General features: G+C 40.1%; 39 protein-coding genes, 1 pseudogene and 1 riboswitch. Of the genes and pseudogenes, 24 read left to right on the top strand and 16 right to left on the bottom strand.

Translation table 11 applies throughout. The annotated features are described in order from the left end of the window. Positions 1-256: 256 nt before the first annotated feature. Positions 257-610, bottom strand: a complete 354-nt coding sequence (locus RMY32_RS28570; protein WP_322711958.1) for a hypothetical protein — start codon at positions 608-610, stop codon at positions 257-259. A 546-nt stretch (positions 611-1,156) separates the two neighbouring features. On the opposite strand from RMY32_RS28570, the gene RMY32_RS28565 reads away from it, so the two are divergent. The 6 genes from RMY32_RS28565 (at position 1,157) to RMY32_RS28540 (ending at position 6,707) form a co-directional block, all read left to right on the top strand. Next, entirely contained in the window at positions 1,157-1,657 is a 501-nt protein-coding gene (locus tag RMY32_RS28565; protein WP_322711957.1) for a hypothetical protein, read from the top strand. Then, positions 1,654-2,424, top strand: coding sequence for a hypothetical protein (locus RMY32_RS28560; protein ID WP_322711956.1), 771 nt, complete (start codon positions 1,654-1,656; stop codon positions 2,422-2,424). Before RMY32_RS28565 ends, RMY32_RS28560 begins: the two co-directional genes overlap by 4 nt. After that, complete coding sequence (locus RMY32_RS28555; protein ID WP_322711955.1) at positions 2,421-4,220, top strand: tetratricopeptide repeat protein; 1,800 nt, start codon at positions 2,421-2,423, stop codon at positions 4,218-4,220. Before RMY32_RS28560 ends, RMY32_RS28555 begins: the two co-directional genes overlap by 4 nt. 216 nt (positions 4,221-4,436) lie before the next feature. Then, positions 4,437-4,832 carry a hypothetical protein gene (locus RMY32_RS28550; RefSeq protein ID WP_322711954.1) on the top strand — a complete coding sequence of 132 codons (396 nt, stop codon included), beginning with the start codon at positions 4,437-4,439 and terminating at the stop codon, positions 4,830-4,832. 807 nt (positions 4,833-5,639) lie between these two features. Continuing rightward, positions 5,640-5,981: an NINE protein gene (locus tag RMY32_RS28545; protein WP_322692624.1), complete on the top strand. Its 342-nt coding sequence runs from the start codon at positions 5,640-5,642 to the stop codon at positions 5,979-5,981. Between the two features lie 21 nt (positions 5,982-6,002). Further along, on the top strand, positions 6,003-6,707 hold the full coding sequence (locus RMY32_RS28540) for a helix-hairpin-helix domain-containing protein (protein ID WP_322711952.1): 705 nt from the start codon (positions 6,003-6,005) through the stop codon (positions 6,705-6,707). Between the two features lie 112 nt (positions 6,708-6,819). Here the strand turns inward: RMY32_RS28540 and RMY32_RS28535 are convergent, their stop codons facing one another. Then, positions 6,820-6,948: a hypothetical protein gene (locus RMY32_RS28535; RefSeq protein ID WP_322711951.1), complete on the bottom strand. Its 129-nt coding sequence runs from the start codon at positions 6,946-6,948 to the stop codon at positions 6,820-6,822. A gap of 328 nt (positions 6,949-7,276) precedes the next feature. Here RMY32_RS28535 and RMY32_RS28530 point away from each other — a divergent pair, with 328 nt between their 5' ends. Continuing rightward, entirely contained in the window at positions 7,277-7,621 is a 345-nt protein-coding gene (locus RMY32_RS28530; RefSeq protein WP_322711950.1) for a hypothetical protein, read from the top strand. Between the two features lie 369 nt (positions 7,622-7,990). Here RMY32_RS28530 and RMY32_RS28525 read toward each other — a convergent pair whose 3' ends face one another. Both RMY32_RS28525 and RMY32_RS28520 read right to left on the bottom strand, forming a co-directional pair. Further along, positions 7,991-10,648 carry a sensor histidine kinase gene (locus tag RMY32_RS28525; protein ID WP_322711949.1) on the bottom strand — a complete coding sequence of 886 codons (2,658 nt, stop codon included), beginning with the start codon at positions 10,646-10,648 and terminating at the stop codon, positions 7,991-7,993. Positions 10,649-10,867: 219 nt separating this feature from the next. After that, positions 10,868-11,062, bottom strand: a complete 195-nt coding sequence (locus RMY32_RS28520; protein ID WP_322711948.1) for a hypothetical protein — start codon at positions 11,060-11,062, stop codon at positions 10,868-10,870. A 220-nt stretch (positions 11,063-11,282) separates the two neighbouring features. Between RMY32_RS28520 and RMY32_RS28515 the strand changes: the two genes are divergently transcribed. Continuing rightward, positions 11,283-13,535 (top strand): glycoside hydrolase family 65 protein, encoded by a 2,253-nt coding sequence (locus RMY32_RS28515; RefSeq protein ID WP_322711947.1) that lies wholly within the window; start codon positions 11,283-11,285, stop codon positions 13,533-13,535. Between the two features lie 406 nt (positions 13,536-13,941). After that, a complete protein-coding gene (locus RMY32_RS28510) occupies positions 13,942-16,752 on the top strand; it encodes an ATP-binding protein (RefSeq protein ID WP_322711946.1) in 2,811 nt (936 codons plus the stop codon). 197 nt (positions 16,753-16,949) lie between these two features. Here the strand turns inward: RMY32_RS28510 and RMY32_RS28505 are convergent, their stop codons facing one another. The 5 genes from RMY32_RS28505 to RMY32_RS28485 all read right to left on the bottom strand — a co-directional run bounded on the left by RMY32_RS28505 (position 16,950) and on the right by RMY32_RS28485 (position 23,517). Beyond that, on the bottom strand, positions 16,950-17,966 hold the full coding sequence (locus RMY32_RS28505; protein WP_322711945.1) for an ABC transporter ATP-binding protein: 1,017 nt from the start codon (positions 17,964-17,966) through the stop codon (positions 16,950-16,952). Between the two features lie 77 nt (positions 17,967-18,043). Continuing rightward, complete coding sequence (locus tag RMY32_RS28500; RefSeq protein WP_322711944.1) at positions 18,044-19,132, bottom strand: iron ABC transporter permease; 1,089 nt, start codon at positions 19,130-19,132, stop codon at positions 18,044-18,046. A 2-nt stretch (positions 19,133-19,134) separates the two neighbouring features. Next, positions 19,135-20,352 carry an ABC transporter substrate-binding protein gene (locus RMY32_RS28495; RefSeq protein ID WP_322711943.1) on the bottom strand — a complete coding sequence of 406 codons (1,218 nt, stop codon included), beginning with the start codon at positions 20,350-20,352 and terminating at the stop codon, positions 19,135-19,137. Between the two features lie 126 nt (positions 20,353-20,478). Then, positions 20,479-21,351 carry a (2Fe-2S) ferredoxin domain-containing protein gene (locus RMY32_RS28490; RefSeq protein ID WP_322711942.1) on the bottom strand — a complete coding sequence of 291 codons (873 nt, stop codon included), beginning with the start codon at positions 21,349-21,351 and terminating at the stop codon, positions 20,479-20,481. Positions 21,352-21,396: 45 nt separating this feature from the next. Continuing rightward, positions 21,397-23,517: a TonB-dependent receptor gene (locus RMY32_RS28485; protein WP_322711941.1), complete on the bottom strand. Its 2,121-nt coding sequence runs from the start codon at positions 23,515-23,517 to the stop codon at positions 21,397-21,399. A gap of 307 nt (positions 23,518-23,824) precedes the next feature. After that, positions 23,825-23,975: riboswitch (cobalamin riboswitch) on the bottom strand. A 221-nt stretch (positions 23,976-24,196) separates the two neighbouring features. On the opposite strand from RMY32_RS28485, the gene RMY32_RS28480 reads away from it, so the two are divergent. The 3 genes from RMY32_RS28480 to RMY32_RS28470 all read left to right on the top strand — a co-directional run bounded on the left by RMY32_RS28480 (position 24,197) and on the right by RMY32_RS28470 (position 29,049). Further along, positions 24,197-26,290: a hydantoinase/oxoprolinase family protein gene (locus RMY32_RS28480; protein ID WP_322711940.1), complete on the top strand. Its 2,094-nt coding sequence runs from the start codon at positions 24,197-24,199 to the stop codon at positions 26,288-26,290. 260 nt (positions 26,291-26,550) lie between these two features. Beyond that, entirely contained in the window at positions 26,551-27,366 is an 816-nt protein-coding gene (locus RMY32_RS28475; protein ID WP_322711939.1) for an RNA methyltransferase, read from the top strand. 117 nt (positions 27,367-27,483) lie between these two features. Then, entirely contained in the window at positions 27,484-29,049 is a 1,566-nt protein-coding gene (locus RMY32_RS28470; RefSeq protein ID WP_322711938.1) for a hydantoinase B/oxoprolinase family protein, read from the top strand. A gap of 3 nt (positions 29,050-29,052) precedes the next feature. On the opposite strand, the gene RMY32_RS28465 is transcribed toward RMY32_RS28470, so the two are convergent. Both RMY32_RS28465 and RMY32_RS28460 read right to left on the bottom strand, forming a co-directional pair. Further along, the gene (locus tag RMY32_RS28465) at positions 29,053-29,868 is read right to left on the bottom strand and encodes an alpha/beta hydrolase (protein ID WP_322711937.1); all 816 of its coding nucleotides are present in this window, start codon (positions 29,866-29,868) and stop codon (positions 29,053-29,055) included. A 55-nt stretch (positions 29,869-29,923) separates the two neighbouring features. Continuing rightward, positions 29,924-30,316, bottom strand: a complete 393-nt coding sequence (locus RMY32_RS28460) for a carboxymuconolactone decarboxylase family protein (RefSeq protein ID WP_322711936.1) — start codon at positions 30,314-30,316, stop codon at positions 29,924-29,926. A 203-nt stretch (positions 30,317-30,519) separates the two neighbouring features. Between RMY32_RS28460 and RMY32_RS28455 the strand changes: the two genes are divergently transcribed. After that, positions 30,520-30,936: a (2Fe-2S) ferredoxin domain-containing protein gene (locus RMY32_RS28455; protein ID WP_322711935.1), complete on the top strand. Its 417-nt coding sequence runs from the start codon at positions 30,520-30,522 to the stop codon at positions 30,934-30,936. Positions 30,937-31,083: 147 nt separating this feature from the next. Here the strand turns inward: RMY32_RS28455 and RMY32_RS28450 are convergent, their stop codons facing one another. From RMY32_RS28450 to RMY32_RS28440, 3 genes are all read right to left on the bottom strand, one after another. Next, positions 31,084-31,653, bottom strand: a complete 570-nt coding sequence (locus RMY32_RS28450) for a nuclear transport factor 2 family protein (RefSeq protein WP_409884200.1) — start codon at positions 31,651-31,653, stop codon at positions 31,084-31,086. Between the two features lie 538 nt (positions 31,654-32,191). Beyond that, positions 32,192-37,609, bottom strand: a complete 5,418-nt coding sequence (locus RMY32_RS28445; protein WP_322711933.1) for an AAA family ATPase — start codon at positions 37,607-37,609, stop codon at positions 32,192-32,194. Between the two features lie 185 nt (positions 37,610-37,794). Continuing rightward, positions 37,795-38,331, bottom strand: coding sequence for a nucleotidyltransferase family protein (locus tag RMY32_RS28440; protein ID WP_322711932.1), 537 nt, complete (start codon positions 38,329-38,331; stop codon positions 37,795-37,797). 194 nt (positions 38,332-38,525) lie between these two features. Between RMY32_RS28440 and RMY32_RS28435 the strand changes: the two genes are divergently transcribed. From RMY32_RS28435 to cobO, 3 genes are all read left to right on the top strand, one after another. Then, a complete protein-coding gene (locus RMY32_RS28435) occupies positions 38,526-39,041 on the top strand; it encodes a hypothetical protein (RefSeq protein ID WP_322711931.1) in 516 nt (171 codons plus the stop codon). A 196-nt stretch (positions 39,042-39,237) separates the two neighbouring features. Further along, positions 39,238-39,693, top strand: coding sequence for a GFA family protein (locus tag RMY32_RS28430; protein ID WP_322711930.1), 456 nt, complete (start codon positions 39,238-39,240; stop codon positions 39,691-39,693). Positions 39,694-40,034: 341 nt separating this feature from the next. Continuing rightward, complete coding sequence (gene cobO, locus RMY32_RS28425; protein WP_322711929.1) at positions 40,035-40,712, top strand: cob(I)yrinic acid a,c-diamide adenosyltransferase; 678 nt, start codon at positions 40,035-40,037, stop codon at positions 40,710-40,712. A 367-nt stretch (positions 40,713-41,079) separates the two neighbouring features. On the opposite strand, the gene RMY32_RS28420 is transcribed toward cobO, so the two are convergent. Beyond that, on the bottom strand, positions 41,080-41,910 hold the full coding sequence (locus RMY32_RS28420) for a peptidoglycan-binding domain-containing protein (RefSeq protein ID WP_322697410.1): 831 nt from the start codon (positions 41,908-41,910) through the stop codon (positions 41,080-41,082). Between the two features lie 593 nt (positions 41,911-42,503). Here RMY32_RS28420 and RMY32_RS28415 point away from each other — a divergent pair. After that, positions 42,504-42,701: a hypothetical protein gene (locus RMY32_RS28415; protein WP_322711928.1), complete on the top strand. Its 198-nt coding sequence runs from the start codon at positions 42,504-42,506 to the stop codon at positions 42,699-42,701. 498 nt (positions 42,702-43,199) lie between these two features. Here the strand turns inward: RMY32_RS28415 and psaB are convergent. After that, positions 43,200-45,432: pseudogene (gene psaB, locus RMY32_RS28410) on the bottom strand (photosystem I core protein PsaB). Positions 45,433-46,079: 647 nt separating this feature from the next. Here psaB and RMY32_RS28405 point away from each other — a divergent pair. The 7 genes from RMY32_RS28405 (at position 46,080) to RMY32_RS28375 (ending at position 51,812) form a co-directional block, all read left to right on the top strand. Beyond that, entirely contained in the window at positions 46,080-47,177 is a 1,098-nt protein-coding gene (locus RMY32_RS28405) for a M24 family metallopeptidase (RefSeq protein ID WP_322711927.1), read from the top strand. Between the two features lie 109 nt (positions 47,178-47,286). Further along, a complete protein-coding gene (galK, locus tag RMY32_RS28400) occupies positions 47,287-48,390 on the top strand; it encodes a galactokinase (protein ID WP_322711926.1) in 1,104 nt (367 codons plus the stop codon). Beyond that, positions 48,380-48,766: a signal peptidase I gene (locus tag RMY32_RS28395; RefSeq protein WP_322711925.1), complete on the top strand. Its 387-nt coding sequence runs from the start codon at positions 48,380-48,382 to the stop codon at positions 48,764-48,766. Before galK ends, RMY32_RS28395 begins: the two co-directional genes overlap by 11 nt. 739 nt (positions 48,767-49,505) lie before the next feature. Further along, entirely contained in the window at positions 49,506-50,240 is a 735-nt protein-coding gene (locus RMY32_RS28390) for a hypothetical protein (protein WP_322711924.1), read from the top strand. Further along, positions 50,215-50,769 (top strand): efflux RND transporter periplasmic adaptor subunit, encoded by a 555-nt coding sequence (locus RMY32_RS28385; RefSeq protein WP_322711923.1) that lies wholly within the window; start codon positions 50,215-50,217, stop codon positions 50,767-50,769. The genes RMY32_RS28390 and RMY32_RS28385 overlap by 26 nt, the downstream gene beginning before the upstream one ends. Positions 50,770-50,914: 145 nt before the next feature. After that, positions 50,915-51,625, top strand: a complete 711-nt coding sequence (locus RMY32_RS28380) for an efflux RND transporter permease subunit (protein ID WP_322711922.1) — start codon at positions 50,915-50,917, stop codon at positions 51,623-51,625. Continuing rightward, positions 51,531-51,812: an efflux RND transporter permease subunit gene (locus RMY32_RS28375; protein ID WP_322711921.1), complete on the top strand. Its 282-nt coding sequence runs from the start codon at positions 51,531-51,533 to the stop codon at positions 51,810-51,812. Before RMY32_RS28380 ends, RMY32_RS28375 begins: the two co-directional genes overlap by 95 nt. Positions 51,813-51,918: the final 106 nt, after the last annotated feature.

Below are 51,918 nucleotides of genomic sequence, written 5' to 3'. Positions count from 1 at the left end.
GAATTGCGCCAACGGATTAAACATGAGTTAGCTCAAATGTCTTCCGAGTTAATCTCCTGTTTGACCTGTTATGATTTTATCCTTGAAGCTCTGTTCCATGAAGCTTTATTCTATGCATCTTCATAGAGAATTGGTATAAGTCAATTGGTCATTTGTCCTTGGTTTTGTCTTACGAATGATTTAGGATTGCTATATTAGCAAGGATTTTGGCCAACGCATAATTAATTAAAACTACACCGTCAGCTTTTATCCCTGCTTATTTTCTCCCGATATCTAACTGTACTTGCAATCCATCATTGTCACTACCTGACTGAGCCGGTGTTAAGAAAACTGAAGTGTCTGGCTGTGATAATGATTCGTTAAAGCGAATTTGGGCTGGAGTTTTATTTTCTCTTCTATTATTGTTGGAAAGGCTTGCTGGATTAGTTTGCTCAAAAAAACTTCTAAAGTCATCTTGGGCTGTTTTTTGATCGATTCCAAGTAGAGAATCACCACTTAATCGATATTGTCCGGGATTTGAGTTTGATGCTGGTGATTGAGCGTAGGCTTGGCTTCCTAAGCTTACAAAGGCTGCCGTAATCCCCAAAAAAGCAATAATTTTGGCGTTCATTTGCTCGCTCCAAATTATTTTTAATATTGCTCGTTTATTATTCTCTGGGAAAAGTATTTTGATTAACTCTATTGTTAGGTTCAACTAGAATAATTTTATTGCGTATATACTTAGGGTGTCAATGATTTTTGCTATTTTAGGGATTAATAAGTTATAGCTTTGATATCTCTTGAGAAGTTCGATTATCTAGTTAAGTTTCTGAGCGATCGCAGTTAAGTTAGTTGAGATATGCCAGGATTAAACCAGGGATGCCAACAGATACAAGCACATTCCCTTTTTTAGTCGTTTACTTTTGTTATCAGTGTTACAGAATAGCGATCGCACTGGTCATACTGATTAAGTTTTTGCACTATTTTTCTTAAACTAGCGCAGTATTAATTGAACAGCGATCGCAGTTAAGTTCGTTGAGATATGCCACGTTGTAGACATTGCTATTCTGACTACCAGCAATACCAATCTAGATATTCTGTATGCCTTTAAGTATCCAGGGTGTATAGTAAATTCAGCGTAATTAAACGGAATCGCAACGAATTAGTTTATTTTGCTATGCCAAATGAGCTTTTACAAATTTTAGTAGCTGCATTTATCGGTGCTGCTTCTGGGTATCTGATTAATCAATTACCCCCACTCAGAACCTTTCGGGGTAGCTGGTTCTTGGTTACTGCTGTAGTGATTGAACTTGCTCTCTTGTCAGCAATTTGGGCATGGTTGTCTGGAGAAGTTGCGAAAACATCAAATGTCAGAGGCTTGGTTCAAATGATTGGTGCTGCCTTATTGGGAGCCTTTTTAGTGAATATTCTTCAACTCATCTTCGGTAACGCTTGGAGTAGACAGTCTCCACAACCAACTTCCCCTCAGCCAGGAACAAATCCGGGAACTGTTGTCAGAGGGACAACCATGAAAGGGAAGGGAAATAAAGCAAGAGTTACTAAAGGAGACGTTTGGGTAGAAGATACTCAGATAAACGGTGAAAACCAAGAGTTTTCTGTGACAGACGATGCTAATCCTCCGGCTTCTCCTCAGCAAAATAATCCTCCGAATCCATGATTATTGCCAATCGCACACAGGAACTTCTACTTTTTAATCGGATGGTGGAGGGAAGCGTTGCCAAACGTATACTTTTAATTAAAGCCGAATCTGGTTTTGGCAAAACTTGGTTACTAACAAGGTTTAAGCACACATTACCTGAAGAAAATGTATTGTGTGTGGACATAGATATCAAATCGGCAGAGCGAGGGATTGCCTACATTTTTGACTGTGTGCCTGACTATTTAGGAAAGAAAAGTTTTCCGAAGTTAAATGCTGCTATGGAGCAATATCTCAGTTCAGGGATAGAAGTCTCTGACACAACAATGATTGGCAAAGATAACCAATTAAGTGTGGTTTTGTCTAGTGAAGATAAGTTGGCACTCGATCTTCGCTTTGCTAAAGTACAGGAGGCATTTTTTCAGGACTTAGAGCAAATTCCTGAAAAGCTAGTATTTTTGTTTGATTCTTACCAAAAAGCTCCCACTGAATTGGCAAACTGGTTAAGTGGCAAATTTTTAAGACAAGTTGTCAAGATAAAAAAGTTGATTGTGGTAATTGCCGGACAGGAGATTCTTGAACCAACAGTTGAGTGGATGGGTTTACATGACTTTTGTCCTTTAGAAGCGATTTTGGAATTGAAAGCTTGGTGTGACTATGCCCAAAATGAAGGACTATCCCTGAATGAATTTGAAGTCAACGCGGCAATGATACTGTGTGAAGGTCAACCTGCGAAAACTATGACAGCCTTAAGGACGCTACACGCGGCGGCGAGGAAAAGGCTGTGAATAATTTATTTTTAGAGAAGCTGGCAAAAGCAGAAACAGATGAGGAACGCTCTTGGATTGTCACGGAGAGTTTTCTCTTAACGCTTTCGCCTGAGTTAACTGCGGCTGTATGGGCGGTAGTAGTGCCACACTGGTTTAATGCAGAGATTTTGGCAGCACTGCGCCCAGAATTGCAAACCCAATCATCTCAGCTTTATACAGAATTGCAAGCTTTACCTTTTGTGGAAGAGTTTCCTGATAGAGGGCATAATGTTCATGATTTGACGCGAAATCTGATGTTAAAACATCTGCGTCTTGAACGTCGGGATGAGTTTATCACGTTGTCGCAACGAGCAGCCGAGTATTTTGGCAGTATCAATCCTGAGCCAGAAACTCAAATTGAATGGCTGTATCACTTGGTTGTAGTTGACCGGGAGTGGGAAGGCGGTGAGCTTTGGGATTTAGCCCAAAAGTGGAACAATAATTTTCGTGTTGCCGAACTAGAATCGCTGATTACAACATTATTAGAACAGATTGCAGCAGAGCAAGTGGATAACACTTTAGTTATTGCAGAAGTTTATTATTGGGGAGGTAAAGCGAAGTTTCAAGTTTATAGAGCAAAAGAAGCCTTAGAGCGCTACGAAGCAGCATTGGCATTCTACTGCGACATTGGCGATCGCTTGGGTGAAGCTAATACATTAATAGCAATCGGCGATGTCTTCCAGTTCCTAGACCGACGCACCGAAGCCTTAGAGCGCTACGAAACAGCATTGGCATTATACCGCGACATTAGTGATCGCTTGGGTGAAGCTAATACATTAAGAGCAATCGGCGATGTCTTCCAGTTCCTAGACCGACGCACCGAAGCTTTAGAGCGCTACGAAGCAGCATTGGCATTATACCGTGACACAGGTTTTTGCTTGGGTGAAGCTAATACATTAATAGTAATCGGCAATGTCTTGCAGTTCCTCAAACGCAGCACCGAAGCCTTAGAGCGCTACGAAGTAGCATTAGCATTATACCGCGACATTGGCGATCGCTTGGGTGAAGCTACTACTTTAAGAGCAATCGGCGATGTCTTCCAGTTCCTAGACCGACGCACCGAAGCCTTAGAGAGCTACGAAGCAGCATTGGCATTCTACCGCGACATTGGCGATCGCTTGGGTGAAGCTACTACTTTAAGAGCAATCGGCGATGTCTTCCAGTTCCTCAAACGCAGCACCAAAGCCTTAGAGAGCTACGAAGCAGCATTAGCATTATACCGGAACATAGGTTCTCGCTTGGGTGAAGCTAATACTTTAAGAGCAATCGGCAATGTCTTCCAGTTCCTAGACCGACGCACCGAAGCCTTAGAGCGCTACGAAGCAGCATTGGCATTATACCGGAACATAGGTTCTCGCTTGGGTGAAGCTAATACTTTAAGAGCAATCGGCAATGTCTTCCAGTTCCTTAAACGCAGCACCGAAGCCTTAGAGCGCTACGAAGCAGCATTGGCATTCTACCGCGACATTGGCGATCGCTTGGGTGAAGCTAATACTTTAGTAGAAATCGGCATCTTGCAAGAAAATTTAACTTTAGGTTTAGAGTATTGTCAAGCAGCGTTAGAACTGTATACCCAAATTGGTGACAAGTATAGCAAAAGCCGTAATTTGATTTACTTCACATCTGAAATTCTCTTAAAACTGGGACGGCAAAAAGAGGCTGTAGATGCGCTCAATCGCGCTATTGAACTTGCTAGAGAGATTCCCTATCAAATCTTTGTAGAAGATGCCACAGCCAAACTCCAAGAAATCCAAGAAAATCACGATTTTCATTGACAAAATCATGAATTTCATTGACAAAATCACGAGTTTCATTAATAAAATCACGAGTTTCATTCACAAAATCACGAGTTTCATTAACAAACTCATGATTTTTGCGTCAAATACTGAACTAACTGTTGTATTAAACACTAGTTTTTGAGGATTTTACTGAACTGAGATCCAGCTTTAGTGAGGCAAACTAGCTATAAAGCAGATAAAAAGGATATATTTATGTCGCGTCAAAAACGTACATACCGCGTTCTAGAAAAAGCTGAATTAAGAACGGCGGGACTTAAAGCCATCGATCCGACTATGGATTTTGGCGATGGACGCAACTTGGAAAATATGACACAACTAATTGAGCAATATCGTACCAAGATAGATGCTTATAATACTGCTTTAGCCACGATCGACTCTTCTAAAACTGAGATGGACGAGTTGGACAAAAATTTAAGCAATCTAACTGAGAAAATGCTCATTGGAGTTGCTTTTAAATACGGTAAAGATAGCCGTGAATATGAGATGGCGGGTGGTGTTCGCAAAAGCGATCGCATCCGTAAAAGCACAGCAACACGCTTGAAAACGACTTCAGAGGAAGCAAATACTAAGAGTGCTACAACTGTATAGAAGCGCCTCAGACTTAAGTCTGCACTATTGAAATAAAACCTGTTTTTAACAGCTTTTTAGGCACGAACAGGAGTTATGCAAAGTAGAATAAGAACTGCTAATCGCTGTCATGCTTGAATGTTGCATTGTTTTGTTGTCTAGAAAAGCAAAGAAAGCAAAACTTCAGTGATTTTTATGCTGTGCATTTTACTTTAGTCATCAGAAACTTTACGTAAGTCTATTGATGTAACTATAAGCAAACTCGGTAAAATTCGTGAGGTTTAACAGATAGACATTAACTAAGATTAGCTTTAAATAGCAGTCAATATCTGTTAAACCAAACAAATTTGTTGTAATAACTGCTTAATTGTTGGTAAACAACTATTGTTCAATATAACTTTATCTACTGATGAGTAACTTAAATAACGAAAGACTAAAACTTAAATTCGATCGGTTGCGTTTAATTCCCTATCTAGCAATTGGTTCTCTGATTTTTTATTTTACTTCCAACCTAGATTTAAACTACATAGTTAAAGGATATTTAGTTTTAATGGAATCTCAGCTATGTATAATCGCTATTTATTTGTTGACGGACAAATTCACTAATAAACCAGATAAATAATCAAAGAAGGTCAAAAAATTTGATTGTATTATATAGGACTCATATTTGATTTTTGAAAAAACTCAGTACACTTTTCTTTTATTCCTTCTTCCCAGTCCCCAGTCCCTAGTCCCCAGTCCCCGGTTTTCACGAGTAATTCTCCGAATCAAATCGGATTACTATATGCCAACAGATATTTATTAGAGTTAATTAAGGAAGTAAATGTTATGAAGACTAAATCTACAGCAATTATACTTTGCTTTTTTGGCGGCTGGCTGGGAATTCACAAATTCTATTTAGGAGAAAATGTAGCAGGTATTTTGTACTTATTGTTTTTTTGGACTTGTATTCCATCTTTAATAGCCTTCGTTGAATTCTTCGTCCTAGTTTTGATGTCAGATACCGAATTCAATACAAAATATAATCAAGTTATCGCAAGCACAGGTGGAGCAGTCTCTGCAAAAGATGCAACCAGTGCCTTAGCTGATTTAAAAAATCTCTTTGATTCTGGGATAATTACCGCAGAAGAGTATGAAGAAAAACGCCAAAAGCTTCTGAAATCTTTGTAAATTAAAATTATTAGTCGATTTATGATGTCACAATCTAAATCTTGGTTTCAACAAACTCCTGCTTGGGTGTGGTTATCATTAATTCCGACATTAGGGGGATTTGCGATTGTCTATGCAGGTTATAAATCCAAGACTAAAACTTGGGTTGTTCTAGGGATTAGCATCTCTATATTAGCTTTAGCTTTATCGGCTAATAGTTTAGCATTTGCGCCCTGGATAGCTCAAATTAGTATTGCCTTCTATCTCAAGAAATTTTATTTAATCAAAACTTATCCAAAGAATTTACCAATTCCCGAAGAAGAAGAGTTAGCAAAATTAGTTGCAAATACTCGTGAGAAAGTAGATATTAATGAATGCTCAAAACATGAACTCGTTAACTATTTAGGATTACCGATAGTTTATGCAAATAACATCGAATCATTGATGAATGAGGGATATGTTTTCACTCATGTAGAAGAGTTAATTGAAATAGCCGGAATTCCGGAAAAGCAAGTAGATCGAATTACACCACTGATTACTTTTAGCTACAACTACAAAAAAGAAGCTGATTGTTCTTGGAAACGATTAAACACATATTCAACCGATGAATTGATTACCTGTGGATTAGATGGTGCGATCGCAGAGCAAATTGTTGTCGAAAGGCAGCAACGAGGTGAGTATAAATCGTTGATTGATGTCAAGCAGCGCACTGGATTACCGTTTAATACTTATCGTCACATAGCTTAGAGAATGTTTGAGAAGTATTAAATATTTCGCTTGATCCCCCCTAGCCCCCCTTTTTAAGGGCTACGGTGTACACACAAGTCTTGAAATCCTACCTAACACTTGGTTTCGTCGCCTAGCTATCTTGTTGTACGATCGCTTCCAAACCTTGTCCGCAGCGAGGAGGAACGACGACGCAATCACAAAAACTACTGGATAATGCGATTACTTCGCTGCGCTCGTAATGACCATTTAAAGGGTTCATAAAGCCTGAAACCCTTGCCGCTACCACTTGTGTGTACACCGTAGCTTTTTAAGGGGGGAACCGGAATCAAAGTCCCCCTTTTTAAGGGGGATTTAGGGGGATCTACAAGTCTCAAATACAACACTAAAAAGTTTTCAGACATCCTCTAAGAGTGCAAAAAGCACAAATGCCAAGAGGTCTAATCTTCCAATTAGGCGTATAACCAGAAGTAACTTGGCTATACATTTGCAAGACCGATGCAGAAATACGTCCTGAGAGTTTTGCGATCGCCCATAGCGCTCTTGTAAAATCATTTTCAATTGTTGAGAATTCGCTCAGGAAAAAGTTTATGGCAGATAAGTCCGGTCAAGACCCCTCGGAAATCACAGTGGCAACGGTTGATGAAGAACGAAAAGGCACAACTTTCAGCGGTACGGTCATCCTTGGTATAGATCCTGAGGGTGGGGCAGTCGTTTTCTTTAGAGACTTTTTAATTGAAGATTATAAAGGCGAACTTACCGCAAATCTTGCAACAGATGGCAATATAACGAAAAGCATTGATTTAGGCGAACTCGATCGTAAAAGCCCCAATTTTAAGCTGCCAATTCCGCTGGGAACGGATACATTACCCTACAATACAGTCGTGTTGAGCGACAAAAAAAGCAAGAAAAAAATCCTGACGATCGATCTATAAAATTTGTAACTTAGCTCGTAGTTCAGCCAAATTCGATTGCCCTGCTGTATAGCTCTCAAATGGGTTCTATAAAGCTACCGTTTACACACAAGTTAGAAATAATTGACAAATCCGGGTTTTACCCCACCCTAACCCTCCCCGATGCATTGGGGAGGGAACCGGATTTTCTTGTTTCCCCCTAATGCATCGGGGGATTAATATCAAGTCCGGCTAATTAGTTTTGCTTCCCGAATCTATGCAGAAAGCCCAAAAGCCCCTCTCCTCTGCACCTGAAGCTCCTCTGCTCCCCTGCCCTCCTAATGATAAGTCTTTAACCGGACATAATATAAGGGGGGTAATAATTTGATTAAAATCACAACATACCACTTTTCAAACATCCTCTGAAACTCTCGATTCTCCCGCGTTTTTCCAAGGGAGTTTGACTGTAAATCGACTACCTTTGCCTAACTGACTTTCGGCGTGGACAGTTCCACCATGCAACTCGACAATTTTTTGCACCATTACTAATCCTAAACCCGTGCCTGAAGAACTACGATCGGGAACAGTTTCAACTTGCACAAAAGGTTGAAATAATTTAAAAAGGTCATCGGAAAGCATCCCAATCCCAGTATCTACCACGCTGATAAAAATATATTCATTGGTGGAACTTGGCTGAACTTCAATCCAGACTTCACCTCCTTCTTTAGTAAACTTAATCGCGTTAGTTAATAAGTTGATAAATACTTGGCGAATGCGGCGTTCATCGACTTGGATAAGTTCGAGTTCTTCAGGTATTTGTGCCGTCAGTCGGATATTTTTCTGGAAGGCTAAATGTTTAACAAAACTCAAGCAGAAGTCACATATTTCCTGAATCGAAGTAGCAGCTAGTTGCAGTTCTATTTTGCTGGATTCTGTATCGGTAAAGTCAAGGATTTGGTTAATTAATTCTAGTAAGTTTTTACCGCTAGATTCAAGCATATTTAAAGACTGACGCTGTTCTTCATTTACAGGGCCGTATACTTGCTCTTTGAGTGCTTCTGTGATTCCCATAATTGAGTTTAAAGGAGTCCTCAGATCGTGGTTAATGTTTCTTAAAAAGGTACTTCTAGCACGATTTGCGACTTCGGCGATTTCTTTAGCCTCACGTAGAGCGGATTCTGCGCGTTTGCGATCGCCTATTTCTAAAGTTAGAGTGACAATTTCCGCGATCGCTCTAACGAAGTTTTCTTCGCTCAGTTCCCATTTTCGGGGAAGATCGATCTGCTCGTAAAATACTGTTCCCACCATTTTGCCCCCAACCCAAAGAATGGTATCAATTAGGGATACAATATTATTTGGTTCGAGCAATTTATCCGATAATTCTTGTACCCGTGGATCGGTACGAGTGTCGGAGACGGTAATAGTACCAGAAGCTAATAGGGCTTTAAAGTAGATGAAATAATCTGCAAGGTTGCGTTCTAAACCTGCCGAATATTTGTGATTGCTACGTTCATAAAGACTTATGCATTGTAGCTTGGTGCGCTCGCTATTGAATAACCACACACTGACTCGTTCTACTTCTAAGGCATTGGCTGCTTTTTGGGCGATCGCTTTGAATGCTGTTTCTAAATTCCCTTCAAAAATCGCTTTGTGATTTGCCAATTCTGTAAGTACTTGATGATGCCGTTCCTGTTTTCGCTCGCTGTTAATGCGTTCTTCAACCTCGTGCTGTAATTCTTGAGTTTGCTGTTTAACTTGCAGTTCTAAATCCTCATTTTTACTAATCAGTGCAGTAAAGGTTTTGCGTAAATCCTGCGCCACCTCATTTAAAGATCCACCCAGTATCTCTAGTTCTTGAATTCCTTGTACTTGCACCACTGAGTTTTCGTTGTTGGTAAAATCAGTTAAATCTTTTGTCGCCTTGCTGAAGTGCAAAATGGGCACACTAACCCATCTAGCAGTGACAATTCCTAATATAATAGCTAGTACCAACGCTCCTAAACAAAGAAAAATTGTAGTTTGAATGTTGCGATTAATTTGTCCCATAAAGTCTGCTTCGGGGACAGCCACTATTATCAACCAATTGACATTTGGTTCGCCCTGGAATGGTCTAACTTCTAAAAAATGCCGTTTGCCGTCCAAGGAAAAATCTAGTTGCTGTAAACCTTGAATTTGGTCAAAGTTACTAAATTTAGTTGCTAAGTATTTAGCGGTTGCTTGAGTCAAAGAATTGCCGCTTTGGGAAGCTGTTAATCTAATAAGTTTACGATTTTGGAAGCGGAATGATTCTTCGTTTGTAGAACTTGCAACTAATAGCCCCGATTGCTCGATAATAAAAATTTGCCCAGACTTGCCAACTTTGATGTTTTGCAGCAAATCCCCAATTTGTGATAAGTGAGTGAGAGTGCTGTTGACTCCGAGTAATTCGCCTTGGGAATTATAAATGGGTTGAGAAGCACTAATTAAGAGTGTTGGTTCAGTGCGGGGTGTAAAAATCTGACTAAAGCCGAATTTTTTGGCGGTAACTGCTGTTTGATAATCAGGACGCGATCGCGGATCATAGTTTTTGATCACCTCTGGTAATTGAGTGCGTTGACCTTGAGAGTCAATTATGTAGGTGTAGAGGTCGTATCCAGTTGACTTATCGGCTTTTCTGAGTAAAAATTGGCGATCGTTGAACTTTTCTACCGCTAAATATTCTTGCTCATTGCTTGCAGTTATTGCCAACGCATCTGGAAAAATCTTTAACTGCTCTATTAAATATGACTCCCAGTTTGCCAGATTTTCTATCTTCAGCAACCCCATGTTAATCGCATTTTGATTACTGCTTAGTACCTGACGCCCAGTTGCTAAGTAAGTTTGTAAATTCTGCTCGACTAGATTGCCAACTTCATGACGTAATTCGTTAACTACCTGATTGACTGCCTTTTGCCCGTTTCCGATTGATAAGTATGCAGTCAATCCCACAGCTAGCAAGATTTGCAGCACAAACAACGCTACCAAGATGCCACTTAGAGGTACGCCTTTAAACAGGGAAAAAACACTACCTTGCCCAGTATTTTTGTTCATCTGCCCACTCCCCCTTCCTGTCCTATAGTACTGAGTACAACACCTCTAGTCTGCTGTCCTGTGGGCTTATGCATAGTTTGTACTCGGTCGGGTCAAGTGCCAATATACCACTTCTAGTAAAAGAACAAAACGTTACTTAACTGCACCTGTAGATTTTATAGCAAGGGACTGGGGACTGGGGACTGGGGACTGGGGACTGGGTGAAAAGCCTTTTTGTGTCTAAGTTTTATCGTCTGTTGATGTCCTAACCATCTTGACTGTTGCTATACCAGCCAAAATATGACTAACGTTCATCACAAAGACAAAGACGCGATAAATCGCCGTCTCTACAATAATTAATCCTTTGTAGAGACGGCGATTCATCGCGTCTGGCCTTAACGATTCATCGCGTCTGGCGTTAATTGTAAATATCAAACAAATTGATGAAAAACTGAATCAATTCGTAACTAGTTGAGATTTATGAGTTATAACTGGCATTTTTAAATAAATCTAACTATAGACAGATGAAAATTGAAACGCTACTGTTATCAGAAGCGTATTTTTTGGCGTTCAGATTATCTTTAATCTCGGCGCTCAAGATTGCTCCTAATTTTACCGCATTCTACCCAGCCCCAAGACATAGGTTTTATTACTCATGCTCAACGTGTCCACTTCCAATTCTCAGCAAAATCAGCAATTAATTGACAATACTGACTGGAACGTTATTGAAACGGAGTTTAATCCGACGCAGTTACATCACAAAGAAACTGTTTTCACTCTTGGTAATGGGTTGTTAGGAGTGCGGGGTACATTTGAAGAAGGATATCCACAGGATTTTCCAGGCGTACTCATCCACGGTGTTTATGATGATGTGACAATTACTCATACCGAATTGGTAAACTGTCCCAACTGGCTGCCATTGGTGGTGAAAGTAGCAGGCGAACGTTTTAGTATGGACAGTGGTGAGATTCTCAACTATGAACGTCGGCTCGATTTACGCTTAGGTTTAGTTAGCCGTGATGTGCGGTGGCGTAGTCCTAATGGTCATACCTTAGATTTTCACTTCGAGCGTTTCATTAGTTTAGCAGACCAGTACGTTTTGGCGATTCGCGCTCAAATTACATCGGTAGACTTTGAGGGTGAAATTACCGTTGAAGCCGGATTTGCCAGCGAACCACATACCCAAGGCGTCAAACATTGGCGAACCTTAAACCAAGGTGGCATAGATCGAATTATCTGGTTAAACAGTACAACTCTCCACTCAAATATTCAACTTGGGATGGCAGCTAAGTTAGTGGTAGATGGTGATGAGACTGCACCCGTGAGCGTCGAAAACGCTTCTAGTTCTCCCACTTTGACAACCACCTTAGAGTTATATCCCGGAAAAACAGTGACAGTAGAAAAAATTGTCACCCTGTTTACTTCACGAGAAACAGAAATCCCCATTGCCACCGCCTTACAAAGACTCGCTGATGAACCGAGATATACTACCCTATTGGCAGCTCACATTACTGCATGGGAGCAAGTGTGGCAAGACAGTGACATTATAATAGAAGGCGATCGCTTGGCTCAATTGAGCGTCCGTTACAATCTCTTTCAATTACTAGCTGTAACACCGCGTCACGACAGTCAAGTAAGCATTCCTGCCAAAGCTCTCTCTGGTTTTGCTTATAGCGGACATATCTTTTGGGATACAGAAATATTCATCCTACCTTTCCTCACCTTAACTCAACCAGCCCTAGCGCGTAACTTGCTCACCTACCGTTACCACACCCTACCAGGAGCCAGACGCAAAGCTCAAGAAGCCGGTTATCAAGGAGCGATGTATGCTTGGGAAAGTGCCACTACTGGCGATGAAGTCACTCCGCGTTGGGTTCCGGCTCCCGATGGTGAATTAATCCGTATCTGGTGCGGTGACATTGAAGTGCATATCACCGCAGATATCGCTTATGCAATTTTACACTACTGGCAGACTACCAACGATGATGACTGGATGCGCGATTATGGCGCGGAAATTATTCTTGATACGGCTGTTTTCTGGGAAAGTCGAGTGCAGTGGAACCAAGAGCGCCACAGCTATGACATCCTAGATGTAATTGGCCCCGATGAATATCACGATCGCATCGATAATAATGCCTTCACCAATCTTATGGTACAGTGGCATTTGCAGTCAGCTTTGGCACTGTGGGATTGGCTCAAACAAGCTTATCCTGAAACCTCGACAGAACTAGTGCAAAAACTCAACTTAACCACAGAGCGTCTGCACCATTGGGCGGAAATCCAAGAGCGTTTATTTGTCAATGAAGATGCTCAAACAGGTTTAATTGAGCAATTTGAAGGCTTTTTCCAGCTAGAAGACCTTAACCTCGCTGATTACGAACCGCGCAGCAAATCTCTGCAAAATTTGTTAGGAGTTGAAGCTACAAATCAAAAGCAGATTCTCAAGCAGCCAGATGTGTTGATGCTCTTATATTTATTGCGCGAACGTTATGACTATCAAACTCTCGCCACCAACTGGGACTATTACACCCAACGCACCGACCACAGTTTTGGTTCTTCACTAGGCCCAGCCATTAACGCTATCTTAGCTTGCGACCTCAATCAACCAACTGAAGCTTATACACACTTTCTGCGATCGGCCTTGGTAGACTTAGAGGATGTGAGACTCAACGCCGCCGAAGGAATTCACGCCGCTAGTGCTGGAGGAGTATGGCAAGCAGTAGTTTTTGGGTTTGGCGGCATTCGCATGACTCAATTTGGCCCCGTTGCCTGTCCCAATCTACCACCCAACTGGACGCGTTTGAAGTTTCGCCTGCAATGGCGTAACGAGTGGTATGACTTTGACTTACAAGCCGAAACAGAAGTCAAAGTTCCCGCCTTGGCAGATACACGCTCGAAAATTATCTAATAGACTTCTTGGCATTTGTAGGGAAAAGGGTAAGGGGGAAAGGGGAAAGGAACAATAAAAAACCTTTTCCCTTTAACCTTTCCCCTTTTCCCAGAAGAGTGCAAAAATTATTTTTGCAAGAGACTCCATGAGTGGAACTCACAAGGAACAATAAAAATATCTCTTCCCCAGTCCCCAGTCCCCAGTCCCCAGTCCCCAGTCCCCAGTCCCCAGTCCCCAGTCCCCAGTCCCTATTTTTAAGGCAGGTCTAATAAATACTGCTGTTGTAAAGTGAATTTTATCTGATGTATAGATGTATTAACATCTAAGTATTATTCCTTACAGAAAGTTTTTATTCAGAAGATTTCCGAGATGGGAACTCTAGCTAATAAGCTTAATTACAGTATCCCATTGAACACTGCTAATCATGTCCCATTCTGCTCATTCCACATTGGGCCAATCTTCTTCCCCTCGCTTAACTAGAAGCTTGAGTGCTGTTGAAAGTTGGGGCTTTGGTTTGACAGCTCATATTTCTTGGACAGCATTGGTTCCAGCGATTCATGCTGCTTTAGGTTCCCAAGCTATTTTTGTCTGGATACCTGCGGTAATTTTTGGAATGCTGCTCAACTATCAGGTAAAACGCTTGGGTATGCATTTCATCAATGTAGCTGGAGGAACACCTAACTATGCTACCAAGCTACTGCAAAACTACCCAGGACTTGCTCGCTATGCAGCAATTGGATACCTCCTCAACTGGGTTTCTTACCTGTCAGTGAATACAATCGTACTCAGAGATTTAATTAAAGTAAATTTAGAGGCGTTGGGTATTGCCTGTCCAGACATATTTCTGGATATTAGCTTTACACTTTTACCCTTTATCGTGGCTTTTAGTGGGACTCGCGCCCTGAGTATTTTACATTTGTTTTTTGTCATTCCAGCCTTTGGACTGCTAATGACCTTCTGCGTTCAAGGTCTTGGCTGGTTGGCGTTTTCTCCCGTTAGTCCGGGGTTTTTTCCTAGCAGTTGGTCATCTTTGAGCTTTGTAGATTGGGCAAAGTGGTTCTTTTTCGTCACTTATGCAACCTACAGTTGTGAAACGGCTTCTTCCTTTGTCGCCGATAGCCGCCACCCCACCCAAACGCTACGGTTTCTAAACGTTGCCGCCTGGATGATGCCACCCATCTTTTTGGGAGGGTCTTGGGTAGTGATGCGGTTGGCAACAAATCCCAACTTAAAAGATAATGCTTTTCTGAATCTGGTGGCGGCTTCCCAGCCCTTTTGGGGAAAATTAGCTGGTGTAAGTATTTCTTTTTTGCTAGTAGCTGCTTGTTTACTCGGTTCGACAACGGTGGTTTCTAATTGCCCGCGAATTTTGTATCAACTGGCTTTAAATAACCACATTTCACCAGTATTTTCTGTTGTCTCCCGCCGCGGTGTGTTTGTCCCAGCATTGACATTGACACTGGTATTGTGCTTAATCTATCTGATTTGGGGAGATGTGGCGCGAATCGTCGCTGTTGGCAACATCGGTTGGTTTGTCTCCTTTATGTTACTGCATTTAGGGCTTTGGCTCCGACGCGATCGCCCGGAAGTTTTATTTCCTCGCATATCTCTGGCCATTCTACTGTTAGAAGTCGTGGTGCTGGTCGTGGGCGGATTTGCTTGGGGTTGGCTCAACTTGTTGATTGGGCTATTATTTCCTATTGGTGTCATGGGCATAGATGCAGTAATTCGCCGTGTGAACTTTCCAGCTTTCCATTTTGATTGGTGGATGCGGCGATATTGCACGCGCCCTGTAGTAATTATCAAAGATTCAGTAATTCTTCAGGTGAGTATCCTGATTTTTTTACTGTGCAGCGCCGTGGCAGTTGGCTGGTTATTTGGTGTCAAACTCAATAAAGTGGCGACTGCGGGCGGTGAGAATATATTTGTGGTGCTACTGATGAGCGTGGCATTTGTGGGAGTAGCGATCGCTTGTTGGACAAGTTTACCGCAAGTGGTAGCGATCGCAGAAGCCAGAGTTGCTGCCGAACACCTCTTTACAGTCGCCCAGGATGGTATTTTAGTCGTTGATAATCGAGGTATTATCCAGCAAGCAAACCCAGCCACCAAATCATTCTTTGGTGTCAACCCATCAGAGTTGCGGGGAAATCACCTGAACAAATGGCTACCCGCATTAGTCTACTATCCAGACCAGTGGACAAAGCGTAGCGAACAAATTCTCATCGGCAATGGGAAAAACAGAACTCTAGAAGTTTCCATCTCAGACCGACCCCATCGCGATTTTCAAGAATATGTTGTTATTCTCCACGACATTACCCAGCGCAAACAAGCAGAACAGATATTGCGATACTCAGAAGCACAATTGCGCCAAGAAGCAAAGCAGCTAGTATCTCAACTGGTGCATAGTGAAAAAATGTCCAGTTTGGGGCAGTTAGTAGCAGGTGTAGCGCACGAAATCAATAACCCAATCAATTTTATTTCTGGCAATGTCGGCTATGCCAATCAATATATCCAAGACTTATTAAGATTGCTGCAATTATACCAGAAAAACTATCCTAATCCACCAAAGGAAATTCAACAAGAAATAGAAGCGATCGACTTAGATTTTTTGATTGCAGACTTGCCCAATTTACTAACTTCGATGACAGTTGGTGCGGAACGAATCACAGAAATTGTCTTATCTCTGCGAAACTTTTCCCGATTAGATGACGCAGAGATGAAAGCTGTGAATATCCATGAAGGTCTAGATAATACGTTAATGATTTTGGAACATCGCCTCAAACCTAAATCTAACAATCTAGCAATTGAAGTGATTAAAGAGTACGGCGATCTGCCGTTAGTAGAATGTTATGCCGGACAACTGAATCAAGTATTTATGAATCTTCTGGCAAATGCGATCGATGCTTTAGAAGAGGCAGTGGAAAATGGTGAGTGGGAAGTAGGGGAAAAAGCGCTTTCTATTCCCCAGATAACCATTCAGACTCAACTCATTAGCGAAAATCAGGTAGTTATTCGCATTGCCGATAATGGTACAGGCATTCCAGAAAAGGTACAAAAACAATTATTTGAACCATTTTTTACGACTAAACCAGTTAATAAAGGTACTGGGTTAGGTTTATCTATTAGTTATCAGATTATCACTCAAAAACATCAGGGAAAATTAGAATGTATTTCTGCTCCTGGAAAGGGAACAGAATTTATAATTGTAATTCCGCTAAATCAGCAAGCTGTCTAATTGTCAACATTATTTTACATGGTTAAATTTTTAAACGAAGTAAAATGACTAACTTTGGTCGAAAGGGGAAAAAGTCGCTGCTCAAAATTAGTAATGGTGATATAACATATACTAATCGACGACTGCGAAGATTGCCACTAGAAGATCAACTAATTTTTGCATTTACTACTCTTGCTATTTACTTGGATGCAATGCTTCTATAAATAATTCAAAAATTTAATCATTTCATACAATGAATGATAAGTATATACAGTCTGGCTGTTTGTGATTTTCCACAAAACTTGTTTATAGTTGGATATCACTTCTACTGAGATTAGTAAGCTATTTTGAGTTTGATTAACTTGGAAGCCTGCACGTTTTAAAGCGCGAATAGTCCACACTACTGCAATTCCCTCACCACCTATCAAATTAATTTCTCCTTTGTGGGATGTATGGAGATGAAATTCACCAGAAGTAGCATCAAACTCTACACCTTCACTTTTGAAAGTATCAGCAAAAGCACCACTCAATACCAAATCTTCTGGTGCGCCAACGTGTAAAACTCCATTGGTTGTTAATAGCCAAACTTTGTCAGCCAACCGCAAAGCTAAATCTAAATCATGGGTAGAAAGGAAAATCGCTTGCTTAGTTTCTCGCGCTAATTGACGTAACAATTGCATAATTTCTACCCGTCGCGGTAAATCGAGAAATGCTGTTGGTTCATCAAGTAACATCACAATAGGCGACTGAGCCAAAGCACGCGCAATCATAATTTTTTGGCGCTCACCATCGCTCAATTCGCTAACTTGGCGTGGTACTAAGTGTACTGCGCCTACAGATTTTATCGCCCAATGTACAATAGCCTCATCTTCAGGTGTCAAATTTCCCCACCAGTCAGTGTAAGGATGTCGCCCCATACTCACCAAGGTATAGGCTGATAGCATTCCCACATCAACTTTTTCAGTGAGTACCAAACTCAGACGTTTGGCTAATTCTTGTGGTGCTAACTTGTAGACATCATTTCCCAAAAGTCGTACTTCACCTGCGATTGGGGGTTGCATTCCGGCAAGCGATCGCAGTAATGTAGATTTACCCACACCATTAGGGCCAAGTAAACAAACCAGTTCCCCCGCTTGCAAAGATACAGAAATATCCGATGCAACACACCGTACATTTTTACGGGATGTTTTATAGCCGATAGCCAAATTGTGAGTTGTCAGAATTGAGTTACTCATTATCAGGATAATAACTCATAGCAAATTAACCTTGTAAATACTTTGCGTACCTCAGCTTTTCAAAAAGCTGAGTTCACTTATGACGGAAAAGATTTTTGGGAATTATGCCGCATAATTACCCAAGTCACAACAGGAGTACCAATTAAAGCAGTAATTGCATTTAAAGGTAAAATCATCTGACTTACCGCAAGTTGAGAAAACAAATCAGCAATTAATGCTAAGATTGCACCCATGATGATTACACTAGGAATTAACATCCGATGGTCGGAAGTATTAAAAAGACTGCGACATAAATGAGGAATAGCCACACCTAGAAAAGCTATAGGGCCACAAAAAGCAGTAATTGCACCTGCTAATATAGACGCAATAGTAATAATAGAAAATCTAGCTTTCTGCACAGTTAACCCCAAACTACGTGCATAAGATTCACCCAGTAAAAGTGCATTCAAAGATTTTGATTGCAACACTGCTGCCAATAAACTTAAAAGTATTACTGGAATTAAAACAACTAACTGTCTCCAAGTCACGCCAGCAAAACTACCAAAAGTCCACATGATGTAACTTTGAATACGTTCCTTTGAGCTAAACTGCAATAAAATACTTACTATTGCACTCGTAGCATAGCCAAACAATAAACCTAAAATTAGCAGTGTCATTGTGTCTTGCACTCGGCGAGAAACAACTAACATCATTCCTAAAACCGATGCTGCGCCGAGGCTTGCAGCGATAACTAAACCAAAATCACTAATGATTCCCAAATCTGCTAATAAAGTTGGTGTTGTAGCACTTGCTGTTAATACAACTAACGCTACACCTAAACTTGCACCAGAACTAATACCCAATACAAAAGGCCCCGCTAAGGGATTTTTAAATAAAGTTTGCATTTGCAAGCCACTCACACCTAAAGCCGCACCTGCTAAAGTTGCAGTTAAAGCTTTAGGTAGGCGAAATTTCAGAATAATATGAGTCCATGTCACTTTTTCTGGTTCTTGTCCGAGTAAAATTTTTATTACTTCATTAATAGGGATATCAACTGAACCTAAAGCTAAGTCTAATAAAAATGAAAAAATTAAACTTATGACTAAAATTACAAAAACTAAGGTTTTTAAAACCGTAGTCTTTGGGTATAGGGAAAAAGTTTTATTTTTAGATTTCTCGCTGAACATTATTAACTAAGTTTGCGGTAAAAAAATAGTTGATGATTAGGTAATATCTCTGGATGCAGTATTTTAATTAAGTCAGATAGAACTACGTCTGGGTTACTAATACCACTTTCCCAGTAATCATTACCTCCAGTTTCATTCACGCGAGCATTGTTATTATAAAGATTACCTGTTTTCACAGCCTTAAAATCAGCATAACGATTATCTTCTGCGAATAAATCTTTTAAATTATGCCATGATTGACTAAAATTTAACCAGTAATCAGCATTAGCTGCACGTTCCAAAACGACTTCAAAAGATAAAGGTAAACTACCAGAGGATTTATCATCACTCCAGATATAATTTGCTCCGGCATCAGCTAGATATTTAGCTACGTAACTTTTGCCACCTGGCATATACCAAGTACCTTTAAAGTTGAAACCGAGAAATACTGTGGGACGGTTTTTTACAGATTTGGCTTTTTGAGCTACTTGTTCATATTTATGAGTAATTTCTTGAAATACATTTTCTGCTTTTTCTTCTTGATTAAAAAATAATGCAGTAAATTTTAGCCATTCACTTTGTCCCAAGGGTGTGTCTTCCATGTATTCAGCATTTATCCCTACTTTCAAACCCGCCTCTGTAAGTTTGGCATAGCTATCAGTTTGGGAATTGCCTGTACCAAAAGTTGTTACTAGGTCAGGATTTAATTCTAATAACTTCTCTATATTCACATTAGAATTATCACCTGTCTGTGCCACCTTTCCGGCTTGGATTCTCTTTAAAACATCAGGAGTATTTACTTGCTTACTATTACTAATGCCAATTAATTTATCAACTACTCCTAACTTGGCCAAGTGTGGTAAATGAGTAGTAGATAGAGAGACTATGGACTTTATCGGTACTGTAATTACTTGTGCTTGATTAAATCCTTGTGGTGTAGGAGTTCCACATTGAACTAAAACATATTGAAAACCTGTGTTGGCATTCTGCCAAGGATTTCTGATAGTGACGACTTTATAGTGTTTGTGATATTCTACTACCAAGCCTGTTGCATGAGTAATCTTAATTTTTTGGGGAAAGTAATCAGTATTGAGATTATAGTTTTGAACGCAGCCGTTATTTGTAGTCTGAGGAGATGTATTAATTTTTGTACTATGGCAGGCAATGATTAAAGTTGCTATTAAGAAGAATTGGCAGAAAAAAGTAATAGGTTTTGAGTAAGAGACTTTTCTCAAATTCATGGATTTCAAGTACAGAAATTTTATCTCACGCCGAGACGATTCAGACACAGATAGTAACATGAAGACAGCTAGTTTAACAAAAATAAAAGTGTTTATATCTTTGCGGGATATTTTAATAAGAATAGATTAAATAAACTCTGGTGGATATATATATTCAGATACTTTGTTTCTTTTTACTAAATGTTCATTGACAATAGTTTCAGCTACATTTGAGTTAACGCGAGTATACCAAGTCCGATCATCAGAATAAAATACCACTGGCCCTAATTGACAAACTTCTAAACAGCCAGATGTTCTTACTTCCACTTCCACACCCGCTTTTTCAACTGCTGATTTTAATGCATCAAATGTGGGTTGCCATTTCCGAGAAGGAAGACAGCGAGTAGAAGTACAAACGGAAATATAAGAATGTTTCAGAGGATTTTGAGTGAACGGTATAGGTTTGTTTCCCAATACATAAATATCTCGCAGTTCCTCATAAAGAGCTAACTTTGATAAATTCGGTTTGCCTTCTGGTAATAAATTTTCACCTTCTACATACGGATTTGGCAAGAAAATAGTCATGAGGTTTTCATCTGCACCATTCCAAAAATCGATACCCCAACTTCTAGGGATACCTTCTGCATTAAATCGTCGATAAAATGCAGCGCGACTAACTTGACGTTGTTGCCTTAATTCTAAAGGAGTCTTACAATGAGGCCCACCTAAATTAGCCTCTATACATAAGTGCAAATGCCAGCCTTCTGTGACTACTGTCAGATATCCATCATAGAGAATACAAATTTTAGGTGGAGCATTAAATTCTAATTCTAATACACCACCTTGAACAACATGCCCTACCCCAACCTGCTGCCAATTTTGCTGAAATAAGGTGTAGAGTAGTGACGATAAAACATCGGTACTATAATCAAAATATTCGTATTCAATAGACCCCCCCGTAGATAAAACCTCACTCACAACCTTATTTACTGGAGTTACCCAACAATTAAACTCAGTCATTTAATACTCTCCTCTGCGTCTGTGCGTGAGAAAAAATTACTTCTATTAAAACGTAGAATTTAACCCAACCTGAAAAACCCTCCCCCCATCAGGATAACCCGGAAATAACTGATAACGCTGGTCAAAGAGATTATCTACACTACCTGTCAGTATTAAGTTATCGCTTAAAGGCACGCGCATTTTGAAGTCAAAAGTAGTGTACCCAGGCAAAGATTCTGTATTGGTGTTGTTTATTGGATACGCACCCAAAGAATGCATTAGTATTCCAGCATATAAACCTCCAGGTGTTTCATAAGAAAGTCCTGCATTTAAACTGTCTGCACCAGCAAACCGTAATTCTTTATCAACTTCAGTAGAGTTTGTACTTTTTAAAATCTGCGGATCGTTTGCTGTATAACCAACAAAGGCGTAGACATTCTTAGCTAGCTGCAAATTCAAAACTGCTTCAATTCCTGTAGTGCGAACCTTACCAATATTTTCATAAGTAGCTACCGGAAGAGCAAAGTTATAAGCGATTAAATCTGATATTGTGTTGTTGAAATATGTCAAGCGCAACAGACCAAAATTGCCTAATTTTTGGTCAATTCCAATATCATAACTATCGCCTTTCTCTTGACGAAGATTAGGATTGCCAACATAAGTACTACCATTTGCATATAAGTTGAAAAGATTCGGCGCACGGAAATTCTTGATATAATTAGCTCTCAGGGTGGTAGAGTCCGTAAGTGCAAATTTTGCTCCTATACTCGGTGATGTAAAAGAGCCATTTGTCAAGCTACTAAAATCTTGACGTAAACCTAAGTTGGCAGTGAAACTAGAGGTAAAGTTAATTTCATATCTAGCAAATAGCGCTCCTTGACTAATGCTATCGTCGTAAGTGACTGTTTTTGTATCAACCGAAAAGTCGAATGTACTGTTAGTAGCCGATACGTTGCGGTAATCAAAGCCATAAACTAGGGTTTGATTATTAGCAAATTTCCAACTGTGTTGTGCTTCTAATCCGTAAGAAGCTTGCCTGTTATCATATCGTGCTTGGGATGAATTGCGACTATCAAAACGAGTGTTGAGGAAATCTGCATAAACTCTTGCTGTTAGCAGCGAATCATTTCCACTTCCTAGTTTTGAGTTCCAAGTTAAATCGGTGAGAACTTGGTCTGTGTATTTGCGATCGCTATCAGTCAACGAGTTAAAATAGCCTTGACCGTACAATGGTTCGGGAATGGGGACTCCTCCTGGTACTCCTTGATCTTTGCCTAAGTACAAAGTTGAGAGAGTTAGGGTATTACGAGAACCTAAATCCGTCTCCAACTTGACATTAAAGTTGTTGTAGAGAACGTCATTGTTTTCTCTAGTTCCCTCAAAGTTAGCTTCTGGGATGGAAAAAGGGTAGTTATTTTCTGCTTGGGTACGGTTATATCCCACAACCCAGCCAATATCGCCGACTTTACCGCTACTATTGATAGTCTGCTGATTTAACCCATACGCGCCAAAATTAACACCTGCTTGTGTCGTCACTTTTTCTGTAGGACGACGAGTAATAATGTTAATTACCCCACCGATAGCATCGGAACCATAAAGGGTAGAACCACCACCTGGTAATACTTCGATTCTTTCAACAATATTGGTAGTAAATTCTGAAAGGTCAAAACCACCAGAACCAAGTTCGTTAATTGGTCTACCATCAAGCAAAATCAAGACTTGTGCAGAGTTAGAACCTCGAATAAATTGACCGCTTAAAGCGTTTACTTCCGTGCCAACTGTACCATCAGGCAAGATACCAGGTAGGAATTTTAGTGCTTCTCTGACAGTTTTTGCACCTTGTGCTTCTATCTCTTCACCTGTAATCACATAAACCGGACGGGTGGAATCTTTCACTGTCCCCTCGCGGCGAAAGGGTGAGTAAACAGGTTCATTGAGTAGCTTGTCGATGACTGTTAGTTCAATATCTGGTTCTTTTTCTTCTGTGGAGGCTGGGGTATTTTCAGGTGTTACTTGTGCAACTGGTTCTAAGTCTCTTGCAGTACCTTCATACTTGGGCAATTCAGATATTTGTGGAACTTGATTAGCGATGGCTATGTATCCCCCACATACCATTCCATAGATTGCGGTAAAAACGAAGATTTTTGAGAAAAATTCACAATAAGTCACGACACGGGAAGTAGACATGAAACTCCTCGTTTTCAGTAAATGCAGATATTGATTTGTGCTATTGAGTTTTGAGATTTAGGCTTGAACTAGCTTGCTACAATGCATTGCCACCTAAATCACTCTGAATACTATTTGGATGACAAAAAAGACCTTGTGGTATTCCTTATAGATACCCAAATTCTTATTAGGACAATCTAAAATTAAGTGTCGTTACTAACAGCGAAGCGAAGTAGTAAAACTTATAGAGGGTACTTTGTTAAATCGATGTCTGTACCCATAAAATAATTTAACTATGTGTATCATCTGTACCTCGCAGATAAATGTTTTGTCTCTAGAGTGAGTCGGCGGGCATTCTGACTTTGAGACACTTTATATTTGTCTCTTTACAGCTGCGGGACAGCGCCGGATTTACACCGAACTTTCCCCCTTGCGTCTGATGGCTGATCCCCACCAGAACCGATTTGATATTGGTTTTATAATAGCATGATTATTAATTTAAGAATACTTAAACTTACTGGTTGCAATAGCTACAATTTCTCAGACACGATGCCTGGCTTGGATGTAGCGATGTCTACGACGGGCTACGCCTACACTAACCCACCTCATTAGCTGAAAAATCAAAACTTCAAATTGAGGAAGTATAAATACTCTAAAATCTATTGTTATGCTACCTCTATAGTGTCGAGGAAACAGAGTAATGTTGAAGGTTTTTGCTGACCGTGGTGGTACATTCACAGATATTGTTGCTATTACTAATAATCAAGCAATTATCGATAGACTTTCAAAACATCCCGAACGTTTTTTAATTGTCCCTCTGCCTAATCAGCAATGGATTATAGTCTATAAACTACTTTCAGAAAATCCCGAACAATATGAAGATGCAGCCATCCAAGGTATTCGAGATATCATGGGTATTGCTAGCAACGAACTCATTCCTGCTGAAGCCATAGAAGTGGTAAAAATGGGGACAACAGTAGCAACAAATGCTCTGTTAGAAAGAAAGGGAGACAGGGTTGTTCTTCTAATCACCAAAGGGTTGAAAGATGCGCTGCGAATTGGCTATCAAAACCGTCCTAACATCTTTGCTTGCCAGATAATTTTACCAACGATGCTTTACGAACAAGTGATTGAGATAGATGAACGTTATGATGCTAAAGGGAATGAATTAATCCCCATAAATATTGAACAAGTCAAAAGGAACTTACAAGCAGTTTACCATACAGGAATTCGGAGTTGTGCTATTGTTTTTATGCACAGCGATCGCTATCCCAAACACGAACAACAAATAGCCCAGCTTGCCCAAAAAATCGGCTTTACTCAAATTTCCGTATCTCATCGAGTTAGTCCTTTGATGAAGTTGGTTAGCCGGGGAGATACAACAGTAGTCGATGCTTATCTAACTCCTATTCTGCGCCGCTATGTTAATCAAGTAGCGAATCAGTTACCCAGCGTCAAATTAATGTTTATGAAATCTGATGGCGGTTTAGTTGCAGCCGAGCAGTTTCAAGGAAAAGATAGTATTTTAAGCGGTCCGGCTGGCGGTATTGTTGGCGCAGTTCAAACTAGTAAAAGGGCAGGTTTTGAGTTAGTTATTACCTTTGATATGGGAGGGACAAGTACTGATGTTGCCCACTTTAAAGGAGAGTATGAACGACAACTAGATTCGGAAATTGCTGGGACGCGAATGCGAGTTCCGGTATTAGCAATTAATACTATTGCTGCTGGTGGTGGTTCAGTTCTCTTTTTTGATGGTTCTAGTTATCGTGTCGGCCCTAAATCTGCTGGTTCAAATCCTGGCCCTGCTTGTTATCGGCGTGGCGGGCCATTAGCGGTTACTGATGTCAATGTAATGTTAGGTAAAATTCACCCACAATATTTTCCTTCAGTTTTTGGCATTGATAGTAATTTACCTTTAGATAAAGATATTGTTATTCAAAAATTTACCCAATTAACCCAAGACATTCAAGCCGCTACATTAAATGATTGTACTCCCGAACAAGTAGCCGCAGGATTTATGGCGATCGCAGTGGAAAATATGGCGAATGCAATAAAAAAAATCAGTCTGCAACGGGGTTATGATGTCAGCCAATATGTGCTTTGTTGTTTTGGCGGTGCAGGTGGGCAAGTTGCTTGTTTAATTGCCGATACTTTGGGAATGAAAAAAATCTTTCTACATCCTTATGCTGGAGTTCTGTCTGCTTACGGAATGGGATTAGCTGATGTACGGGCAATTAGAGAAGGAGGAGTTGAACAACCTTTAACTCAAGCATTAATCCCTAAATTACAGCAGTTAATGGAATATTTAGAAACTCAAGCTAGAAGTGAAATAGATGAAATATCAATTCAAGTAGAAGTAATTAAAAAAGCTAACTTAAAATACAAGGGTACTAACTCTATCTTGACCGTTAATTTTGCCGATGAAGTAGCAGTGATGCGGCAAGAATTTGAGAGCGAACATAAATCTCGCTATGGTTTCAATCAATTAGAAAAAAGCTTAATTCTTGAATCCGTTTCAGTGGAAGTAATTCAGAAAATGGATACTCCCGAAGAACCTTTAATTATTCGTACTCGCCCTTTAAATGAAACTCCTGCATCTGTTGAGACAGTAAGGATGTTTACCGCTGATAGATGGCACAACACTCCTATTTATCGACGGGAAAATTTACAACCAGAAGATAGTATTAATGGCCCTGCGATTATTATCGAAAAAATTAGCACAATTATAGTTGAACCAAACTGGGAAGCAAGATTAACTGAACGTAATCATTTAATTTTACAACGTCTGAGATAGAGATTTATGATTTAATTTGATTAACCGAAAATATTAACTTTCAGCAAAGTATTCGGAGATTTTCAAATGTTAAATTTATCTTCTCTTCCTTCGGGAATTCGCTAGCTTTGTCTAGATGGAAAGTTAAAAATGCCTGACTTAGAATAAAGATGTGCTAATATCGATCGCAGTGAAGTTGATGTCTGCGGTATAGTTTCCGCAATATCTCATGCTAATTCAAGTTTTTTATGTAGAGAGCCAAGTAGCTCTGCTCAAGGAGGATGGCTGGTGTTAATAGTTCCAGCCAGGAACGGTTAGATGTCGAGGCTACTCTAACCGAAGTTAAAAGGCTCCAATTTGACCGCGCACATCGTGACGCCTCTGGATTATTCTATATCGAAGGTGTGCGTAACTTTGTAAAAGTAATTGACAACAGTTTTGATATTTGGGCGATCGCATTTAGTGAGAAACTGCTCACAGCACCTCTAGCACGGAAACTAGTTCGGCAATCTCGGCGTTCTGGTGTTCATTGCATCAGCCTGACACCCGAACAGTTTCGATGTATTTCCCAAAGTGAACGTGCTTCTGGAGTTGGTGCAATTGTTCGTCAGCGCTGGTTCAAGCTCCGTGATATCTCGCCACAATCTAATTTGTGCTGGGTGGCTCTTGAAACCGTTCGCTCACCAGGAAACCTCGGAACCTTGATTCGCACATCAGAAGCAGTTGGCGGTGCTGGGTTTATTTTTATCAAAGATAGCGTAGATCCCTATGCTCCCGATGTTATTCGCGCATCTATGGGTTCGCTTTTTAACCAAAAGCTTGTACGTACAAGCTTTTCTGCGCTCCGTCACTGGGTACAGAACCACCGCTGTCTTGTTATTGGTGCTTCACCAGATGGGATGTCTGAATTTCATCAGTTTAATTATCCTAATTCTACTCTTCTTTTCCTCGGCGAGGAGCGCCAAGGTCTAACCCCAGAACAGCGAGACTTATGCCAGCATCTTGTTCGGATTCCGATGGTAGGTGCGGTTGACTCTCTCAATCTTGCTGTAGCAGGTAGCCTCTTAATGTATGAGGTTTATAGGTCGAGAACATAATGTGTGAAGTGACACCCAACATCAATTAAGCTTTGTGTTGGGTTGCACTTTGCTTAACTCAACTTACATCAGCAAATGTTAAGTAATTCATTGAATTTCAACAAATAGGAATTAAAAATGCACACAACATCTCAACCCGATCCTGTTCGCTTAGAAATCTTTAAAAATCTCTATCAATTTATCGCCGAACAAATGGGAATTGTGTTGCAAAACACCGCCACATCAGTGAATATTAAAGAAAGGCTGGATTTCTCCTGCGCAATTTTTGACTTATCGGGATTATTAGTAGCAAATGCACCCCATATTCCTGTACATTTAGGCTCAATGAGTGAAAGTGTTCGCAGTTTAATTAACGATAAAGGCGACACTCTAAAACCGAGAAATGTCTATCTATCTAATAACCCTTATAACGGCGGAACCCACCTTCCTGATGTCACTGCAATTACCCCTGTTTTTTTGGAAAATAGTGAAAATACTTTATTCCCTACCCCCCTATTTTTCGTTGCTTCTCGCGGACATCAAGCAGATATCGGTGGAATTACTCCTGGTTCTATGCCTCCACACAGTACCACAGTAGAAGAAGAAGGAATTCTTTTTGATAATTTTCTCTTGGTTGAAGAGGGAAATTTTCGAGAAACCGCAGTCAGACAGCACCTTGCAAATCATACTTATCCTGCTCGTAACCCCGATCAAAATATCGCTGATTTTAAAGCTCAAATTGCTGCAAATGAACGGGGAGTTCAAGAACTTTGTAAAATGGTTTTACAATACGGGGTTGATACTGTTCAGGCTTATATGACATTTGTGCAAGTTAATGCTGAAGAGTCTGTTAGACGTGCGATCGCAGTTCTCAAGGATGGCTCATTTACTTATAAAATGGATGATGGGGCGCAAATTAAAGTTAAAGTAAATATCCACCTAGAAAACCGCAGTGCTACCATTGATTTTACTGGAACTTCTTGGCAACTAAATAGTAATTTTAATGCTCCTAAAGCTGTAACTCAAGCAGCAGTCTTATATGTCTTTCGTACTTTAGTTGACGATAATATTCCTCTCAATGCTGGGTGTCTTAATCCTTTAGAAATTATTATCCCAGTTGGCTGTATGCTCAACCCAACCTATCCAGCCGCAGTAGTCGCGGGTAATGTCGAAACTTCTCAAACTATTGTGGATGCTTTATATGGTGCTTTGGGTGTTATGGCTGCTTCTCAAGGAACGATGAATAATTTTACTTTTGGTAATGAGCAATATCAATATTATGAAACTATCTGCGGCGGCTCTGGCGCGGGGATTAATTTTGATGGCACTGATGGTGTTCATTCTCACATGACTAACTCTCGTTTGACCGATCCAGAAGTTTTAGAAACTCGTTATCCTGTACTTTTAGAAAGCTTTAGTCTTCGTCTTGATAGCGGTGGCAAAGGAAAATATTCGGGTGGTAATGGAGTTGTCCGCCGCATTCGATTTCTGGAACCGATGACAGCTAATATTCTCTCTGGTCATCGGGTTATTCCCCCCTTTGGATTAAATGGTGGGGAAGCAGGAAAAGTAGGACGAAACTGGATACAACGTCAGAATGGAATTGAAGAGAATTTAGACAGTACAGCAACAGTAGAAATGAAAACTGGGGATGTTTTTGCGATCGAAACTCCTGGCGGCGGTGGTTTTGGTAAATTATCTTAAGAATCAAAAATTGCTATAAGTTGGCTTCAACTTCCCCAGAAAATTGAGCATAGCTGAAACTACAGCATCCGGCGACTCAATCAAGAAGCCGTGACCACCACGTTCGATGACTACAAGTTCAGCATTGGGAATACCTTGAGCAAGTTGTTGAGAAAACTTTAGCGGAGTGAGAATATCTTGTTTACCAACCATAACTAAGGTAGGACAACGAATTTCTTGGAGGCGGTTTATTGTGTCACTGTTAAGGATGGCTTGGCTGTGATGATAAAGTGAATGAGTTGCAGGCGGGAAAGGATATCTGATCGCAAATTCAATCAGACCTTCGATCGTGCCAGGAATTGAGTAGAACGTATCTGTAAATATCCAGGGCAATATGACTTTTTCATAAAGTTTTAAGTCTACATGACTTGGAAGTTCGCCCCAAGTCTCAATGATGCTGTTGAATAATGCATCACCTTTTGCCAAAGATGAAAGTAGCATTAGACTTTTTACCTTTTCAGGGTATGCTAACACTAGCTCTTGAGCTATCTGACTACCCATTGAATGACCTGCTAAATGCACCCGATCGATGCCGATGCGATCGAGCAATGCTGCAACGTCACTAGCCATCTGTTTGAGACTATAGGGGTTTTCGGGAGCAGAACTTCTCCCCATACCTCGGTTATCCAAGCGAATGACTTGATACTGCGAAACCAGCGATGGCATAATCAGCGACCAATAAGCATGATCGCAAAGAAAGCCAGCTATTAATAGCAAAGGCTCACCCGTTCCTTTAATGTCGTAGAACAAATCAATCCCGTTAATCTGAACCTTGGGCATAGTAAATGATTCTGCTAAACCTTATTTTTAAGTAGGGATAGACAAGGCTAAATTCCTACGTCTTGAATTTCTCGTCCACCGGAATTTGATAGCCATTGGCGAGGCGATTGGTCATATTAGCAGTAGCTGCGATCGCCATTAGCTCCCCGAACATAGTATCATTCATACCCTTGGCACGCGCTGCTGCTGTGTGCGAAGCGATGCAATACTCACAGCCATTCGTTGCACTCACAGCAATATAAATCAGTTCGCGCATCAGTGGATCGATCTCACCAGGGCTAACCATCACTTCCTTTAACGCTTGCCACGTTCGTTGCAGGGTGGGAGGATGGTTGGCTATGGCTTTCCAAAAGTTATTGATGTAGTCATTTTGACGTGTAATGCGGATGTCGTCATACACTGCACGTACTTCGTCGCTGGCTTCTTCGTATTCAATCAGCTTAGTCATGTTTTGATTCCATATAGTTTCCCCAGCGAGTGGGAACCCCTAGATTGTAATACTGAGTTGCAATTAAAGATAGTAATATCATGTCCCTTTGACATACCGTCTACAAACGACTTGGCATAGACTAGCATTTCTTGGGCGATCTACTAGAACAGACTAAACAGGAAATTTACACTATCTTGTCAGATAAATAGGTGGGGTAGTCTATGAAAAAATTCCTACAGCGTATTAAAGCATTACTCAAACGTATCCTCAAGAGGTCTGCATCCAATTCTCAGCAACCATTGCCTCTAAGAAATACTCGATTAGAAACTTCTATTCCAACTGTTTCTCCCCGATGGGAATCTGGTTTAGTGCTTGTGTGTTCGCAATGTGCAAACGAGCGGTTAGGCTCAACGGCTTCCGAAGACTTAGAGAATTGGTTGAAATCTCGTTTAAAGTTTGAGGGATTATGGGGTGATTTTCGGGTGGTTAGCACCAGTTGTTTAGGAGTTTGTCCCCGGATGGGCATTACTGTAGTGATTGTAAGTAATGGAAGTCACGGTAATAGTCCGTGCTTAATTGTAAATCCTCAAAGCGATCGCGAACTTCTCTATTCATATATCAAGCAGAATAAACACTGACTGCAAAAGTTGTTTATCTTGCACTATATTTTACTCAAGTGGCAAATAAAAAAGGGGATGAATATTTGAATTCACCCCTTTTTCCAGTCATCAGGGAGGTAAAGAATACTTATCCAACCCGTGTTCGTGTTATTCCAATCTCAAGAATTATTCTTTTATACGAGGTATATTTGGTCTTACAAAGGTGGCTGAAGAATTAGTACTTCGGGCATTAGTGCTTGAAGAAGCAGTAGTTGGCGAACTGAGATTCAAGAAATCAATGAGTTTAAGGGTACGATTACGAATTTTCCAGCGCCCATTTCTGTTAACGACTTGATCTTCATAAGTGCCATTAGCTACATCAATGCTGGTTTCTGAGCGTTTGTGAGTCGCATGGAGATAAGAAGTCATCGTTGCTTGATTATTTTGAATTGAAATGTTTATTGTACCCATCAAGTGTTGAGTAGCCGTGTAACCATTTCCTTGAAATACTGAATAGACAAAATCTGCCCAAGAATCTGTCCCATAATTTGTTTGAGTTGCCCCATCAGGAAAAATAGCGGTGAGGACTGAATCTTGAGTAAAACAATCTCGATAAATATTCTTTCCTTCTTGGAGATTTCCTCTACCAATAGCGTCAGTTCCCAGGGCGTAACACGATGTTAATTTTTGAATTTCTAATTCTGCATTAGGTTGAGTTGCACTTGCTACCTCAAACTTACCTCCAACAAACAGCACAAGAGTAACTGCAAGCGCAATCAAAGTTATACGATTTAACAAAAACGAAATAGCTTTTGAAACTATTCCCCCATTTTCTCTTCTTTTTTCCACAAGATGATTCCCTTAATTAGTTACGATTTTTGCATCTTGTACTTTACTACAAACTAAAGTTTAGGCTAACAATTTTAGCCCATAAAAATTGTCTAATATGCTTGTAGACTTCACTAGTAATTGACTTTTATATCTGCTAGAAAATCTTTTTTCTAGTAAATGATAAAGCTAGTACATACAAGAGTTGATGTATACAATTAGTTATAACAGTTAATTAATGAGTTACAAGTGCTAATTGTGACTAAGTTTGTGTTGATTTGATTAAGTAATAAAGTCACTACTTACATACAGGACTTACGCAACCATCATCCTTGAGGAACAGTAAATTTATCGAAAATTCACTTGCTCAAAATTGGCAATGCAGATATAATAAACCAATTTAATCAAGAATACTGCAAACCGTCCGCGCCCATACCGAAATTTGAGGAAAACTATCAAAAATTCCTTATTCTCCCAAAATTGGAATAGAAATTATAAATTGTGTTCCTTGTCCCAAGACTGATTCACAAATCAAATTTCCACCATGATTTTCAACTATAATTTGCCGACTAATGGATAATCCTAATCCCGTACCTTTTCCTACACATTTGGTAGTAAATAAATTTTCAAAAATGCGTTCTTTAACTGCTTCAGGCATTCCTTTGGCATTATCTTGAATTTTAATTACCACCTTGTCATTATCTACTTGTAAATAAGTCTCAATAGTAATAATATTAGGATACTTTTCTTGAATTTCTAAAAAATCACGACCGATATTTGCTTCTTCTAAAGCATCGATTGCATTTGCAATAATATTCATAAATACCTGATTCAATTGTCCCAAATAGCATTTTACTAATGGGATATCTGCATAGTGCTTAATAATCTTAATTGCTGGACGATTACGATCGGCTTTCAGACGATGTTGTAAAATCATCAAAGTACTATCAATACCTTCATGGATATTAGCTAATACTTTAGAGGTAGTATCAGCACGAGAAAAAGTACGGAGAGAGGTACTAATATTACGAATGCGCTGTGTCCCTACTGTCATCCCATCAATCATTTTTGGTAAATCTTTTAGCAGGAAATCTATATCTATTTCTTCGGCTTTTTCTTCAATTTCAGCACCAGGATTAGGGAATTTTTCTCGGTACATTTGCAGATAGTCTATTAAATCTTTAACAATATCTTTTGCTTGGGTAATACTACCTGTAATAAAACCAACAGGATTATTTATTTCATGTGCTACACCTGCAACTAAATTACCCAGAGAAGACATTTTTTCACTTTGGATAAGCTGTAGCTGCGCCTCTTGTAAATCTTTTATCGATTGTTCTAACTCTTTAGATTTATCTTGCGCCTTTGTGTACAAACTGGCATTTTCTATTGCAATAGCCATTTGAGAAACTAAGACTTTTAATACCTCTACCCTTTCTGGAACAAAAGCCCCTGATGATAACTGGTTTTCTAAATAAATAATACCAGTAAGCTGTGATTGGTACATAATCGGCAAACAAAAGATTGATTTTGTTTGAGATTTTTGAATATAGATATCAAAATTAAAAGGTTCCGTAATTATTGCATCATTTAGTACAATATATTGCTGAGTTCGGAGAACATAATTAATTACAGATAGCGGTAAATCTTGATAAGTTTCAACAGGAATAGAACGTAAAACTGTCACTACATCGTCAGTAGCATTTCCAGAAGCTTCAATATACAGGTGATTATCTTTAAGTAGGAGTAGTGCTGCTTTTTGTGCGGCAGCATTTTCTAGTAAAATTTGGATCAGCTTACCCAATAAATTTTCTAAAACAATTTCATTAGTAATCGCTTGTGAAAATTTAATGAATGCATTAAAATCTAGAAAATCGCTTAAGCTGCTATTGGTAGTAGTATTAGTGGTAATATGAGTTGTATCAAGTTTTGAACTAGTGTTTTCTATAGTAGTAGTTTGTCCTACGAGAAAAACATACTTTGATTCTAAGTGTTTAACTTTAGCGATCGCACCCCAGCGAATATAGGCATAATAGGCTTTAGTTATATAAGTTTGATGAATTAATTCTTTACCTAAAGACTGATAAAATTTTCCAGCCAACTCATAGGCTAAAGCTTCTTCTTGGAGAAAACCGTTTGCTTGAGATTTGGCAATCGAGTTTTCATAATAGTCCATTGCTTCTAGCTTTTGACCCAAAACCTGACACCGTTCTGCCTCGACGAGATAAAATCTATGTAAGTGATTGGTGGGAGCATGAGTAGCCCAGAGTTCCATCTTTTGCTGATTAGCTTGGACTTTTTCTAGAATTGCTTGCTTCTCAGACTCTTTAGCAGTATGATATATTGCCAAGTGAGCTAAAGAATCGTAGAAATAAAACACTGGGACAACAAACAACCCTGTAACACCACCTAAAGAGTTTTCTGCGATCGCAGCATTTTCTACAGCTTTAAAATACTCTCCAAATATGTAAGAGAGCATTAGCTTATTAACAAATAAATGGTTAATTGTGTAAAGGTCATTTACTTGCTGATGAATTGGCAGCATACTTTGCTCGTTGTAGGCTTCTCCAATTAAACAGTCCGCATTTTCAAAACTTCCTTTCAAGTTCAGTACTGTTTGCAAATACACTGAGTTCCAAGTGAAAGCTACTTGCTGCTTAATTTTTTTCAGCGAATCACAATAAGCTATCAATTCTTTTTCTAAAACCCAAAGTTCTTTACCCAGCCAAAATGAATGATAGGGATAAATGTAACCACAATAACCAGCATATTCTAAATCCCCAGTCTCCAGACCACTAGAATATCCTGACATTGATGATGTTAATGTCTCTCTTACATGCTCTTTCCAATGCATAACATGGGCACTAACAACCGTCAGAATTTTCGCCTTGAGTTCTTCAGCATTAAATTGTGACACCAGATGTGAAGCTAATTTCCCAAATTCATAGCCAGAATCAATTTCTCCTTGAATTCCACAAAGAAGTAATCCATAAAGACTATAACCATAAGCAGATACAGCTGTATTTCCATACCTTAGGGACAAATTGACCATTTTACAGACAATAATTGGCATCATTGCCGGAGCAGTTTGAAAAGCCGCAGGTAGAACTCCCATTAAGATTCTCATAGCTGCAATCTTGTTAGGATCGTTCATTAATGGTAAATTAATTAAATCTGCAATGGCTTTCCCTTTCAAAGAAACAGCAATTTCATCCATCCCCTGTTGAATATCAGTTGATGTCGGTTCGTCTGGAAAATTTATTTCTAACAATTGCAGAATTGATACTGCGGTTTGAATAGCTTCCAATTGCTTGCTTTGAATGATAAAAGCGATAATCTGTACTTCATAGACTTTCACTTTATCTAAAAGAATTTTGGCTTTCTGCTGCACCACCTCAGCCCATATTTGCATCTGCTCAAAATCACCACCCAAATAGGCTGCTTCTGCGGCTCCTTCATATAAACCGATGGTTAAGGTATATTCCGTTTGCCAAGCGTCTATATTTAAAAGTTCTATTCCATTTGTGAAGTATTTAAGAGCAGCTTCGTAAGCTGTAGAAGCTTTAGCTTTTCGTCCTGCAATTAAATTTAATCGTGCCAATTCAGTTTTTTCAGATTGCTCTATCAGGTTAACGATACCTACATTTAACTGATTGACTATATCAAAAATATTAGCTTCTATTTCCTCTTTAGGTATATTTTGAAGAAGCAATTGCCCAATTCTTAGGTGAGTAGATTTTTTCAGTTCTTTTGGAATTAACGAATATGCTGCTTGTTGTACTCTGTCATGCAAGAACTTGTAACCCACTCGTGAAGTATCAAAATTTAAATTAACCGCTTCTTCTTGATTAAAAACTAAAGGTATACGGTAAGCTTCACTTAATGGCAGAATTAATCCCGCTTGCAAAGCTGAGTGTAAATCATTTGCTGTCAAAGAAGGTGATTTTTCATTGACTATCGATAAAATATCCAAACTAAATCTGTCACCCACACAAGCTGCTAATTTTAAAACATCTTGGGTAAACTGTGGTAGTTTTTCAACTCGGCTGGCAACTAATTCAACTACATTCTTATCGGTGATCCCAATTGCTTGAATATCCTCTATACTCCATTGCCATTTAGCATTAGCAAAGTCAAATGTTAATAGTTTTTCTTGATGAAGAACCTGAATTAGTTGTGTTATAAAAAATGGGTTTCCCCCTGTTTTGTTACAAATTAACTCAGCTAATTTAATAATTTCTTTGTTAACTACTCCATTTTGGTTAACCTCTGTTTCTTGAATAGTCTCGGCAACGAACTGAGTTACATTATCTAAATTTAAAGGTTGTAATACAATGTTATTAACAACCATGCCATTATGCTTAATTTCTTCTATCTTTTGGATTAAAGGATGTGCTGAACTAACTTCATTATCTCTATATGCCCCAATAAATAAAAAATATTTGCTATCAGTATCAGTTATGAGCAGTTGAATTAGATTTAAAGTAGCTGAATCTGCCCATTGTAAATCATCTAAAAAGATGACTAATGGGTGTTCTTTTTGAGTAAAAACTTGGATAAATTCTTTAAAAACATGATTGAAACGATTTTGTGATTCTGTTGCCCCAATTTGGGCAACTTCCGGCTGGGTACCGATGATTAATTCTACTTCTGGAATTACATCAGTAATAACTTTTCCATTTGTTCCTAAAGCTGATAATATTTTACTACGCCATATTTCTATTTTTTCATTATTCTCGGTCAGCAAATATCGCATTAAATACGCAAAGGCTTGAATTAGAGAAGCATAAGGTATATTGCGTTTTAACTGGTCAAATTTACCAGAAATAAAGTACCCTTGTCTGCGAGTAATTGGTTTATTAACTTCATTGACTAGAACTGATTTACCAATCCCAGAATAACCAGAAACTAGCATCATTTCACTAGTTCCAGATGTAACTCGCTCAAATGCAGCTAAAAGTTCATTAACTTGTTCTTCACGACCATATAATTTTTGAGGAATTAATAACTGGCTTAATATATCTAAACGACCTGGCACAAAATCAGTAATGATTCCCTTTGTTTCTAACTGCTTGAGACATGATTCTAAATCTGCTAATAATCCTGTAGCACTTTGATATCTGTCTTCTGCATTTTTTGCCATCAGCTTCATCACAATTTCAGAGATAGCAGTAGGAATTTGTGAATTTAATGATTGCGGGTTTCTCGCTTTAACTGCAATGTGACTATAAACTACTTCTAAAGGGTCTTGGCTAACAAATGGTGTTTTCTCAGTGAGCATTTCATATAAAGTCACACCAAGGGAATAAAAGTCAGTACGATAATCAAGAATGCGATTCATTCTCCCAGTTTGTTCGGGAGACATATAGGCAAGTGTGCCTTCAACACAGTTAGGGTTATTAAATTGGGGATTTTCCTTATTGAGACGGGAGGCTATACCAAAGTCAGCGAGTTTAACAATACCTGTTTGGGAGTTAATTATGATATTGTTAGGTTTGATGTCTTTATGAATAATCTGATTATTATGCAAATAATCTAAAGCTTTAGTCAGTTGAATAGCAATCTTTAAATGGTTAATTAAGTCAAGCTTTTTTGTTTGGAGCAGTTGAGATAAAGACTGACCACCAAAGTCTTCTAACAATAATCCCACACGGTTTTCAAAGGTTTCTAGACTGATAGCTTTAATTATATTTGGATGGTCTAAACCTTGCTGAATTTGATACTCATTTTTAAGGCGAGTAAAGGCTTCAAGGGTCGGATATTCATTTTTAAGCAGCTTGAGGATAACTCGCTGTTGCGTCTTTGGAGTTTGTGCTTGATAAATAATTGTTTGGATTCCTTCGTGGAGAGTGGAGTTAATTTGGTATCCAGTACGATTTGGCATTGATTTTTGCCTATAAAGTTATAAAATTAACATTATCCCTGTTCTATCGTGAAAGGGGTTCTAGTTTAATTATTCCCAGTACGTAGAAAATTATTAACATTGCGCTTCAGTATCCAAGGGTTGTAAATTAAAAAGCGATAATTTCCTGGTAACGAAAACTAGCGGCTAAAATTTGACTGTAACTTTTACGCCAACCGCAGATAAGGACACTTCTGTAAAAATCCAGATGCCTTATTATGGGCATCCAAATTATGAGTATGCGTTGGCGTAGGTCGAATAATGCCGCCAAATAGGTCATCTAACCCGTAAGGTGTAAAAAATTGCCATTGTTTTTGAGCATTTAGTCGAACTCCCACAGCAGTAGCGGTGTGCAGCCAATCTGTGATGCCATCTTCTGTACTAGTATAAGGTCTGCTACCAAGCCGCCAGCGAGCAAAACTGGCTTGATTTTTGACATCAAACTCGTCATCAGGAAATTGTTCTGTGAGAGTAGCTTTTGCTGCTAGTTCCTGGGAACGGTTCCCCTCTATATCAAAGAATGCAATATCAAAATCTTTAATACCCAACCCACAGCCATTGCCAAAAATTGAAGACCAAACGGTGTTTCGGACTGCACCTCCGGCTAACCACCAGTTAGGCAGATTTAGTTGAGCGATCGCAGGTAATACTGTATTAATACGTGTATCAGCTAAAATCATCTGTAGGCGAGTGTTACTATTCATATCAAATTCCTAGGATTGTCAAGTAGAAGATGAAAATATTATTATTCGCATTTCATTAAACTTACGGTGTTGATAGTTTTGTTGTGACACTTTACAGACCAATGTTTATCAGAAGAACTTCTGTAGTCATAGTATAAAGAAAACAGGTTGGAGAGAAGGTTAAATTGTGAATTTATAATTTAGAATTTTTATTTATGGAAGATTTATTTGCGCGACTAGAACGCACATTCAATCCTGAACTGCCTTCCTTAACAGAATCACAACAAAAACTCCTTCAAGAACTCAATATTAAGGAAAATCAACCCGGTACGATTCTGCATGACTTTCAAACTCTGATAGATTTCTTACAACCAAATGGAGTGGAAGTTAGTAGTATTAATAATCTTCTACCGCTAAAAGTCCTATCAGAAGTTAATTCTCAGTTAAGTCACCCAATTGAAACTAAACTCAAACGCCCCGTACAGAAATCATACCCCTACATTAATGGACTATATTTGTTATTACGCAGTTCTGGAATAGCCCAAATTAAATCCCAAGGAAAGAAGCAGGTTTTAGCTTTAGACGCCGCAACTTTGCAATCATGGTCAAGCCTGAATCTAACAGAACGCTATTTCAACTTATTAGAAGCTTGCTTGATTTGGGGAAATAATGAAGTTTTGGGCGAACATCAAGATTCATTAGGGAATTTATTTAGATGTATTCAACTTTGACCCCGCGTCCCAGATGAAGGTTTAAAATTTCCTAAATATGAAGAGCAAAAAGAGTGCAAAAAGCAATTTTGTAAGAGGTCTAATGAAAATATATTCATGTCTAGATGTCTTATATTCTTGTTTAATAAAACCCGCTTTCATACTGAAGTAGTTTTAGTTACAATACAGTAATACAAATTGTTAGGAGATAAAAACTGTGAGTTTTCCATATACTGGAGGCTGTCAATGTGGACAGATTCGTTATGAAATTCATGCCCAACCATTAACACTTTACCTATGTCACTGCAAGGAGTGTCAAAAACAATCGTCTAGTGCTTTTGGAATGTCTCTTACAGTGTTACGAGATGCTGTTGTAATTGTTCAGGGAAAACCGAAAGCTTGGACTCGGAAAAATGATACCGGCCGTGAAGTAAATAACCTGTTTTGTGGCGACTGCGGAACGCGATTGTTCCACGAAAGGACTTACAATCCAAATACGATCAATGTCAAAGCTGGAACCTTAGATGATACAAGTTGGTTACGCCCAGTGGGTAACATTTGGACACGCAGTGCCCAGTCATGGGTGATAATTTCAGACCAATTGCTCAACTATGACGAGCAACCAGAGGATACGCAGGCTTTATGGGAAAAATGGAAACAACAACATCCATAATTGCATAACTTATGATACTAGATAGACATCATACTCCTGATACTTAAAGTATCTAACTCATGACTGTACCAAAAGAGATAATAAAATTTTACTGGTAAAATGCTTTAATGAACATATTAAATTATTTAAAACAGTAATAGTAAACTCAAATTATAAGTTCAGTTTGTGTATCATATATAGTCCCACCTGTCTGCAAATCATTAATAAAGCTAACAGACTATTAATATTTCACATGAAAGCTTACTGGACATTTTCAATCAAGTAATGTAGGTAAAATTGGATAATTAAGGCGATTTTAGTTCATTTTCAACACTTTTAACAGTTATTTCTAGACAAGCTTAATGAAACACGATACATCACCAGAATTGAACCCAGACCAAGAAATTGGGCGCTTAATTGATGAGGTAATGTCTTCATCTCTGACAGATGAACAGTACCGGAAAAAAATGCAGCGACGCAAAGAAGTGCAAGACAAGCGCATAGCAGAAGCTGTACCAGAAAAAGGATTAATTATTGTAAATACTGGTAACGGTAAGGGTAAAACCACTGCGGCTTTGGGGATGGTGTTGCGATCGCTCGGTCATGGGTATAAAGTAGCGATCGTCCAATTCATCAAAGGTAGCTGGGAACCTTCCGAAAAAAGGGTCTTCAGCTATTGGGAAGACCAGATAGAATTTCACGCAATGGGCGAAGGCTTTACCTGGGAAACTCAAGACCGCGATCGCGATCTTGACAAAGCTAGCGCCGCCTGGGAAAAATCGTTAGAATACATTCGCAACCCAGACTTTCATCTAGTGTTGTTAGACGAAATCAATATCGCCCTCAAAATGGCTTACTTGCCAGTAGAAGACGTTTTAGCAGGTTTGGCGCAAAAACCCGCTAACAAACACGTTATTCTCACAGGTAGAGGCGCACCACCTGCTTTAATTGAGCGTGCTGACTTAGTAACTGAAATGACTCTAGTTAAACACCCTTTCCGCGATCAAGGTGTAAAAGCACAACCGGGAATTGAATATTAAATCAGAATTCAGAATTCAGAACTTAGAATTTAGAATTGTTAAAAAACAGGTTTCCTACTCAGCAGAGATTAGAAACCTGGTTTTTAATTCTCGGATCTCATACCAATTTGAAAAAAGAATGCAACACATAGATAATATATATCACCAACCCTGCCCTTACTAAAGGGTGCGCGTCAGCGCGGGTGGGCTTATCTGTCGTAAACATTTTTTGAATTGGTATCAGATGTAAAAAAGCAGATTTCAAGTTGATGAGGTACACAAGCTAAGTCTGTTATCTAGGTAGAAAGCGTGTTTTACTTCTGTTGGCGCAGCGGGGCGTAGCCCATTCTGAATTCTGAATTCAGACTTTTGCTATCAGTCCCATTTGTTACTTCTTATTCCAAAGACTTAAAAATGCTTGAGAGATAGCTGGGGTAATCTGACTTTGTAAGTGATTTAGTGCATCACGATGATTTGCATTATTGTCATCATAATAAATAAACAGATTCGTCAGCTTGACAATCTCAGGATTTTGATCGTTTGTCCCCCTCCATTTGTTAGTAACTTTGTGTAAAACGTCCTTGGGTAGATTTTGTTGTAAGTTATTTAACGCTGCGATGTAAGAAGGATTTTGAGGATTCTTTTGGAATTGAAAGCATAAATCTCTCAGCTTTAGTTGTGACTGAGGCGGAGTCTGGGGCTTATCTGTCAGACTAGATTGCTGTAGAATTTGACGCTGTTCAATAGTAGCAATACCATTTTCAGTTAAACCCTGAGATTTCTGAAATTTTTTGACTGCTGTATAAGTAGCCGGGCCATAAAAAGGCTTGTTTGGAGGAATTTCAGCATTGGTTGCAAAACCATGAAACTTCAATCTGTTTTGAAGCCCGATGACTGTTTCTTCCATGACAGTTCGAGTCTCTGCATCAGCATTACCATTAACCACAAGTTTTTGTGAGTACTGTTTCTGAAACTTTTTAATAGCTTCTTCAGTAGGATCGTCTGTCAAAGAGTTGTTATTTCGCTTCCAGGGAGCAAATTTAGTGAGATCCGGCTTAGGATCGATCTCAGGAGCTAAATATCCCAATCCGATCAATATGTGACGGATGACTTCAGGGCTACTAACGGCCATGCTTTTTGGTTCCTTTGCGATTAAACTACCATTTAATGTATCTTGTTTTACAAAAATTAGGTAAGTAGAAATAAACAAATCTAACATTTCTTGTTTGCAAGGCGTTCTGAAGGTTAAGCGATGTGTGACGACAAGCTGCAACTCTTTGAGACGTTAGACGTATGCGACTACAGATAGTGAAAAAGAAAGAGATGCGATCGCTCATTCTCAACTATTAATGATACTACGTGTTAAGGGCACAGTATTGCTTATTGGTGTCAAAAGAGCTTTAGATGTTCCACAAGATAGCTCACAACGTCAGTGGTATTACCACGTATGACGGCTTGGAAAAAATGGTATAAATCGCGAAACACTATTTCTGTAGAAATGTTGACACCAATGAGTATTGTCTACCCTAACGAGAAATCTATATAACTCCAGACTGGATTTAAGATAATTTTGCTATAAGCCTTCTGATAGTGTATCTCTCTAAGAGGATGTCTGAAAACTTTTTAGTGTTGTATTTGAGACTTGTAGATCCCCCTAAATCCCCCTTAAAAAGGGGGACTTTGAGATAAATTCCCCCCTTTTTAAGGGGGGCTAGGGGGGATCGGGCGTAATGTTTAATACTTCTCAGACATCCTCTAAACAAAAAAGTTTAGTCTAGGGATGTTTAGTTATAAAAATGAGAGGTAATAGTTATGCCTAGTGGACATGCTAACCATAAAGGAACTTCTGATAAACCCAATGTTAATGCCAATGGAGTAATTGATGATGCTGCTGATAAATCATTAAACCCTGACGATCTCCTGTCGGAAGAGCAAACTAACACAGAAGTCCATAGAGTCGAAGAAAGTGTTAAGTTTCCTCCTGCTACCGAACGTCCAAGTGAAAAATAAAATACTAGTACCTGAAGTAACTATAGTACTCATATTTGATTTTTGAAATACGCGTAGTGGCATGGCAAGGCTAAAATTTTACAAAAAAATTGTAGGTTGGGTTGAATAATTCTGTTAATGATTAGATTTTAGTTTTTGTGAGTTTTTTAAACCCAACATTTTAAGCATGTCACGCTACTACGTCTAACTTTGCCTTGCTACGCTAACGCAATTAAAAAACTTAGAGATATAGCAAGGGACTGGGGACTGGGTGAAAAGCCTTTTTGTGTCTAAATTTTATCATCTGTTAATATCCTAACCATTTTGGCTGTTGCTATATCAAGTGTTTTAGGGTTTACATCTGTTTCATAATTTTAGTGAATTGGTATTACGCTTTTAGCGCACCTCATATAATCAATCTCTTTTTTTGGCGAAGGTATTGAATATACAAAAATCCCCCTTTAACCGGACAGGATAGAGGGGGAGATAGCTAAGGTCAGAGGATATCTCTCAAAAACTTCAACCGAATTTACCGGCGGTTGAAGCTATGAGGAATGCTGCATAGGTAAGGATGTAGCCAACTGTGAAGTGAGCTAGACCTACTAACCAACCTTGGACAATGGACAGAGCAACAGGTTTATCTTTCCAGCGAGCTAAGTTAGCCAGCGGAGTACGTTCGTGTGCCCAGACTAGAGTTTCAATTAACTCTTGCCAATAGCCACGCCAGCTAATCAAGAACATGAAACCAGTTGCCCAAACCAGGTGTCCGAAGAGGAACATCCAAGCCCAGACAGACAAATTATTTGTGCCGTAGGGGTTATAACCGTTAATTAACTGAGCGGAGTTAGCCCAGAGGTAATCACGGAATCAACCCATCAGGTATGTAGAGTTCTCATTGAACTGAGCAACGTTACCTTGCCAAACACCGAGATGCTTCCAGTGCCAATAGAAAGTTACCCAACCAAGGAGATTCAGCATCCAGAACATGGCGAGATAGAAAGACTGTTCCCAAGAGGAAGTTTGGCAAGTACCGCCCCGACCAGGCCCATCGCAGGGGAAGGTGAAGCCGAAGTCTTTTTTATCAGGCATCAATTTAGTACCACGGGCATCCAAAGCACCCTTGACACAAATCAAGGTGGTGGTGTGCAAACCTAAAGCGATCGCATGGTGAACTAAGAAATCACCAGGCCCAATGGTCAAGAACAGAGAGTTAGTGCTGGCGTTGAGCGCATCTGTCCAACCTGGCAACCAGACGTTAGCGTAGTTGGGCCAAGCTGTATAGGCAATGCTATCTGGGTTAGATAGTAAAGCATCCATGCCATACAGTAGTTTCCCGTGAGCAGATTGGATGAATTGAGCAAACACTGGCTCAATCAAAATTTGCTTTTCAGGAGTGCCAAAAGCAACTACAACATCGTTGTGAACGTATAACCCCAGAGTGTGGAAGCCTAAGAATAACGATACCCAACTCAGGTGAGAGATAATCGCTTCTTTGTGCTGAAGTACGCGCTCAAGAACGTTACCTTTGTTTTGTTCTGGGTCGTAATCCCGAACCCAGAAAATACCAGCATGGGCGAATGCACCAATCATCAAGAACCCAGCGATGTACTGGTGATGAGTGTACAGTGCCGCCTGTGTTGTGTAGTCCTTACCAATGAAGGCGTAAGGAGGCATCGAGTACATGTGCTGTGCTACTAACGACAGGGCAGTACCCAACGCTGCCAAGTGTATAGATAACTGGAAGTGCAGCGAGTTGTTATAGGTGTCGTACAGCCCTTGGTGCGGTAAGTTGAACTGACCTTCGGTTTGGATGCCAAAGAATTTTCTGGCGTTGAGCATCTCTTTGATGCTGTGACCAATGCCGAAGTTAGTCCGGTACTGATGATCGGCAACGATAAAGATAACTGCGATCGCTAAATGGTGATGAGCCATATCGGTCAGCCATAGCGATTCAGTCTGGGGATGGAAGCCACCCAAAAATGTCAGAATAGCCGTCCCTGCGCCTTGAGATGTGCCAAACAGATGCCCTGGTGTATCAGGATTCTGAGCGTATACACCCCAATCACCCCTCCAGAAAGGTGCTAAACCTGCTGGGTACGGCAAGGTAGTCAAAAAATTATTCCAACCAACGTGCTGACCGCGAGATTCGGGAATGGCAACGTGAATAAGATGTCCAGCCCAAGCCAGAGAGCTAACACCAAATAAACCTGCCAAGTGGTGATTTAGGCGAGGTTCAGCACTCTTGAACCAAGCCAAGCTAGGACGATACTTAGGTTGCAAGTGGAGCCAACCAGCAAACAAGAACAATGCTGCTAACAGCAACAAGAACACTGAACCTTGGTAGAGGTCATTATTCGTCCGCATCCCAATGGTGTACCACCAGTGGTAGACACCAGAGTAAGCAATGTTAACAGGATTAGTAGCACCCCCTTGGGTAAAAGCTTCTATTGCTGGTTTACCAAAATGAGGGTCCCAAATTGCGTGGGCGATCGGACGAATATGCAGAGGATCTTTAATCCACTGTTCAAAATTACCTTGCCAAGCAAGCTACGTGGAACAATAGACTAGATGCCCACAGAAATATGATTGCCACGTGACCGAAGTGAGTAGCGAAAATCTTTTGGTAAAGATTTTCCTCGGTCATCCCATCATGGCTTTCAAAATCATTTCCCGTAGCGATCGCATACCAGATCCGACGTGTAGTCGGGTCTTGTGCGAGATCCTGGTTAAATTTAGGATATTTTGTGGCCATGCAATTTAATTACATCTCCTTAAACGCTAATCCAAGTTGCTAGTTCTAACGAGTCAGCAACTTTTTACAATTGAATCAGCACCCTTTCAGCCTTGGATTGGAGGTCAATCTAAATAGCCAAAGCTGATGAGTATTGAGGATAAAACAGGCTTAATTCTTAGACTCACATCATTAGGCAAGATGATGCAATCCATTTCCATAGAAGTAATAATTTCAAAAATTTACTGACGATTACATCGTTCTTGAGAACTACCTTAGCTTGATGTGCGGTTCGCCTAAAGGAGTTAGTCGATGTGAAGTTAATCTGTAATTGTCAATACACATCAAAGAAAGAAGAATTCAAAATCAATTAGTAGATGTAGAGTATGCTATGCAGTAGGTTAATGTACGCTATTGCTCGTTCTTCCAATGATATTCTCGTGACTAATAATATCAAAGATTTTAGTAATATTGATAACTTACAATTAGAGAACTGGTGAGAAAATTAGATATAGATTAATACAATTAATACACTGCTATATCAGGATTGTTGAGTAATCCGACGGTAATAGCGATCGCTAGTGTACCATTTGGAATACCAACCTCAGACAGACGCAGACAGACCTAGATAAATTTGATAATTATCCGTATCTATCTGTATTTTCCCTATGAATGAGGAAGTCTCCAAAAAGCTAGAGTTAATCAGGCAAACCTTGCGTGAATCCGAAGTGCAAGGACTGCGTTTGCGTGGTACAGACTGGTTTTCCTGGGTGACGGCTGGCGCTTCTAATACCGTGCTGCTGACTGCTGAAACTGGTGTAGCAGAAGTATTAGTAACTACTGAAGATGCCTGGGTATTGACGGATGAAATTGAAGCGCAGCGTCTTCAGGATGAAGAACTGCCAGCTAATTTTAAGGTATATGTGAACCCTTGGGCTGATTATGCTGCCCGTGAGTCTTTCGTTCGTGATGTAACTGGCGGTGGAAAAACAATTAGCGATCGCCCCACCTCCAATTTATCCAATTTAGAAAAACCGTTACCCCCAACTCTGCAAAAACATAAACGGGTAATGATGTCAAGTGAATTAGAGCGATATCGTCAAGTCGGGCAAAAAGCTAGTCAGGCAATGACAGAAGTACTCAAAGCCGCCAAGCCAACTTGGACAGAATATCAATTAGCGGGTGCGGGTGCAGAGGCTTTATGGGCGCAAGGGTTACATCCAGCGCTGACACTGGTAGCGGGTGAGAGGCGTTTACCGCTGTACCGTCATGCCACAGCCACCGGAGAACAGATTGGACAGCAAGCAATGCTGGTGTTTTGCGCTAGAGGTTACGGTTTGTATGCAAATCTAACTCGATTTGTTTGTTTTGGTAAGCTTTCAGACGAACGAGCCGAATTGCATTCCCATGTGCGCGAAATAGAAGCAGTAGTTTTGAATTTGTGCCAACCCGGAACCAGTCTTGATGCAGTTTATCACGCCCTAGCTCAGGCTTATGAGCAACATGGATTTCCCAATGCCATCCGCGAACATCACCAAGGAGGAACCACTGGATATCTGGCGCGAGAAATCGTCGCCAATCCAACTACTACTGATACTTTGACAGAAGGCATTGCTGTTGCTTGGAACCCTAGTTTAGCAGGGGCGAAGATTGAAGATACTTTTGTGATTCTCAAGGATGGAAAGTTAGAAAATCTGACTTTCGATCCTAATTTTCCTAATGTTGAGGTAGAAGGAAGGTCACGCCCTGTACCTTTGTACAATTAAATAATTCGTAATTCGTAATTAAGTTTTGCAATGGGGATTTTAACCCCACCGCAAAACTTGCCGCTTGATAGAAGCGGGGAACTTAAATCCACAGAATTTGTTAAAAATTATGGATTTTCAACAAGTATTCGGTAAACCATTTGAAACTGAAGCCAGTGCGCCAGGAAGAGTAAATTTACTCGGCGAACATACTGACTATAACGATGGCTTCGTTCTGCCAACGGCGATTCCTCAATCCACGACGGTACAGCTAAGTTTGAGTAGCGATGCCTGCGGCGGGCTACGCCAACGCCATCATCACTTTTACTCGGAAAATCTCAACGAGCAAGTGAACATTTTAGATATAAACCATTCCCCGTCTGGATTTGCCAGTTATATTTTTGGCTGTATTGAGGTTTTGCAAAAAGCAGGACACACAATACCATCGCTTTCTGTCTACGTCAAATCATCGGTTCCGATGGGTTCGGGTTTGTCTAGTAGCGCGGCTTTGGAAGTAGCAACGCTGCGGGCATTACGCCAACTTCTCAACCTTCCCATTGATGATGTTGAAATTGCCCAATTTGCCCAGCAAGCAGAAATTCACTATGCTGGCGTGCAATGCGGCATCATGGATCAGATGGCTTCTAGTTTGGCTGATACTGAACATATCTTGTTTTTAGATACTCGGACTTTAGAACGCCGGGTAATGCCTTTGCCTGAGAATGCAGAGATTTTGGTGATTGATAGCGGCGTACCTCGCACCCTGGCAAGTAGCGGTTATAACCAGCGTCGGGCTGAGTGTGAAGAAGCGGCGCGATCGCTAGAAGTTAAGGCACTACGAGATATTACTGATGTTGAGGTAACAGAAAAACTACCCGAACCTCTACGGCGGCGTGCCCGTCATGTGGTTACAGAAGATAACCGCGTCTTGGAAGTATTGCAGGGAGTCTCATCTGAACGCTTTGGCGAATTGATGAACGCATCCCACGCCAGTTTGAGAGACGATTACGAAGTGTCCGTACCAGCACTAGATACTCTAGTCGAATTGTTGCAAAAAACTCCGGGAGTATATGGTGCAAGACTCACAGGTGCGGGTTTTGGCGGCGCTTGTGTCGCTTTAGTTGCAGCTGGTGAAGGAAGAAATATTGCAACCCATATCCTTGAACAATATAAGCAAGCAGGTTACACCGGGCAAATTTTGGTTCCTTCTTTGGAGTTAAGTGATGCAGCCTAAAGTTGTTTATGGAAACGCAGGCGTTGAAGGTGTAAATCGTTGGGGATGGTTCATGAGTCACTTTATCACCCCTGAAGACGATCCGCGTTCCACGGAAATGCTAGAAGTAAAGTGGGCTGTTCACAAAGCAGGTGACAGTAGAACTGAATGGGCAGTAAATAACCAAGCTGCGACACTTTCAATTCTCATTCACGGAGAGTTTCGCCTGCAATTTGAAGATAGAGAAATTTTATTATCTCGTGAAGGTGATTATGTTCTTTGGTGTGCAGGTGTGTGCCATTGGTGGGTTGCTGAGTCCGACTGCACTATTTTGACTGTCAGATGGCCTTCAAAGCCAGGTGATAGTGTTGCATTGCCTGGAGTGTCAAAGAGTTAGTTTGCTAAGTAATTGAGCATAATTAATATTAATTAGGTTCGATACTCGTTTATTTGTCAGGAATACTTTGCTTCTCAATATTAGATTTAAGATACAAAATCAGAGATTTAAGTAGGTTGGCTGAAATAATTATCGTTGCGATCGCCAAGAAGCATAAGTAAAAAGGGTTTGAGTTTTGTTTACTTTTCTTTACATAGTTGGTTTTTATTGTGCCAACTTACTTATCATTTTCAAAAATCTTTGATATCTACCCTACAAACTTAATTATCTCTATCTTTGGTATTTTTTTTAATCCGTCGAACTCACGTAGTATTAATCTAAAGATTTTTTGGAGATGAGTTTGTTTGACGTAAAGCCGTGATTCTCGTGAAAGATGCATCTAATGCGATCGACAAAATATCTAGACATATAGAAAATTTATTGCGAATTTCAAGTTAGTGAACTACACAAGCTCGCGTCTCAAAGCCAGGTATAAAACTTGTTTTATATCATATCCGCCAAATTATCCATAATAAAAAACCCCACCTCGCCAAAGCTGTGCTTTGTCTCCCCTGCCCGCAGGCGGGGAGGGGTGGGGTGATTAGATTTTAATAAGTAATCAAGCGGACATAGTATTACTTCTGAATTCTGAATTCTGACTCCTGAATTCTGCTGGATTGCGGCAAAACTGGAGTCATTAGGCTTTCTTAGATATCTGGGATTGACAGTGTATAGATTTAACTAATCAGCATTTGGTTTCATGCTAAAACGTAATTATCTACTTAAACACTTAAACTTTTTACTCGCAAATCCAGTATTAGTTATCGTACTAATGCTCACAGCATTGACTAGTGGTTGTCAAAAAAACGACCCGGCAGCAAATGCTCAAAGCCCGCCAGCATTGCCAGTAAAACTTCAAAAAATTGACGCAGGCACAATCGAAGAAAGTTCCGAGTTTGTGGGATCGTTGGAGGCGCAACAAAAAGTCATACTACAACCACAAATTCAAGGTCGAATTGAATCGATTCTCGTTTCGAGTGGTCAGCGAGTACAGCAGGGTACGCCGATCGCATCTTTGAGTTTAGATCAGGCTCAGGCCAATGTCGCCAGTTCGATCGCAGCTGCTAATTCGGTGCAAGCAGCATTGGCTACTGCTCAAGCAGAGCAACAACAAGCCGAAGCCCAACGTACCAAAGCAGCTGCAAATGTTCAACTGCAACGGACACAGTTCAATCGTAGCCAACAGTTGGTCAACGAAGGAGCCATAGCAAGACAAGAGTTAGACATTGCTAGAAATAATTTACAAACTGCTCAAGCAGACCTGCAAACATCTGAAAAGCAAGTCGCAGCAGCTAGAGCAGCCGTCCGCCAAGCACAGGCAAACATCCGTCAAGCTCAAGCAAGCACGGCTGCGGCGCGAGTCAGCCTCAATTTTAAGCAAGTGGTAGCACCCATTACTGGCGTAGTTGGTGAATTTCCAGTCAAGGTTGGATGATTATGTCAACATCGGACAAACAATCACCACACTCACACAAAACGATTCACTCGATCTCAATCTTTCTATACCTTCAAATAGATCGCGCCAATTACGAACGAACTTACCCGTGCAGCTAATCGATCCCACCACTCAGCAAGTGCTTGGTACAGGTGCGATTAACTACATTTCTCCAAATGTAAGTTCAAATCAACAGTCAGTTTTGAGCAAAGCCCGCTTTCGGAATTCCCAAGGGCAATTGCGCGATGGACAATACGTTAGAGCTCGCGTGATTTGGAATCGACAACCAGGTATCTTAATTCCCACCGTTGCAATTTCTCGCGTTGGTGGGCAAAATTTTGTGTTTGTCACCGAAAACAAAACCGTCAATGGCCAACAGCAGCAAGTTGTGCATCAGCGTTTAGTGCGCCTGGGAGATATTCAAGGGCCCAATTATCAAGTTATCGATGGACTTAAATCCGGCGAAACGATTGTAACTTCTGGCATTCTCAAACTTAGAGAAGGCGCACCAATTCAACCAATATCTTGAAGAAGGCAGAAGGCAAAAGGCAGAAGGCAGGAGGCAGGAGGCAGGAGGCAAGAGGTAAAAGTCTTACTATGCCTGGCATTCAAATTTTTAAAATGTCCTAACCTATGTGACTACCGCTATATCATAAATCCAGGATGGATAATTCATGATTTTTTCGATCGCGAATACCTTCATCAAACGCCCGGTATTAACTACCGTTTGCACTCTACTGATTCTGATTGTCGGTGGGGTGTGTATTCCGTTGCTGCCGCTTAATTACTTGCCAGATATTGCACCGATTCGCGTTCAAGTCTCAGCTTCCTATACTGGGGCGGATGTGGAAACTGTCGAAACTGCGGTGACAACTACGCTGGAGCGACAAATTAATGGCGTTGAGGGAATGCAGTACATGACCTCGAACAGTTCGGCAGGTAGTAGCCAAATTTCGGTATATTTCGGGTCGCAGGTAGATAAAAATATTGCTCAAGTTAACGTCCAAAATCGTCTCGCCCGTGCTACACCTCGCCTACCGACAACGGTGCAACAATTCGGTGTGACAGCACAAACATCTTCTACAAGTATTTTGTTAGTTTATGCTCTTTATCCCGAAAATAATGAGTATGACGCGCTGTTTATTAGTAACTATATCGATCTGAATTTGCGAGATCAACTGCTGAGAACGCCGGGAGTTGGGGATTTAACAATTTTTGGTGAAAAGCAATATGCAATGAGGTTGTGGCTCGATCCGAATGCGCTGGCAAGTCGAGGCTTAACTGTGGCAGATGTCTCTACGGCATTGCGATCGCAAAACGCAAAACATTCTCGCCGGAGCCGGAACGTTAGGTCAATCGCCTATCCCTCCAGGTCAAAGTTATGAAATTCCGTTGCGAGTCAATGGTCAATTTAAAGATGCGTCAGAGTTTGAAAATTTAGTTATTCAAGCCGGAAGTAATGGCAATTTAATTAAACTCCAAGATGTAGGTCGTGCAGAACTCGGCTCGGAGACTTACAGCAGCAATGCTAGAAATAATGGTATAGCAACCGCCAAGGCGGTTAAGCGATAAACTGGAAGTAGACCTTGATGAAAGCTCCAGTAGAACCTCTGGGAAACTGATGCCCAAACCTTATAGTTATGACCTCCGGCAAAAAGTGATCCAAGCAATCTTGCTT

The organism is Nostoc sp. ChiSLP03a (genome assembly GCF_034531215.2).
Lineage (GTDB): Bacteria > Cyanobacteriota > Cyanobacteriia > Cyanobacteriales > Nostocaceae > Nostoc.
The sequence above is the reverse complement of the archived record's forward strand: the minus strand, read 5'-3'. Positions and strand labels throughout refer to the sequence as shown.

Bases quoted from the DNA above. Each gene is read 5' to 3' on its own strand.
- RMY32_RS28570 (WP_322711958.1), bottom strand. From the start codon at position 610: ATGAACGCCAAAATTATTGCTTTTTTGGGGATTACGGCAGCCTTTGTA.
- RMY32_RS28565 (WP_322711957.1), top strand. From the start codon at position 1,157: ATGCCAAATGAGCTTTTACAAATTTTAGTAGCTGCATTTATCGGTGCT.
- RMY32_RS28560 (WP_322711956.1), top strand. From the start codon at position 1,654: ATGATTATTGCCAATCGCACACAGGAACTTCTACTTTTTAATCGGATG.
- RMY32_RS28550 (WP_322711954.1), top strand. From the start codon at position 4,437: ATGTCGCGTCAAAAACGTACATACCGCGTTCTAGAAAAAGCTGAATTA.
- RMY32_RS28545 (WP_322692624.1), top strand. From the start codon at position 5,640: ATGAAGACTAAATCTACAGCAATTATACTTTGCTTTTTTGGCGGCTGG.
- RMY32_RS28540 (WP_322711952.1), top strand. From the start codon at position 6,003: ATGATGTCACAATCTAAATCTTGGTTTCAACAAACTCCTGCTTGGGTG.
- RMY32_RS28535 (WP_322711951.1), bottom strand. From the start codon at position 6,948: ATGAACCCTTTAAATGGTCATTACGAGCGCAGCGAAGTAATCGCATTA.
- RMY32_RS28530 (WP_322711950.1), top strand. From the start codon at position 7,277: ATGGCAGATAAGTCCGGTCAAGACCCCTCGGAAATCACAGTGGCAACG.
- RMY32_RS28525 (WP_322711949.1), bottom strand. From the start codon at position 10,648: ATGAACAAAAATACTGGGCAAGGTAGTGTTTTTTCCCTGTTTAAAGGC.
- RMY32_RS28515 (WP_322711947.1), top strand. From the start codon at position 11,283: ATGCTCAACGTGTCCACTTCCAATTCTCAGCAAAATCAGCAATTAATT.
- RMY32_RS28510 (WP_322711946.1), top strand. From the start codon at position 13,942: ATGTCCCATTCTGCTCATTCCACATTGGGCCAATCTTCTTCCCCTCGC.
- RMY32_RS28505 (WP_322711945.1), bottom strand. From the start codon at position 17,966: ATGAGTAACTCAATTCTGACAACTCACAATTTGGCTATCGGCTATAAA.
- RMY32_RS28500 (WP_322711944.1), bottom strand. From the start codon at position 19,132: ATGTTCAGCGAGAAATCTAAAAATAAAACTTTTTCCCTATACCCAAAG.
- RMY32_RS28495 (WP_322711943.1), bottom strand. From the start codon at position 20,352: ATGAATTTGAGAAAAGTCTCTTACTCAAAACCTATTACTTTTTTCTGC.
- RMY32_RS28490 (WP_322711942.1), bottom strand. From the start codon at position 21,351: ATGACTGAGTTTAATTGTTGGGTAACTCCAGTAAATAAGGTTGTGAGT.
- RMY32_RS28485 (WP_322711941.1), bottom strand. From the start codon at position 23,517: ATGTCTACTTCCCGTGTCGTGACTTATTGTGAATTTTTCTCAAAAATC.
- RMY32_RS28480 (WP_322711940.1), top strand. From the start codon at position 24,197: ATGTTGAAGGTTTTTGCTGACCGTGGTGGTACATTCACAGATATTGTT.
- RMY32_RS28475 (WP_322711939.1), top strand. From the start codon at position 26,551: ATGGCTGGTGTTAATAGTTCCAGCCAGGAACGGTTAGATGTCGAGGCT.
- RMY32_RS28470 (WP_322711938.1), top strand. From the start codon at position 27,484: ATGCACACAACATCTCAACCCGATCCTGTTCGCTTAGAAATCTTTAAA.
- RMY32_RS28465 (WP_322711937.1), bottom strand. From the start codon at position 29,868: ATGCCCAAGGTTCAGATTAACGGGATTGATTTGTTCTACGACATTAAA.
- RMY32_RS28460 (WP_322711936.1), bottom strand. From the start codon at position 30,316: ATGACTAAGCTGATTGAATACGAAGAAGCCAGCGACGAAGTACGTGCA.
- RMY32_RS28455 (WP_322711935.1), top strand. From the start codon at position 30,520: ATGAAAAAATTCCTACAGCGTATTAAAGCATTACTCAAACGTATCCTC.
- RMY32_RS28445 (WP_322711933.1), bottom strand. From the start codon at position 37,609: ATGCCAAATCGTACTGGATACCAAATTAACTCCACTCTCCACGAAGGA.
- RMY32_RS28440 (WP_322711932.1), bottom strand. From the start codon at position 38,331: ATGAATAGTAACACTCGCCTACAGATGATTTTAGCTGATACACGTATT.
- RMY32_RS28435 (WP_322711931.1), top strand. From the start codon at position 38,526: ATGGAAGATTTATTTGCGCGACTAGAACGCACATTCAATCCTGAACTG.
- cobO (WP_322711929.1), top strand. From the start codon at position 40,035: ATGAAACACGATACATCACCAGAATTGAACCCAGACCAAGAAATTGGG.
- RMY32_RS28420 (WP_322697410.1), bottom strand. From the start codon at position 41,910: ATGTTAGATTTGTTTATTTCTACTTACCTAATTTTTGTAAAACAAGAT.
- RMY32_RS28415 (WP_322711928.1), top strand. From the start codon at position 42,504: ATGCCTAGTGGACATGCTAACCATAAAGGAACTTCTGATAAACCCAAT.
- RMY32_RS28405 (WP_322711927.1), top strand. From the start codon at position 46,080: ATGAATGAGGAAGTCTCCAAAAAGCTAGAGTTAATCAGGCAAACCTTG.
- galK (WP_322711926.1), top strand. From the start codon at position 47,287: ATGGATTTTCAACAAGTATTCGGTAAACCATTTGAAACTGAAGCCAGT.
- RMY32_RS28395 (WP_322711925.1), top strand. From the start codon at position 48,380: ATGCAGCCTAAAGTTGTTTATGGAAACGCAGGCGTTGAAGGTGTAAAT.
- RMY32_RS28390 (WP_322711924.1), top strand. From the start codon at position 49,506: ATGCTAAAACGTAATTATCTACTTAAACACTTAAACTTTTTACTCGCA.
- RMY32_RS28380 (WP_322711922.1), top strand. From the start codon at position 50,915: ATGATTTTTTCGATCGCGAATACCTTCATCAAACGCCCGGTATTAACT.
- RMY32_RS28375 (WP_322711921.1), top strand. From the start codon at position 51,531: ATGTCTCTACGGCATTGCGATCGCAAAACGCAAAACATTCTCGCCGGA.